At 62.0% G+C, this 55,426-nt stretch carries 57 protein-coding genes; 36 read left to right on the top strand and 21 right to left on the bottom strand.

Annotated elements, in window-relative coordinates:
- Positions 1 to 21 precede the first annotated feature (21 nt).
- On the bottom strand, positions 22 to 1,452 hold the full coding sequence (locus P3G66_RS15140) for an MFS transporter (protein ID WP_276116787.1): 1,431 nt from the start codon (positions 1,450 to 1,452) through the stop codon (positions 22 to 24).
- A 63-nt stretch (positions 1,453 to 1,515) separates the two neighbouring features.
- Between P3G66_RS15140 and soxR the strand changes: the two genes are divergently transcribed.
- On the top strand, positions 1,516 to 1,956 hold the full coding sequence (gene soxR, locus P3G66_RS15135; RefSeq protein ID WP_003943238.1) for a redox-sensitive transcriptional activator SoxR: 441 nt from the start codon (positions 1,516 to 1,518) through the stop codon (positions 1,954 to 1,956).
- A gap of 12 nt (positions 1,957 to 1,968) precedes the next feature.
- On the opposite strand, the gene P3G66_RS15130 is transcribed toward soxR, so the two are convergent.
- The 3 genes from P3G66_RS15130 to P3G66_RS15120 form a co-directional block, all read right to left on the bottom strand.
- Positions 1,969 to 2,775: an ATP-binding cassette domain-containing protein gene (locus P3G66_RS15130; protein WP_276116786.1), complete on the bottom strand. Its 807-nt coding sequence runs from the start codon at positions 2,773 to 2,775 to the stop codon at positions 1,969 to 1,971.
- A 15-nt stretch (positions 2,776 to 2,790) separates the two neighbouring features.
- Positions 2,791 to 3,495, bottom strand: coding sequence for a FadR/GntR family transcriptional regulator (locus P3G66_RS15125; RefSeq protein WP_019745713.1), 705 nt, complete (start codon positions 3,493 to 3,495; stop codon positions 2,791 to 2,793).
- A 102-nt stretch (positions 3,496 to 3,597) separates the two neighbouring features.
- Complete coding sequence (locus P3G66_RS15120) at positions 3,598 to 4,158, bottom strand: QsdR family transcriptional regulator (RefSeq protein WP_003943195.1); 561 nt, start codon at positions 4,156 to 4,158, stop codon at positions 3,598 to 3,600.
- A gap of 157 nt (positions 4,159 to 4,315) precedes the next feature.
- Between P3G66_RS15120 and P3G66_RS15115 the strand changes: the two genes are divergently transcribed.
- The 6 genes from P3G66_RS15115 to P3G66_RS15090 all read left to right on the top strand — a co-directional run bounded on the left by P3G66_RS15115 (position 4,316) and on the right by P3G66_RS15090 (position 10,345).
- A complete protein-coding gene (locus P3G66_RS15115) occupies positions 4,316 to 5,287 on the top strand; it encodes a phosphotriesterase (RefSeq protein WP_030536044.1) in 972 nt (323 codons plus the stop codon).
- Positions 5,288 to 5,290: 3 nt separating this feature from the next.
- The gene (locus tag P3G66_RS15110; protein ID WP_276116785.1) at positions 5,291 to 6,946 is read left to right on the top strand and encodes an AMP-binding protein; all 1,656 of its coding nucleotides are present in this window, start codon (positions 5,291 to 5,293) and stop codon (positions 6,944 to 6,946) included.
- Positions 6,947 to 7,196: 250 nt separating this feature from the next.
- Positions 7,197 to 8,588 (top strand): MFS transporter, encoded by a 1,392-nt coding sequence (locus tag P3G66_RS15105; RefSeq protein WP_003943131.1) that lies wholly within the window; start codon positions 7,197 to 7,199, stop codon positions 8,586 to 8,588.
- 68 nt (positions 8,589 to 8,656) lie between these two features.
- Positions 8,657 to 9,331 carry a TetR/AcrR family transcriptional regulator gene (locus P3G66_RS15100; protein ID WP_003943027.1) on the top strand — a complete coding sequence of 225 codons (675 nt, stop codon included), beginning with the start codon at positions 8,657 to 8,659 and terminating at the stop codon, positions 9,329 to 9,331.
- 38 nt (positions 9,332 to 9,369) lie between these two features.
- Positions 9,370 to 10,002 carry an HAD family phosphatase gene (locus P3G66_RS15095; RefSeq protein ID WP_042446307.1) on the top strand — a complete coding sequence of 211 codons (633 nt, stop codon included), beginning with the start codon at positions 9,370 to 9,372 and terminating at the stop codon, positions 10,000 to 10,002.
- 55 nt (positions 10,003 to 10,057) lie between these two features.
- On the top strand, positions 10,058 to 10,345 hold the full coding sequence (locus tag P3G66_RS15090; protein WP_007730819.1) for a putative quinol monooxygenase: 288 nt from the start codon (positions 10,058 to 10,060) through the stop codon (positions 10,343 to 10,345).
- A 52-nt stretch (positions 10,346 to 10,397) separates the two neighbouring features.
- Here P3G66_RS15090 and P3G66_RS15085 read toward each other — a convergent pair whose 3' ends face one another.
- Complete coding sequence (locus tag P3G66_RS15085) at positions 10,398 to 11,900, bottom strand: AMP-binding protein (protein WP_064113685.1); 1,503 nt, start codon at positions 11,898 to 11,900, stop codon at positions 10,398 to 10,400.
- Between the two features lie 137 nt (positions 11,901 to 12,037).
- Here P3G66_RS15085 and P3G66_RS15080 point away from each other — a divergent pair, with 137 nt between their 5' ends.
- The gene (locus tag P3G66_RS15080; protein WP_054187502.1) at positions 12,038 to 12,718 is read left to right on the top strand and encodes a TetR/AcrR family transcriptional regulator; all 681 of its coding nucleotides are present in this window, start codon (positions 12,038 to 12,040) and stop codon (positions 12,716 to 12,718) included.
- Between the two features lie 74 nt (positions 12,719 to 12,792).
- On the opposite strand, the gene P3G66_RS15075 is transcribed toward P3G66_RS15080, so the two are convergent.
- Complete coding sequence (locus P3G66_RS15075; protein ID WP_003942878.1) at positions 12,793 to 13,269, bottom strand: MaoC family dehydratase; 477 nt, start codon at positions 13,267 to 13,269, stop codon at positions 12,793 to 12,795.
- A 157-nt stretch (positions 13,270 to 13,426) separates the two neighbouring features.
- On the opposite strand from P3G66_RS15075, the gene P3G66_RS15070 reads away from it, so the two are divergent.
- The 12 genes from P3G66_RS15070 (at position 13,427) to P3G66_RS15015 (ending at position 25,641) form a co-directional block, all read left to right on the top strand.
- Positions 13,427 to 14,248: an SDR family oxidoreductase gene (locus P3G66_RS15070; RefSeq protein WP_003942864.1), complete on the top strand. Its 822-nt coding sequence runs from the start codon at positions 13,427 to 13,429 to the stop codon at positions 14,246 to 14,248.
- Positions 14,245 to 15,048 carry an enoyl-CoA hydratase-related protein gene (locus P3G66_RS15065; protein WP_050656976.1) on the top strand — a complete coding sequence of 268 codons (804 nt, stop codon included), beginning with the start codon at positions 14,245 to 14,247 and terminating at the stop codon, positions 15,046 to 15,048. Before P3G66_RS15070 ends, P3G66_RS15065 begins: the two co-directional genes overlap by 4 nt.
- Positions 15,035 to 16,255, top strand: a complete 1,221-nt coding sequence (locus P3G66_RS15060) for an acyl-CoA dehydrogenase family protein (RefSeq protein WP_019745701.1) — start codon at positions 15,035 to 15,037, stop codon at positions 16,253 to 16,255. Before P3G66_RS15065 ends, P3G66_RS15060 begins: the two co-directional genes overlap by 14 nt.
- A 1-nt stretch (position 16,256) precedes the next feature.
- Complete coding sequence (locus P3G66_RS15055; RefSeq protein ID WP_007730827.1) at positions 16,257 to 17,039, top strand: SDR family oxidoreductase; 783 nt, start codon at positions 16,257 to 16,259, stop codon at positions 17,037 to 17,039.
- The gene (locus P3G66_RS15050) at positions 17,032 to 18,066 is read left to right on the top strand and encodes a phosphotransferase family protein (protein ID WP_192712776.1); all 1,035 of its coding nucleotides are present in this window, start codon (positions 17,032 to 17,034) and stop codon (positions 18,064 to 18,066) included. Before P3G66_RS15055 ends, P3G66_RS15050 begins: the two co-directional genes overlap by 8 nt.
- A gap of 45 nt (positions 18,067 to 18,111) precedes the next feature.
- Positions 18,112 to 18,870, top strand: coding sequence for a 3-oxoacyl-ACP reductase FabG (gene fabG / locus P3G66_RS15045; RefSeq protein WP_007730831.1), 759 nt, complete (start codon positions 18,112 to 18,114; stop codon positions 18,868 to 18,870).
- 34 nt (positions 18,871 to 18,904) lie between these two features.
- A complete protein-coding gene (locus P3G66_RS15040) occupies positions 18,905 to 20,098 on the top strand; it encodes an acyl-CoA dehydrogenase family protein (RefSeq protein WP_003943047.1) in 1,194 nt (397 codons plus the stop codon).
- Positions 20,095 to 21,192, top strand: coding sequence for an acyl-CoA dehydrogenase family protein (locus P3G66_RS15035; RefSeq protein ID WP_073513374.1), 1,098 nt, complete (start codon positions 20,095 to 20,097; stop codon positions 21,190 to 21,192). The genes P3G66_RS15040 and P3G66_RS15035 overlap by 4 nt, the downstream gene beginning before the upstream one ends.
- 31 nt (positions 21,193 to 21,223) lie before the next feature.
- Complete coding sequence (locus tag P3G66_RS15030; protein ID WP_003943088.1) at positions 21,224 to 22,207, top strand: NADPH:quinone oxidoreductase family protein; 984 nt, start codon at positions 21,224 to 21,226, stop codon at positions 22,205 to 22,207.
- A 79-nt stretch (positions 22,208 to 22,286) separates the two neighbouring features.
- The gene (locus tag P3G66_RS15025; protein ID WP_064113693.1) at positions 22,287 to 23,486 is read left to right on the top strand and encodes an acetyl-CoA C-acyltransferase; all 1,200 of its coding nucleotides are present in this window, start codon (positions 22,287 to 22,289) and stop codon (positions 23,484 to 23,486) included.
- Entirely contained in the window at positions 23,483 to 24,268 is a 786-nt protein-coding gene (locus tag P3G66_RS15020; protein WP_007730838.1) for a RhlG family 3-oxoacyl-ACP reductase, read from the top strand. The genes P3G66_RS15025 and P3G66_RS15020 overlap by 4 nt, the downstream gene beginning before the upstream one ends.
- A 173-nt stretch (positions 24,269 to 24,441) precedes the next feature.
- On the top strand, positions 24,442 to 25,641 hold the full coding sequence (locus P3G66_RS15015; protein ID WP_064113694.1) for a DUF4185 domain-containing protein: 1,200 nt from the start codon (positions 24,442 to 24,444) through the stop codon (positions 25,639 to 25,641).
- A gap of 6 nt (positions 25,642 to 25,647) precedes the next feature.
- Here the strand turns inward: P3G66_RS15015 and P3G66_RS15010 are convergent, their stop codons facing one another.
- From P3G66_RS15010 to P3G66_RS14985, 6 genes are all read right to left on the bottom strand, one after another.
- Positions 25,648 to 27,687: a YhgE/Pip domain-containing protein gene (locus P3G66_RS15010; protein ID WP_204855305.1), complete on the bottom strand. Its 2,040-nt coding sequence runs from the start codon at positions 27,685 to 27,687 to the stop codon at positions 25,648 to 25,650.
- 133 nt (positions 27,688 to 27,820) lie between these two features.
- Positions 27,821 to 28,417, bottom strand: a complete 597-nt coding sequence (locus P3G66_RS15005) for an SRPBCC domain-containing protein (protein WP_047269425.1) — start codon at positions 28,415 to 28,417, stop codon at positions 27,821 to 27,823.
- A complete protein-coding gene (locus P3G66_RS15000; RefSeq protein WP_003942971.1) occupies positions 28,414 to 28,791 on the bottom strand; it encodes a metalloregulator ArsR/SmtB family transcription factor in 378 nt (125 codons plus the stop codon). The genes P3G66_RS15005 and P3G66_RS15000 overlap by 4 nt, the downstream gene beginning before the upstream one ends.
- 61 nt (positions 28,792 to 28,852) lie before the next feature.
- Positions 28,853 to 29,536 (bottom strand): GntR family transcriptional regulator, encoded by a 684-nt coding sequence (locus tag P3G66_RS14995; protein ID WP_003942830.1) that lies wholly within the window; start codon positions 29,534 to 29,536, stop codon positions 28,853 to 28,855.
- Between the two features lie 36 nt (positions 29,537 to 29,572).
- Positions 29,573 to 30,349 carry an amino acid racemase gene (locus tag P3G66_RS14990; RefSeq protein ID WP_235808427.1) on the bottom strand — a complete coding sequence of 259 codons (777 nt, stop codon included), beginning with the start codon at positions 30,347 to 30,349 and terminating at the stop codon, positions 29,573 to 29,575.
- Positions 30,350 to 30,478: 129 nt separating this feature from the next.
- On the bottom strand, positions 30,479 to 30,982 hold the full coding sequence (locus tag P3G66_RS14985) for a PASTA domain-containing protein (protein ID WP_054827219.1): 504 nt from the start codon (positions 30,980 to 30,982) through the stop codon (positions 30,479 to 30,481).
- 209 nt (positions 30,983 to 31,191) lie between these two features.
- Between P3G66_RS14985 and P3G66_RS14980 the strand changes: the two genes are divergently transcribed.
- The 5 genes from P3G66_RS14980 to P3G66_RS14960 all read left to right on the top strand — a co-directional run bounded on the left by P3G66_RS14980 (position 31,192) and on the right by P3G66_RS14960 (position 36,255).
- A complete protein-coding gene (locus P3G66_RS14980) occupies positions 31,192 to 31,818 on the top strand; it encodes a type 1 glutamine amidotransferase (RefSeq protein WP_276116784.1) in 627 nt (208 codons plus the stop codon).
- A 122-nt stretch (positions 31,819 to 31,940) separates the two neighbouring features.
- Positions 31,941 to 33,110, top strand: coding sequence for a DUF4185 domain-containing protein (locus tag P3G66_RS14975; RefSeq protein WP_276116783.1), 1,170 nt, complete (start codon positions 31,941 to 31,943; stop codon positions 33,108 to 33,110).
- 22 nt (positions 33,111 to 33,132) lie between these two features.
- Positions 33,133 to 34,395: a LuxR C-terminal-related transcriptional regulator gene (locus P3G66_RS14970; protein ID WP_276116782.1), complete on the top strand. Its 1,263-nt coding sequence runs from the start codon at positions 33,133 to 33,135 to the stop codon at positions 34,393 to 34,395.
- Positions 34,396 to 34,543: 148 nt separating this feature from the next.
- Entirely contained in the window at positions 34,544 to 35,632 is a 1,089-nt protein-coding gene (locus tag P3G66_RS14965; RefSeq protein ID WP_007730860.1) for an S-(hydroxymethyl)mycothiol dehydrogenase, read from the top strand.
- Positions 35,629 to 36,255 (top strand): MBL fold metallo-hydrolase, encoded by a 627-nt coding sequence (locus P3G66_RS14960; protein WP_007730862.1) that lies wholly within the window; start codon positions 35,629 to 35,631, stop codon positions 36,253 to 36,255. The genes P3G66_RS14965 and P3G66_RS14960 overlap by 4 nt, the downstream gene beginning before the upstream one ends.
- Positions 36,256 to 36,304: 49 nt before the next feature.
- Here P3G66_RS14960 and P3G66_RS14955 read toward each other — a convergent pair whose 3' ends face one another.
- Together P3G66_RS14955 and P3G66_RS14950 are read right to left on the bottom strand one after the other, a co-directional pair.
- Positions 36,305 to 37,279 (bottom strand): phosphotransferase, encoded by a 975-nt coding sequence (locus P3G66_RS14955; RefSeq protein WP_211921656.1) that lies wholly within the window; start codon positions 37,277 to 37,279, stop codon positions 36,305 to 36,307.
- Positions 37,280 to 37,361: 82 nt separating this feature from the next.
- A complete protein-coding gene (locus tag P3G66_RS14950; RefSeq protein WP_276116780.1) occupies positions 37,362 to 37,853 on the bottom strand; it encodes an Lrp/AsnC family transcriptional regulator in 492 nt (163 codons plus the stop codon).
- A 137-nt stretch (positions 37,854 to 37,990) separates the two neighbouring features.
- Here P3G66_RS14950 and kynB point away from each other — a divergent pair, with 137 nt between their 5' ends.
- The 3 genes from kynB to P3G66_RS14935 are packed head-to-tail and all read left to right on the top strand — an operon-like array spanning position 37,991 to position 41,473.
- Entirely contained in the window at positions 37,991 to 38,722 is a 732-nt protein-coding gene (kynB, locus tag P3G66_RS14945; protein ID WP_051649548.1) for an arylformamidase, read from the top strand.
- Positions 38,719 to 39,984, top strand: coding sequence for a kynureninase (kynU, locus tag P3G66_RS14940; protein ID WP_276116779.1), 1,266 nt, complete (start codon positions 38,719 to 38,721; stop codon positions 39,982 to 39,984). Before kynB ends, kynU begins: the two co-directional genes overlap by 4 nt.
- Positions 39,985 to 40,039: 55 nt before the next feature.
- The gene (locus tag P3G66_RS14935) at positions 40,040 to 41,473 is read left to right on the top strand and encodes an amino acid permease (protein ID WP_007730871.1); all 1,434 of its coding nucleotides are present in this window, start codon (positions 40,040 to 40,042) and stop codon (positions 41,471 to 41,473) included.
- A 13-nt stretch (positions 41,474 to 41,486) separates the two neighbouring features.
- Here the strand turns inward: P3G66_RS14935 and P3G66_RS14930 are convergent, their stop codons facing one another.
- Entirely contained in the window at positions 41,487 to 42,173 is a 687-nt protein-coding gene (locus P3G66_RS14930; protein ID WP_047269430.1) for a dienelactone hydrolase family protein, read from the bottom strand.
- Between the two features lie 56 nt (positions 42,174 to 42,229).
- On the opposite strand from P3G66_RS14930, the gene P3G66_RS14925 reads away from it, so the two are divergent.
- The 4 genes from P3G66_RS14925 to P3G66_RS14910 all read left to right on the top strand — a co-directional run bounded on the left by P3G66_RS14925 (position 42,230) and on the right by P3G66_RS14910 (position 46,672).
- Positions 42,230 to 43,174: a D-cysteine desulfhydrase family protein gene (locus tag P3G66_RS14925; RefSeq protein ID WP_214927218.1), complete on the top strand. Its 945-nt coding sequence runs from the start codon at positions 42,230 to 42,232 to the stop codon at positions 43,172 to 43,174.
- Entirely contained in the window at positions 43,171 to 44,028 is an 858-nt protein-coding gene (locus P3G66_RS14920; protein WP_276116778.1) for an AraC family transcriptional regulator, read from the top strand. The genes P3G66_RS14925 and P3G66_RS14920 overlap by 4 nt, the downstream gene beginning before the upstream one ends.
- Positions 44,029 to 44,122: 94 nt before the next feature.
- Positions 44,123 to 45,106 (top strand): ABC transporter substrate-binding protein, encoded by a 984-nt coding sequence (locus P3G66_RS14915; protein WP_030536016.1) that lies wholly within the window; start codon positions 44,123 to 44,125, stop codon positions 45,104 to 45,106.
- A gap of 399 nt (positions 45,107 to 45,505) precedes the next feature.
- Positions 45,506 to 46,672 (top strand): alkane 1-monooxygenase, encoded by a 1,167-nt coding sequence (locus P3G66_RS14910; protein WP_030536015.1) that lies wholly within the window; start codon positions 45,506 to 45,508, stop codon positions 46,670 to 46,672.
- Between the two features lie 37 nt (positions 46,673 to 46,709).
- Here P3G66_RS14910 and P3G66_RS14905 read toward each other — a convergent pair whose 3' ends face one another.
- Both P3G66_RS14905 and P3G66_RS14900 read right to left on the bottom strand, forming a co-directional pair.
- The gene (locus P3G66_RS14905) at positions 46,710 to 47,627 is read right to left on the bottom strand and encodes a nuclear transport factor 2 family protein (RefSeq protein WP_230359150.1); all 918 of its coding nucleotides are present in this window, start codon (positions 47,625 to 47,627) and stop codon (positions 46,710 to 46,712) included.
- A 32-nt stretch (positions 47,628 to 47,659) separates the two neighbouring features.
- A complete protein-coding gene (locus tag P3G66_RS14900; protein WP_065351516.1) occupies positions 47,660 to 48,298 on the bottom strand; it encodes an NAD(P)H-binding protein in 639 nt (212 codons plus the stop codon).
- Between the two features lie 167 nt (positions 48,299 to 48,465).
- Here P3G66_RS14900 and P3G66_RS14895 point away from each other — a divergent pair, with 167 nt between their 5' ends.
- From P3G66_RS14895 to P3G66_RS14885, 3 genes are all read left to right on the top strand, one after another.
- Entirely contained in the window at positions 48,466 to 49,437 is a 972-nt protein-coding gene (locus tag P3G66_RS14895) for a serine/threonine dehydratase (protein WP_276116777.1), read from the top strand.
- Between the two features lie 58 nt (positions 49,438 to 49,495).
- Positions 49,496 to 49,897 (top strand): hypothetical protein, encoded by a 402-nt coding sequence (locus P3G66_RS14890; protein ID WP_020971062.1) that lies wholly within the window; start codon positions 49,496 to 49,498, stop codon positions 49,895 to 49,897.
- Positions 49,898 to 49,958: 61 nt separating this feature from the next.
- Positions 49,959 to 50,795, top strand: a complete 837-nt coding sequence (locus tag P3G66_RS14885; RefSeq protein ID WP_003943056.1) for a DUF1206 domain-containing protein — start codon at positions 49,959 to 49,961, stop codon at positions 50,793 to 50,795.
- A gap of 19 nt (positions 50,796 to 50,814) precedes the next feature.
- Here the strand turns inward: P3G66_RS14885 and P3G66_RS14880 are convergent, their stop codons facing one another.
- The 3 genes from P3G66_RS14880 to P3G66_RS14870 all read right to left on the bottom strand — a co-directional run bounded on the left by P3G66_RS14880 (position 50,815) and on the right by P3G66_RS14870 (position 53,643).
- A complete protein-coding gene (locus P3G66_RS14880; RefSeq protein WP_276116776.1) occupies positions 50,815 to 52,122 on the bottom strand; it encodes a serine hydrolase domain-containing protein in 1,308 nt (435 codons plus the stop codon).
- A gap of 82 nt (positions 52,123 to 52,204) precedes the next feature.
- Positions 52,205 to 52,942 carry an SDR family oxidoreductase gene (locus P3G66_RS14875; RefSeq protein WP_075834620.1) on the bottom strand — a complete coding sequence of 246 codons (738 nt, stop codon included), beginning with the start codon at positions 52,940 to 52,942 and terminating at the stop codon, positions 52,205 to 52,207.
- Positions 52,939 to 53,643 carry a TetR/AcrR family transcriptional regulator gene (locus P3G66_RS14870; protein ID WP_276116775.1) on the bottom strand — a complete coding sequence of 235 codons (705 nt, stop codon included), beginning with the start codon at positions 53,641 to 53,643 and terminating at the stop codon, positions 52,939 to 52,941. Before P3G66_RS14870 ends, P3G66_RS14875 begins: the two co-directional genes overlap by 4 nt.
- 175 nt (positions 53,644 to 53,818) lie before the next feature.
- On the opposite strand from P3G66_RS14870, the gene P3G66_RS14865 reads away from it, so the two are divergent.
- Positions 53,819 to 54,700: a DUF4190 domain-containing protein gene (locus P3G66_RS14865; RefSeq protein WP_047269436.1), complete on the top strand. Its 882-nt coding sequence runs from the start codon at positions 53,819 to 53,821 to the stop codon at positions 54,698 to 54,700.
- Positions 54,701 to 54,713: 13 nt separating this feature from the next.
- On the opposite strand, the gene P3G66_RS14860 is transcribed toward P3G66_RS14865, so the two are convergent.
- Complete coding sequence (locus tag P3G66_RS14860; protein WP_276116774.1) at positions 54,714 to 55,262, bottom strand: hypothetical protein; 549 nt, start codon at positions 55,260 to 55,262, stop codon at positions 54,714 to 54,716.
- Positions 55,263 to 55,426 lie beyond the last annotated feature (164 nt).

Here is a 55,426-nt window from a genome sequence, read left to right as displayed (position 1 = left end):
TCCGTGTGGGTTTCTCACAGTTTAGCGAGCGTCGTGAACGATTTCGGGGCTGCCGATTTTGTCGGGCGTTCGCGGAAGTGCGCGAGCTGCCACGGCAATGCCGATGATCGAGACAGCGGCGAAGGTGAAGAGAAGCAATTGCGCAGAACGAAGCGTCGACGGTTCGCCGATGTTGACCAGCACTCCGGCCAGGGCTGCGCCGAATGCATTGGCGATCAACTGCACGGTGTTGATGGCAGCCGAGGCACGCGCACCTTCCCCGGGATCGGCGACCGAAGTCATCGCGCCGACTGCAAGATGAGGCCAGGCGATGCCGATTCCGACGCCGGCGAACAGCAGTCCGATCACCCACGCGACCATCGCACCGGCGCCGGCGTGCTCGGTGAGAAATGCTGCCATGATGCCCAACCCGATCGCGACGAGGATCGGACCGCTGACAACGATTCGTCGCACGATACGAGGGGCTGTTGCCGAGGCGCTCGGGATTTCGCCGAGAGTCCAGCCGAGAGCGAGTGCGGCCCCGAGGAATCCGGCCGCGAGAGGCGCCAGGCCGGCAAGTCGTTGCCCGAAGAGTGGAATGAACGTCTCGACGGTCGACGCGACAGCGAGGACGACGATGGTCAGGTACACCCATTTGAGGGACGACGCGTTGAACGTCGACGGCGGTAGTACGCCGTGGCGCGAGCGACGGTCTGCGGCGACAAAAGCGATCAGTAGCAGCACAGCGGCGAGAACCATTGCGGCGGTCACGGCGAGGTTGGACAGAATTCCGGCAACGCTGACCAGCAAAGCTGCCGCAGTCAGCAATGCCAGCGAGAGGACCGGCACCGGGTTACTGGTGGTGCTGCCCGGTTCATGTGCCGGTAGCGCGCTGGGGACGAGAGCGGCGATTGCGATCGTCGCGATGACCAGGACGCCGAAAGCCCATCGCCAGGCTCCGAACTGAGCAAAGACACCGCCGATTGCAGGGCCGGCGAAGGTGCCGACTCCCCACATCGCCGAAACCAGCGCGGCCCCGCGAGTCCACAGATGTCTGGGGAGCGCGGCATTGATGACGGCGTAACCGAGACCGGCCAGCAGGCCACCGCCCGAACCCTGGATCGTGCGGCCGACCAACAGCAATTCCATCGTCGGGCTGACCGCACAGACAACGGTGCCGAGCGCGAAGATCGCGAGGCCGATCAGGTAGGCCCCGCGCGGTCCCCTGGCGGCGAGGACGTTGGTGACCAACATCGAAGAGATGACGGAAGCAATGAGGAAGACCGTCGCGGTCCAGGCGTAGTACTGCTGACCGCCGATGTCGTCGATGGCAGTCGGAAGCAGGCTGGTCGTCAGGTAGACGTTGGTCGCGTAGAGCGCAACGCCGCCTGCGAGGACGGTAGCGGTGCCGAGGTATCGACCGCTCAGGAGTTGCCGCCAGGTTCCGGCGGGAGCATCGGTGGGGGAGTGCATGTTGTCGAAGGTAGAATCTCGAGTGCGCTTCAGGTCAATGTCGCGCAGCCATTGGGAGGCAGAATGATCCGTAAGAGTGACGAACTTCTCTCGATCGGCGAGGTATCGGAGCGCACTGGCGTCGCCGTGTCGGCTGTGCGCTACTACGAAACACTCGGTCTGGTTCCTGCGGAGCGGACGGCAGGAAATATGAGGAAGTTCCCGCGGCATTCGATCCGGCGGGTGTCGCTGATCCAGTTGGCAGTCAGATTCGGGATACCCCTGGCCGAAGTTGCCGAAGTATTCGGATCGTTGCCGCAGGGGCGAACTCCGACGAAGAAGGACTGGCGCAAGATTTCCACGGAGTGGAATCAGCGCCTCGAGGATCGCAAGCAGGCCATCAACCGGATGCAGGACGAACTGACGGGCTGTATCGGCTGCGGGTGTCTGTCACTGAAAACATGCAACCTGCTCAACCCTGGAGACGAACTGGGCCGGGAGGGACCCGGCGCCAGACGTCTCTGAAACTACTGTCGGTCACACTCTTTCGCGTGGCCGCGACTGAGCATTCCACCGACCACCACGACGCTCGATCTCGATGGGATGCGCGAAGCACTCGCTGATGTTCTGGGTGGTGATCACATCCTCGGCGAGGCCGCTGGCGGTCACGACGCCGTCCTTGATCAGAAGAGCATGTGTGGTGGTGCTCGGAATCTCCTCGATGTGGTGCGTCACGAGGATGCTGGCAAGTGACGGGTTCTGATTGCGGAGGTCGTCCAGTGCCGTCAAGAGTTGTTCGCGTGCAGCAAGATCGAGCCCGGTCGCCGGTTCGTCGAGCAGAAGCAGGCGCGGTTCGACCATGAGTGCGCGGGCGATCAGGGCTCGTCCCCGTTCGCCTTGGGACAAGTTGGGCCACAGTGCGTCCGAACGCGGACTCATTCCGAGTAGATCGATCAGTGCGTCGGCGTGAGCCTCTTGCTCCGGCGTCGGTGACCAGCGCGGCATCACCTCGGTGGTGTTGGTGAGGCCGGTGATCACGACGTTGCGGACGGTGATCGGAATTCCGATCGTGTGACGAGGGTTCACGTGCCCGATGTCCATCCGCAGTTCCCTCATGTCGACGCGGCCCAACTTGTGGCCGAGGACGTAAACGGAACCGCGAGTCGGGTGGGCGGTTGCTCCGAGCAGGCTCAGAAGCGTGCTCTTGCCCGCGCCGTTCGCGCCGAGGAGGACCCAGTGTTGTCCGGGTTCGATCGAAATGTTGATGTCTTTCAACAAGTATCGGCCGTCGCGGACGAGATCCACGTGTTCGGTCGACAGAACTGTGCCGGTGGGGTGTTGCACGAGAACTAACCTCTCTTAGGCGTCGAGCACACGCAGTCGTCGTAGGACGGTGTCGATGTTTGCTCGAGTTGCCGCTACCGCGGCTTCTGGGTCGGCGTCTTGAAGGGCCTCGACCAACTGATCATGGGCATGTGAGGTATCGGGGACGCCGGCCTCGTGGGCCATCATCTCGACGAGGGATTCACGAAGGAGTGGACGCACCGACGTGAAAAGCGAGAGCAGAACTGCGTTTCCTGACAGTCGAACGACTTCGGTGTGGAAGTCGAGGTCGACGTCGACGAACTTCTCGACATCACCCTCGAAATGACTGTGTCGCATGGTCAGTCGCCGCCGCAGGCCGTCGAGGTCCTCGGGTTGTACCCGCTCCGCGGCCAGTCTGGCGGCCTCGATCTCGAGTGCGCGACGGACTTCGAAGACCTCGAGGATCCTCGAGCGTCGAAGAAGTTTGGTGAATTCGTCGACGTGCTCGAGTTCGGACGCGGCAGCCACGAAGGTTCCGACGCCGTGTCGGACTTCGAGTAGTCCGTCGCGAGCGAGGAGGCGGATTGCCTCGCGAATCGAGGAACGCCCGACGCCGAGTTCGACGGCGAGGGCCGCCTCGCTCGGTATGCGCTCGGACGGCGCCCACGTTCCTTGCCTGATTCGCCCGCGAAGCAACTGTTCGAGTTGCGGTACCAGCGGACCACTGCGAAGTGTGAATCCTGTGTGGTCGTCGGACACGGCTCGCCTCTCGGGTGGGTACCGAAAGAGTAACAACTCATCAGACGTCTGAGGACTCGGGTGGCCGGTGTGTCGCCGTAGTGTTCACGCGGTCGAAGCGAGTCAGTTGCGGGTGACGCCGAGGAGCAGTGCGATCAGGTCGAGGGCCGTCTCGATCTCGGCCTTTTCTCGGCCGAGCAGGGGGGCGTAGAGGTGTACGTCGCAGATGCGAACGAGGGCTTCGCCCAGCACTTGCGGCGAGAGCGTGATCGTCAGTTGGCCGGCGTCGACCTGGGACTGCAAGATTTCGGCGGTAATGGAGGCGGAGATCGATTCGATGGAGCCGGGCATCATCGCGAGTTTGATGAACACCATCGGTTCGCGTTTGGTCAGCGCGCGCAGTTCTGTCGACGATTCCACCGATCGCATAACGCGGCCGAAGACGTCGAGAATGTACTCCGGACCTTGCCCCGACGCCTGTGACATCGCCTTTCGGTATGTCCGTTCGGTGGCCTCGGCCAGCACTGTTCCGAGCAGTTCGTCGCGGTTGCCGACCCAGCGGTACAGCGTCGCGCGGCCTACGCCGAGACGTTCGGCGAGCAGTGACATGTCGAGTGGTTCCTCCGCGAGGTACATGCTCGCGGCGGTGTCGATCGCGCGTCGGCGTTCGAGGTCGGTAGGCATCGGGACATTCTCTCCGGTTGTCCGGTACTGCACAATTTCGGCCGTTGAAAAATGGTGAGCCTCGGGGGATCGAGCCTATTGACGAACCTGGCCGCGTGAGACACACTAGCTCATTGTCTCATGTTAGTGATGGCGATCACAGTCAGGGGTTCGATCGATGAGTTCAGTACAAACCGTTCGTGGGCCGGTGGACACAGCCGATCTGGGAAAGGTGTTGATGCACGAGCATGTCTTCGTTCTGGGTGAGGAGTTGCGCCAGAACTACCCCGACTACCCCGAACCCTGGGACGAGGAAGTACGGGTAGCGGACGCGGTGGCAAAGCTGACCGAGGTGAAGTCCCGCGGAATCAGCACGATCGTCGATCCCACGGTGATCGGCCTCGGCCGGTACATTCCGCGAATCGTCCGGATCAACGAGCAGGTCGATCTCAACATCATCGTTGCTACCGGCATCTACACCTACAACGACATTCCCTTCCAATTCCATTACACCGGACCGGGATTGCTGTTCGACGGCCCCGAGCCGATGGTCGAACTGTTCGTCAAGGACATCAGGGAAGGAATCGCCGGAACCGGTGTCCGAGCCTCCTTCCTGAAGTGCGCCATCGAGGAGCCGGGCCTTACCCCCGGCGTCGAGCGGGTCATGCGCGCGGTCGGACAGTCGCAGGTGGAAACGGGAGTGCCGATCACCGTGCACACCAATCCGCACACTGAATCCGGGCTGGTCGCGCAGAAGGTTCTGGCCGAAGAGGGTGCGGATCTGACCAAGGTGGTCATCGGTCACTCCGGCGACACCACCGATCTCGACTACCTGTGTGCGCTGGCCGATGCCGGTTCGCTACTGGGGATGGACCGTTTCGGTCTCGAACCGTTCCTGTCGTTCGAGGATCGTGTCAACACGGTGGTGGAGATGGCCCGTCGCGGTTACGCGGAGAAGATGGTTCTGGCACATGACGCGTCGTGTTTCATCGACTACTTCCCCAGTGCTGCAAGAGAAGCGGCACTTCCGAACTGGAACTACACCCACATCAGTGATGATGTCATTCCGGCGCTGCTCGAACGTGGTGTCACCGAAGACCAGGTCAAGGCGATGCTGGTGGACAACCCACGTCGGTACTTCGAGAGCTGAGATATGACCAACGTGTACGAGAGCAAGCCCTGGCTCGCCAATTACGACGCCGACACTCCGCCGAACGTAGACATCGAGCACGTCGACGCCCTCACGATGTTCCGTGCGTCGCTGGAGCGCGATCGCACCGCCCCGATCATCAGGTACTTCGACAGGACCGTCAGCTTTGCCGAGCTCGACGAGATGTCGGATGCGCTTGCCGTAGCCCTCGCCGTGGACGGAATCGGGTTCGGCGACAGAGTTTCCTTTGTCCTGCAGAATGTTCCGCAGTTCGTCATCGCGACAGTCGCGGTCTGGAAACTCGGCGCTGTCGTCGTTCCGGTCAATCCGATGTACCGGGACCGTGAGCTGTCCACCGTACTCGCGGACAGCGGAGCGGTAGCAGTCATCTGTCTCGAGTCCTCGGCCGAGACCGTGGCGACTGCGTCCGAGGGCACCGCAGTGAGACGGGTGATCACCACGTCGGAACTGGATTTTCAGTCGCGCGACGATGAACGGATCTTCGGTTCGGCGTCCAGGATTCGGCACGATGGATTTCCGGATCTACTGGAATTGATCGAGGCTCATCGAGGGCAGAAGCCCGAGAAGGTCGATCTGTCCCCGGAAGACCTTGCCTACCTTCCTTATACGTCGGGGACGACCGGCCCGCCGAAGGGGTCGATGAACACGCACTCAAATGTCGTGTTCGCAGCGCAGATCTATCGGGACTGGCTGGGGTTGCGCCCCGGCGGCGCGATGTTCGCGGTGGCGCCACTGTTCCATATCACCGGGTTGATCGGGCACGTCGCGGCTCCACTCCTGGCCGGCGCGCCCACGATTCTGACCTGCCGATTCCATCCCATCGTTGCAGCGGAGTCGATTTCGGAGCATCGGGCTACCGCGATCATCGGAGCGATCACCGTATTCATCGCGTGGACGGACAGCGCGGCAGTCTCGAAGGAATCGCTGAGCAGTCTCGAATCGGTGTATTCGGGTGGAGCGCCGATCCCGCACGCGGCGTTGGAAGCGTTCCGGTCGAAGTTCGGTCACTACATTCACAACGGCTACGGGCTGACCGAGACGAACAGCCCGGCAATCGTGGTGCCGAATTCGCGTGAAGCGCCGGTAGATCCGGCGTCGGGGGCCGTTGCTGTCGGCGTACCGGTATCGAATACGTACGCCGAGGTGGTGGACGAGAACGACAAGCCGGTACAGGTCGGGGAGTACGGCGAGATCGTGGTCTCCGGTCCCCAGGTTGCACTCGGATACTGGAACAAGCCGGACGAGACCGCACATGCCATGCCGGACGGGCGTTTTCACACCGGCGACATCGGATTCATGGACGGCGACGGTTGGTTCTACATCGTCGACCGGATGAAGGATCAGATCAATGCGTCGGGCTTCAAAGTGTGGCCACGCGAAGTGGAAGATGTTCTCTACGAACACCCCGCCGTACGAGAAGCTGCCGTCGTCGGTGTCATGGATCCGTATCGGGGCGAAACCGTGAAGGCCTTCGTGTCTTTCAAGGACGGTTTCGAGGCGACCACCGAGGATCTGGTCGAGTTTTGCAAGGAAAGGCTTGCAGCATACAAGTATCCACGCATCGTCGAGGTCATGAACGACCTGCCGAAAACAGTGAGCGGCAAGATTCTTCGTCGTGAACTGCGGGTACCGAACTAGATCTACCTGACAAACGAATTGCCGGCCGCCGACAAGGTGAGCCGGCCATTCGTCGTGGTGGCTGACGAGCATCGGTAGGGGATTTAGTCCCCTATGCGGCAATGCATTTCAGTGATTGACATCACTCTTTTTGTATCGCAGACTGATCGCAACGCCACAGAGTTGAAGTTGGTGTCAGTTTCTACTTCTGGCCCGGTTCCGCTTCTCAACTCCCGGCGCGACGAGCGTCCGACCCATCGAGGAGTAACCCATGACGAGATCGGCAGTGGATTCGAGCACGCAGGCAGGGGGCCTGTCCGATCAGGAACGGAAGAAGAAGAAGGCGCACCGCAAACTTCTAGGCGCGGGACTGCTCGGCAGTTCCATCGAGTGGTACGACTTCTTCCTGTACGGAACGGCTGCGGCACTGGTCTTTCCGCATGTGTTCTTCCCCGATTCATCCGCACTGATGGGTACACTGCTCTCGTTCAGTACGTTCTGGGCCGGCTTCGTTGCCCGCCCCATCGGCGGTTTGGTCGCCGGACACTTCGGCGACAAGTACGGACGTAAGCCCGCCGTCGTCACCTGCCTGTTGCTGATGGCTGTCGCGACGTTCCTGATCGGCGCGATTCCGAGTGCTTCGGCAATCGGCGTAGTCGCTCCGATTCTCCTCGTGACACTGCGATTCATCCAAGGTCTCGCCTGCGGTGGCCAGTGGGGCGGAATCGTCCTTCTCCTCACCGAATCAGCGAGTCCCAAGAAGCGCGGATTCTCAGGCACTTTCGGTCAGATGGGTGTTTCGTTCGGTGTAGTGCTGGGCAACTTGGTCTTCCTCGTCGCGACCGCGACCATTTCCAACGAAGCATTCCTGAGCTGGGGTTGGCGGGTTCCGTTCTTCGCCAGCGCGCTGCTCTTCCCCGTGGTTCTGTACATCCAGACGAAGGTCGAGGACACGCCGGAATTCCTCGAGTTGCAGGAAGACGCCAAGAAGAACCAAAAGGACGTGGTCGTTCAGGCTCCACTGGCGCAGGCGCTCAAGGATCACTGGCGCAAGATCCTGCTTGGCTGCGGACTTCTGGCCGCCACCAATGCACTGTTCTACATCAGCATCGCCGGCGTGCTCAGCTACGGCACAACCGAACTGGGGTTGAAGCGGAACTCACTGCTCATCATCTCGCTCCTGAGTGCGTTGCTGACAGTCGGTGTGGTGCTGTGGTCCGGGAAGATGTCCGACAAGATCGGTCGTCGTCCGATGATCCTGATCGGCGCCGCGGCGATCGTGGTCTGGGCATTCCCGTACTTCTGGTTGATCAACACCAAGTCCCTGCCGCTGTTCTTCATCGCGGTGACAGTCGGCAGCGTGTTCCAGTCGATGACCTACGGGCCGATCGCTGCGTACATGGGTGAGCTGTTCGCGCCCAACGTGCGTTACTCGGCAGCATCGTTGGCGTACCAGCTGGCGGCGATCACGGTCAGCGGTGGTACTCCGTTCATCATGACGGCACTCATCGCGAAGACCGGGACCACTACATGGGTTGCCGTGTTCGTAGCCCTCATGGGTCTGGTGACCTTCTTCAGTGCCTGGGTGCTGAAAGAGACCAACCCGAAGGAAGTTCGGGACGATCCGAACGCAATTCCGGGCGCGCACCTGTACGCCAAGTAACTCTTTCGGTTTCGAGTAGACGCCCGCTATCGGTCACCGGTAGCGGGCGTCTGACGTATAACTGGAGCATGGCTGCAGCACGCACAGGCTCCGAAGATGCTTCGTCGACAGTGTCACGGGAACTCCCCTCCACTCAGCGTGGTTTGCGTACGCGTCGAGCGTTGATCGATGCGGCCCGCACCGTTTTCGAACGGTCCGGCTATCTGGACTCGAGGCTGATCGACATCACTGTGGAGGCGCAGTGCTCGGCCGGTACCTTCTACACCTACTTCGCGAGCAAGGAAGAGATCTTCGCGGCAGTGATGGAGTTGGCGCGCGAAGACATGATGCATCCGGGTATGCCGCACACTCCGAAAGGCGCGGATCCTGCTGAGGTCATCGCGGCGAGTAACCGCGCGTACCTCGAGGCATACCGACGGAACGCGAAGCTGATGGGACTGCTCGAGCAGGTAGCAAGCATCGATCCGGAGTTCCGGGTTCTCCGCCTCGAGCGTGCTGACGCGTTTGTTCGACGCAACGCGCGCAGTATCGAGAAGCTGCAGAAGGCCGGACTGGCGGACGCGAATCTGGATCCGCTACTGACGTCTCGGGCACTCTCCGGGATGATCAGTCGACTTGCGTTCGGGTACTTCGTATCCCGCGGCGGCGAGGACGGCGCCGCCGGAGTGACCTTCGATGGTCTGCTCGATACGGTCAACCGGTTGTGGATCAACACTTTGCAATTCTCGCTACGCCAAAATTGATGTTGACGCCGGGTTCATGTTTGGTGTCTGATGGAGCAATGACACCCACGCGTACGGCAGTGCTCGTCGATTTCGGTGGAGTTCTCACCTCCAGTGTGCTGCGGGCCTTCGAAGATTTCGGGGCCTCACTTGGGGGCGACCCACGACTTCCGTTGACCCTGCTCTCCCGCGACGACGTCTCGAAGAAACTGCTCTCCGATCACGAATCCGGAAAGATCGACCAGGAGGCCTTCGAAGCAGGATTCGGGGAACGGCTACGAGCGCACGGCGCCGTCGTGGACAGCGAAGGATTGGTCGACCGTATGCAGGCCGGGCTTGTCCGAGACGAAGAGATGGTGCGACTGATTGCGGACGTCCGAGCGGCGGGTCACCCTGTTGCGCTCGTGTCCAATGCTTTCGGGCGTGATTGCTACGCGGGTTTTGTGCTCGAGGACCTCGCCGACGAAGTGGTGATCTCCTCGGAAGTAGGGATTCGTAAGCCCTCTCGTCAGATCTACACCATCGCGTGTGAGCGGCTGGGTGTAGCGCCCGAAGGCGCCGTGATGATCGACGACCTGCAACAGAACCTCGACGGCGCGGCACGATTGGGGATCGCCGGCATTCTCCACACCGATGCGGAAAGCACTCGCAGTCAGTTGGAATCGACGTTCGGACTACTGCCCATGCAGTGAAACTGTAGGTTCTCGGTAACACTCGAATACTGCTGGAACACTTTTGGAGGAATGAATGATTGCTGTCATCGCGGATATCACCGTCAAAGACGGAAGCGGCGAACAGTTCGAAGCCGTAGTCGCCGAACTTGCCGAGAAGGTGCGCACGGAAGAGCCCGGAACGGTTCTGTATCAACTGATCCGCTCGAAGACGGATACGAATTCGTACAAGTTCATGGAGCTGTATCAAGACAGTGCTGCGATCAAGGCCCATGGATCGTCCGAGCATTTCCAGGCCGCGGGAAAGGCGATGGCGCCCTTCCTCGCAGGCGCCCCGCAGATCGAGTACTTCGACGCACTCTGAGCGCATGGACAGGTGAACCCCGGCGAAATCTCGCCGGGGTTCACCTGTGTTTTCAGTTCTGCTTCTGGGCGAGGAGTTCGGTGCGGTCGATCGATCGCTTGAGGATCTTTCCCGTCGAACCCTTCGGGAGCGCGTCGATGAACTGGACCACCCGCGGAATCTTGTAGGCGGACAGACGTTCCCGAGCCCACGAGGTGACGTCATCTGCTTCGAGGTCGGAGCCTGGGCGCACGGCCACCACCGCCGCAACCTCCTCGCCGTAGTAGTCGTCGGGTATACCGATCACCGCGGCCTCGATGATGTCGGGGTGCTGGTAGAGCACCTCTTCGACCTCGCCTGGATAGACGTTGTATCCACCGCGGATGATGAGGTCCTTGACGCGGTCGACGATGCGAAGGTCACCGTCGGCGTCGGTCTCGCCGAGGTCTCCGGTGCGGAACCATCCGTCGTCGGACAGGACGGCGGCCGTGTCGGCCGGGCGCCTCCAGTAGCCCTTCATGACCGTCGGTCCTTTGATGAATACCTCGCCCACTGTGCCTGCCTGGCAGACATTTCCGTCGTGATCACGGACCTCGACCTCGGTGCGCGGTACGGCGCGGCCGGTGTATCCGATCTTTGCGACGCGGTCGATGCTGTTGAAAGTTCCGAATGCGCTCGTCTCGGTCAGGCCGTAGCCCTCGAGGATTGTGCAGTTGAACCGTGCTTCGAAGGCGCGAGCGACTTCACCGGGAAGTGATGCGCCACCGGAGATTGCGATCCGCAGTTGTTCGAAGTCGGAGCTGTCCACGTCGGCTGCGGCGTGCAGCATGGCATTCCACATGGTGGGGACGCCCGCCATGATGGTGAGCTTGTCCCGACGCACCAGATCGAGCATGGCGGCCGGGTCGAACCGGGCGAGCAGGGACAGCGATCCGCCGCCGGTGAAGGTTGCCATCATGACCGAACCCTGGCCGAAGATGTGAAAGAGCGGCAGCCCGGTACCGGTGCGGTCCGAGGGATTTCCGCGGCTGCTCTCGGCGCCGATCTCACCGGCAGACAACAGATTCCCGACTGTCAGCTGAGCGCCCTTCGGACGTCCGGTGGTACCGGAGGTGTAGAGAATCGCCGTGGTGTCCGCTGCGTCGCGGTCGACCACCGTTGCCGGTGGATGGTCGGCCTTCGCCGATTCTTCGGTGAGCGTCCACACCGGGACGCCGCGCGCACTCCCTGCATCCTGAACTGCGGGACCGAGCTGGTGCCAGGCGATCGCCAGCGAAATCTCGGCGTCGTCCAGTACGTACTCGACTTCGGGTTGCGCCGACATCGTGTTGATGGGCACCACGACACAACCTGCAGCCTGAATCCCCATGTACGCCACGATGAATTCAGGCACCGACGGCGCCGCGAGCAGAACCCGGTCGCCGATGCTCAACCCTTCGTCGCGAATGCGGCCGGCAAACGCCAGAGACGCGTCGTGAAGCTGTCGGTATGTCCAATGACTATCCGTGCCGCGAATTGCAATATTTTCCGGAGTGGCTTCCGCGTGACGGGTCACCGGGTCGAGAACGCTAACCATGGTTCTGCCTTTCGGGAGGAATCGACCAATTGTGTGTCCTGGGTCTCACCAGAGCGTACACTTGAATCCGGCGTCAACATCGAGTCTGCTGGGATTGTCCCGAAAATGATGTTGATCGGAAGGATGAGGAGCGCACCGTGCTCGACGACGAATCGCGAATTGCCGCCTTACCGGTGGCTCCGCCCGCGCTGCTCCGGGATCGACCGACCACCGAGCGGGGGACACGCACGCGTGCGGCATTGGTTGCTGCTGCCCGTAAGGTTTTCGAGCGCAGTGGCTATCTCGATGCACGTTTGATCGACATCGCAAAAGAAGCCGGTTGCGCGACGGGATCGTTCTACACGTACTTCGCGAACAAGGAAGAGGTGTTCGCCGCCGTCCTCGAGGTCGCGCGAGACGACATGATGCACCCGGGCATGGGACGCGTTGCGAGCGCGGACGATCCGTACGCCGTGCTCGAGGCAAGTAATCGAGCGTATCTGGCCGCGTATCAACGCAATGCGAAGTTGATGGGGCTCATGGAGCAGGTTGCTCACATCGACCCGGAGTTCCGGAAGTTCCGCAGCGAGCGTGCCAATGCGTTCATACGCCGTAATGCCCGCGGGATCGCAGATCTGCAGTCCCGCGGCATCGCGGACACGGCGCTGGATCCGATGACGGCGTCGATTGCTCTGTCCGGCATGGTGAGTCGACTCGCCTACAGTCTGTTCACCCTTCGTGAGGGTGAGGTGGACGGGCGTTCACCGGAGTTCGATCAGATTGTCGCCACTGTGACCGATCTGTGGGCGAACGCTCTGAAGTTCCCCGACCGTCTCTGACGAGGTGGGCCGCCCCGGCTGCATCGATGTTCGAGCGGCCGGGCGTCCCAGTCTCGGTTCAGCTCTTTTTCGGTTCAGCTCTTTTCGACGACGCGAGCGACGGATTCGGCGACCACGACGGGCTTGTCGGAACCCTCGCGCTCGACCACCTGGCTCATCTTCACTTGGATTCCGCCGGGCAACTGCTCCGCGGACACGACGGTTGCGCGCATGCGGACCCGGGATCCCACGGGAACGGGAGCGGGGAAGCGAACCTTGTCGTAGCCGTAATTGAGGCTGTGGGCGAAGCCGTCGAAGTGGATGAGTTGGTAGGAGAACTGGGGTCCCAGTGAGAGGCTGAAGAGTCCGTGCGCGATCGTGCTGCCGAGCGGGCTCGATGCGGCTCGTTCCGGGTCGACATGAATCCACTGATGATCGTTTGTGGCTTCGGCGAACGCGTTGATGCGCTCCTGGGTGATGTCGTACCACTCCGTCGGGCCAAGTTCCTGGCCGATGAGCTTCTCGAGCTCGGCGAAGGTGGACGGGCGGACGGGCAATTGGTTTTCAGTCATCGTTATCCCTTTACTCGCAGTTCAGGAGGACGGAACGGGCCGTTCGGGTGACCGTCGCGATTCGACGGTTGAAACTGACGCCGGATTCAACTATACATGAGGGGAGACGTGGATCACTGTCAGCGCGTAGGTATGACGCAAGCGAGAGGAATCGCTCATGAAGGTTGCCCAGAAGGTAGCAATTGTCACCGGTGGCGGCGGGGGAATCGGCGGTGCACTGGCCGAGCGACTGGCTGCCGAGGGTGCTCGCGTCGTAGTGGCTGACCTGGACGGGGCAGCAGCTTCGGCAGTAGCAGAGGCGATCAACGCGGAGCGTCCCGGAGCGGCCGTGTCTGCCGGTGGCGACGTCTCCGACGAGACGGTCATTGCGGGCCTGATCGCGCAGGCGGAAAAGGAATTCGGCCCGGTCGACCTCTACTTCGCCAATGCCGGCGTTACCGGTGGCATGGGCCTCGACATCAGTGAAGACGTCTGGGACACGACGATCGACGTCAACGTTCGCGCCCACATTCGCGCTGCCAGGCTCCTCGTCCCCGGCTGGACGGAGCGCGGGGAGGGCTACTTCATCAGCACGGCCTCTGCGGCCGGCTTGCTCAGTCAGGTCGGGTCCGCCGCGTACTCGGTGACCAAACATGCCGCGGTCGCGTTTGCCGAGTGGCTCTCGATCACCTACGGAGATCAGGGTGTTCGCGTCAGTTGCTTGTGCCCGATGGGCGTCAACACCAAGCTTCTCTACGAAGGTGAGAACTCCGGCGATCCGGTCGGCAAGGCCGCAACCGGAGCCGTGCTTGCGGCAGGCAATGTTCTCGAGCCTGCCGAATGCGCCGAAATCGTTCTTGCGGCAGTGGATGCCGAAGAATTTCTCATCCTTCCGCACAAGAACGTGCTGGACATGTACCGGCAGAAGGGCGCCGACTACGACCGTTGGCTGCGCGGGATGCGCCGGTACCAGGCGTCGCTCCTCGCGGGAACACGATGACCGAGGAACTCGTCCTCTCCGAGCAGAGAGGAGCGGTGCTGGTTCTGACATTCAATCGGCCCCGCGTTCTCAACGCGTGGACCAACGAGCTCGAAGATCAGTACTACGACTTTCTGGCCGTGGCAGACGAAGATCCCAGTGTCCGAGCAATTGTTGTCACCGGCTCCGGCCGAGGATTCTGCTCGGGGGCTGACCTCGGCAATTTGAAGAACGTCGGCGAAGTCTCCGAAAGTGATCTTGTCCGGCCGCGAGACCGTCATTTCCCGACCACCATCCGCAAGCCGCTGATCGCCGCCGTCAACGGCGTCGCTGCCGGGCTCGGAATGGTCGAGGCTCTGTACTGCGACGTTCGTTTCGGTTCGAGCGCAACACGATTCACTACCGCGTTCGCGCGTCGAGGCCTGATTGCGGAGTACGGCATCTCCTGGATGTTGCCCCGCTTGGTCGGGCACAGTCGAGCAGTCGATCTTCTGCTTTCCAGCCGGATGGTGGACGCCGACGAGGCGTACCGCATCGGTCTGATCGACCACCTGGTCACCGGCGGTGACGTTCTGGATGCGGCGATTGCTTACGCCGAGGACATCGCGGCGAACTGCTCGCCGACGTCCCTCTCCGTCATCAAATCTCAGATGAGTGCCGACGCGCACTCGACCTTCACTGATTCCGCCAGGCATGCGGAATCGCTGATGCTGAACGCATTTCACGGCCCGGATGTCGTCGAGGGTGTCAACAGCCATCTCGAACATCGAGCCCCCAATTTTCCTTCCCTCTCTGTCAGGAGTTCACATGTCAGTGTTTGAGTTCTCGGATCGCACCAAGAAGTACCAGGCCGAACTGCTCGATTTCATGGACAAGCACGTTTACCCGGCCGAAGCGGTCTACGAAGAGCAGATGCGTGAGTCCGGTAACCCGCACTTTCAGCCGCCGATCATCGACGACTTGAAGAAGGAAGCCAAGGCCCGCGGGCTGTGGAACCTCTTCCATCCCCATCCCGAATGGGGCCCCGGCCTGACCAACCTGGAATACGCACCGCTCGCGGAGATCATGGGCCGCAGCCACCTGGCCTCAGAGGCCACCAACTGCGCCGCTCCGGACACGGGAAACATGGAGGTGCTCACGCTCTTCGGCACCGACGAGCACAAGGAGAAGTACCTCAAGCCGCTTCTCGAAGGCGAAATTCGTTCCGCTTTCGCGATGACCGAGCCCGAGGTTGCCAGCTCCGACGCCACCAACATCCAGCTCCGTATGGACCGTGACGGCGACGAGTACGTGCTGAACGGCCGTAAGTGGTTCGCTTCCAACGCCTTGCACCAGAACTGCAAGGTTCTGATCGTCATGGGTAAGACCGACTTCAATGCCGCCACCCACCGTCAGCAGTCGATGATGGTCGTGCCGATCGATGCTCCCGGCGTCACGATCCTGCGCAACCTGCCGGTTTTCGGCTACCAGGACCGCGAAGGACACGGCGAGATCACTTTCGAGGACGTGCGCGTCCCGGCCAAGGACATTCTCGCCGGTGAGGGTGAAGGATTCGCGATCAGCCAGGCCCGCCTCGGCCCCGGCCGCATCCACCACTGCATGCGTGCAATCGGAATGGCCGAGCGCGCACTGGAACTGATGTGCAAGCGCGCATCCACCCGCATCACCTTCGGGAAGCCCGTCAGTGACAACGCGAATATCCAGGACTGGATCGCCGAGGCTCGTATCGACATCGAGATGGTTCGACTGCTCACGCTCAAGGCCGCACACATGATGGACACGGTGGGCAACAAGGAAGCGCGCACCGAGATCGCAGCCATCAAGGTTGCGGCACCGAACATCGCGCTCAAGATCATCGACCGCGCCATCCAGGTTCACGGCGGTGGCGGCGTCACCGACGACTTCCCGCTCGCGATGGCTTACGCCCACATGCGCACCCTTCGCCTGGCCGACGGCCCGGACGAGGTGCACAAGCGCGCCATCGCCAAGCAGGAACTGCGCAAGTACCGCGAAGTCAAGGCGAACTGACATGGCAGGACTGGATCTCACCGGTAAGACGGCAATCGTCACAGGCGCATCGCGGGGCATCGGCCTCGCGACCGCGCAGGCGATTGCGGCGGCGGGCGGAAACGTCGTACTGACTTCGCGCTCACAGGAATCCGCAGATGCGGCTGCCGCGCAGGTGAACGGCAACGCGATCGGCGTCGGCGCTCACGCGACGGACGAGGATGCTGCACGCAAGTGCGTCGAGCAGACGATCGAGCGTTTCGGCAGTCTCGACATCTTGGTGAACAACGCGGGCACCAACCCGTCGTTCGGGCCGATCATCAACCAGGATCACTCGCGCTTCGCCAAGACTTTCGACGTCAACGTGTGGGCTCCAGTCCTGTGGACCGGCCTCGCAGCGCGGGCCTGGATGGGCGAGCACGGTGGTTCCGTGGTCAACACCGCTTCGATCGGCGGCATGGCGTTCGAGGCGGGAATCGGTACGTACAACGCGTCGAAGGCTGCTCTGATCCACATCACCAAGCAGTTGGCGCTCGAGTTGTCACCGAAGATTCGTGTCAATGCCGTTGCGCCGGGAGTGGTGAGAACCAAACTCGCCGAAGCTCTGTGGAAAGAACACGAAGAAGCGGTGTCCGCGTCGACTGCTCTCGGACGCATCGGTGAACCCGAGGACGTGGCCGCTGCCATTGCCTTCCTGGTTTCGGATGCAGCCCAGTGGATCACCGGTGAGATCATGACCATCGACGGTGGCCAGTTGTTGGGTGACGCACTCCCGTTCCGGCAGGGAGCGTCCGTCGGTGGCTAGCGTCGGAGTAGTGGGACTCGATACCGAAGCGGTCACCGGGTGGATCGCAGGCCTGGGGATCGACTTTTCCGGGCCGTTGTCCTTCGATCGAATCGGCTTGGGGCAGTCGAATCTCACGTACCTGGTTCGCGATCAGGACGGCAATCGCTGGGTGCTACGACGCCCACCGCTGGGGCATCTGCTGGCCTCGGCTCACGACGTGGCGCGTGAGGCTCGAATCCTGAGCGCTCTCGAATCCACCGACGTGCCTTCGCCGAGAGTATTCGGGTTGACCGAGGATCCTGCCGTCACCGAAGTTCCGCTGCTCCTCATGGAATTCGTGGACGGCGAAGTGGTGGACCGAATGCCTCTTGCGGAGGCGTTGTCGGATGATCGTCGCCGGGCAATCGGAATCTCGCTCGCTCAGACGCTGGCGAAGATACACGCCGTCGACCTCGAGCAGGCCGGTCTCGACGACCTGGCGAGCCACAAGCCCTACGCTGCACGGCAGTTGAAGCGTTGGGGAGGTCAATGGGAACAGTCGAAGACGCGGGAATGCCCTGATCTCGACGATCTCACCCGACGCCTGATTGCAGCCCAGCCGGATCACACTGAAACCACGTTGGTGCACGGCGACTTTCACCTACGCAATGTGATCACCTCAGCGAGCAACGGCGAAGTTGTCGCGGCCCTCGACTGGGAACTGTGCACACTCGGTGATCCGTTGGCGGACGTCGGAAGCTTGTTGGCGTACTGGCCGGCGGCTGGTGAGAATACCGGCGGCGATTTCCCGGCGTCGGCACTCCCGGGATTCCCCTCGCGAGAGGAGATCTCCCGGATCTATCTCGAGGCCACCGGACGGGATCCTGCTGCGCTGAAGTTCTGGCACACGTTGGGACTGTGGAAGATTGCCGTGATCGCCGAGGGCGTGATGCGTCGCGCCCGCGACGAACCGCAGAATGCCGCCGAGAGCGGAACTCCCACCGTGGAACGTATTGACGCCTTGGTCGCCAAAGCCAGGGAAATTGCAGATCAGGCCGGGATCTGACGAGATCGTCCGGTGTCCGTCGAATCACGAAAGTATGGAGGGCCAGTGAGCCAGGAACGTAGAACCGCAATTGTCACGGGTGCCGCACGCGGAATCGGTGCGGCAGTAGCGAAGCGACTGTCGGAAGACGGTTTTGCCGTCGCCGTGCTCGACCTCGACGAAGCGGCGTGTGCCGGAACCGTCGACGCGATCAAGGCCGCCGGCGGCCAGGCGCTGGCCGTCGGCGCTGACGTCTCCGACGAGGATTCGGTTGCTGCAGCAGTGGATCGTGTGGCCGCAGAACTGGGTGCACCCACCGTACTGATCAACAATGCCGGCATCACTCGCGACAACCTTCTGTTCAAGATGAGCGTTGCCGAGTGGGATTCGGTGATGAACGTCCACCTGCGCGGAGCGTTCCTCATGTCGCGTGCGGTGCAGAAGTACATGGTGGAAGCGAAGTTCGGCCGCATCGTGAACCTCTCGAGCACGTCGGCTCTCGGCAACCGCGGACAGGTCAACTACTCCGCAGCCAAGGCCGGCATGCAGGGATTCACCAAGACATTGGCCTTCGAGCTGGGCAAGTTCGGCGTCACCGCCAACGCCATTGCACCCGGATTCATCGAAACCGAGATGACCGCCGCAACGGCAGAGCGCATGGGCGTCGGCTTCGACGACTTCAAGACCGCTGCCGCTTCGCAGATCCCGGTCAACCGTGTCGGTCAGCCCGAGGACATCGCGCACACCGCGTCGTTCTTCGTCAGCGAAGGCGCGGGCTTCGTTTCCGGTCAGGTCGTCTACGTCGCCGGTGGACCGAAGGACTGACCGTCCGCTCACCGCTCGAACCGAAGGAATGGGCATGGCTTTCGACGAAGAGGCAGTATCGCGTGATCTCACCGAAAAGGTGAACACGCTTCTCGCGGAGAACGATCCGAACAGCGTGTCGGTATCGGATTTCCTCGGCGCACGATTCGACGCCGGACTGGCGTGGGTTCATTTCCCCGAAGGTCATGGGGGACTCGGTGTACCGCAGAGCTTTCAGCGTCAGGTGAACGCTCAGCTGGAGGCCGCCGGTGCACCGGGCCCGGCCACCGGCAAGAACGGGATCGGACTGGGCATGGCGGCACCGACCATCGCTGCCTTCGGCACCGAGGAGCAGAAGCAGAAGTTCCTGCGCCCGTTGTGGACTGCGGAGACGGTCTACTGCCAGCTGTTCAGTGAACCGGGCGCAGGTTCGGACCTCGCGGCCGTCGCTACCCGCGCCGTCCGCGACGGCGACGACTGGATAGTCAACGGGCAGAAGGTATGGACGTCGGGCGCGCAGAATGCGCAGCTGGCGATTCTCGTGGCCAGGACCGATCCGTCACGTTCCAAGCATGCGGGTCTGAGCTACTTCATCTGCGACATGACCGATCCGGGCGTCGATGTCCGGCCGCTGCGTCAGATCACCGGCGAGGCCGAATTCAACGAGGTATTCCTCACGGACGTCAGGATTCCGGACGCCAATCGCCTCGGAGCCGAAGGCCAGGGGTGGAAGGTTGCGACCACCACCCTGAACAACGAGCGTGTTGCCATCGGTTCGGGCGCACCGCGTGAGGGCGGCATGATCGGAAAGGTCGCTCAGGCCTGGCGTGACGAGCCCGAGCTGCGTAACCCGGCGATGCACGACGAGTTGATGCGACTCTGGACCGAATCCGAAGTTGCGCGTCTGACCGGGGAGCGACTGCGCCAGCAGCTCGCCGCCGGCCAGCCCGGCCCCGAAGGCTCGGGAATGAAGCTCGCGTTTGCCGGTTTGGCCCAGCAGATTTCTGGATTCGACCTCGAACTGCACGGCGAAGCCGGTCTGCGCTACGACGACTGGACACTGCGTCGACCGGATTCCGTCGACTTCACCGGGCGTGAACCCGGATACCGGTACCTGCGAGCCAAGGGCAATTCGATCGAGGGCGGAACGTCGGAGATCCTGCGCAACGTCATCGCAGAACGTGTACTCGGGTTGCCGCCCGAGCATCGCGTCGACAAGGACATCGCCTGGAAGGACCTACCCCGATGAGCGCCGATCTGCTGTACTCCGAGACCGAACAAGATCTGCGAGCCAGCGTCAGACGACTGCTGAGCGAGCGGGCCGGCGCCGACACCGTGGTCACGGCGTACGACGACGTGTCCGCCGACTTCACCGGGCTGTGGAAGTCGCTGGCGTCGGAACTCGGTTTGGCGGGACTGCTGGTACCCGAGGAACTGGGCGGGGCAGGTGCGTCGACGCGTGAGGCGGCGGTCGTGATGGAGGAGATCGGACGTGCGGTCGCTCCCGTTCCGTTCTTCACCAGCGCGGTGCTGGCGACGACGGCGTTGCTGAAGGCCGGCGAGACCGAGGTGCTCGGTCAATTGGCAGCGGGGGATTCGACGGCTGCTCTGATCGTCCCGTTGTCCACTGCACCAGGAACTTTCACACCCACTGTCAAGGCAACGGCGAGTGGACTTGTCGGCAGCGTCACGACGGTTGCCGGCGTCGCCGAGTCCGATGTTCTTGTTGTTCCGGTTGCCGGTGAGAGCGGTCTGGAGCTGCACACCGTTCGGATCGCCGACGCCACCGTCACGCCGGTTCTGTCCCTGGACATGACGCGCCGATTGGCGGACGTCGAGTTCTCGGGGTCGTCGTCGGTCCGTGTCGACAGCGGCAACGCGGCGCAAGCGGTTGAGGAAGCGTTGCTCTGCGGAAGCGCACTGCTGGCGTCCGAACAGTTCGCTGTAGCTCAGTGGTGCCTCGAAACGACTCTCGCGTATGTGAAGGAGCGCAAGCAGTTCGGCCGGGCGATCGGTTCGTACCAGGCGATCAAGCACCGCCTCGCCGATCTCTGGCTCGAAGTCAGCTCTTCGGGAGCGGCAGCACGATATGCGGCGGACACCTATGCACGCGGCGACGTCGATGCGGCGATCGCAGCGACGGTGGCCCAGGCATTCTGCAGCGGCGTCGCGGTTCATGCTGCGGAGGAGTGCGTCCAACTTCATGGTGGTATCGGAATGACGTGGGAGTATCCGGCGCACCTGTACCTCAAACGGGCGAAGAGCGATCAGCTGTCGCTGGGAACCGCGTATCAGCATCGGGCACGTCTCGCCGAGTTGGTCGACCTCCCGATCTCGTCCTGAAACTCACCCACTATCTGTCTGGAGAATTGCTGTGAAGGCTTGGCGCGTCAACGAACTCGGTCAACCCCGCGATGTGCTCGCGTTGGAGGAGACCGCGGATCCCACCCCGAATGCGACGGAGATGTTGGTCAAGGTGCTGGCGGCTCCGGCCAACTTCCCCGACGTCCTCATGTGCCGGGGTGAGTACCAGATCAAGCCGCCGCTGCCCTTCACACCCGGTGTCGAACTGTGTGGTGAAGTGGTCTCGGTCGGTGAATCGGTGACCAAATTCGCAGTGGGGGACCGGGTGATCGGTAATCCGAGTCTGCCGTCCGGCGGATTCGCCGAGTACTCGGTACTGGATCAGAACAACACGTTCCCGGCGCCGTCGGCTCTCGACGACGCGGAAGCATCCGCTCTGAGCATCGGCTATCAGACAGCGTGGTTCGCTCTGCATCGCCGCACCCAACTGCTCGAGGGTGAGACGTTGTTGGTCCACGCTGCTGCGGGTGGTGTCGGTAGTGCGGCAGTGCAACTCGGCAAGGCGGCAGGCGCCAAGGTGATCGGTGTCGTCGGCGGCCCGGACAAGGCCGAGTACGCGCGCAAGCTCGGCGCCGACCTCGTCGTAGACCGTCACAGTGAGGACTTCGTGGCAGCGGTCAAGGAGTTCACCGGCGGCAAGGGCGCCGACGTGGTCTTCGATCCGGTCGGCGGCGACGCATACGCGAAGTCCACCAAGTGCATCGCCTTCGAGGGACGGATCGTCATCATCGGCTTCGCCGGTGGCACGATCCCGCAGCCGGCACTCAATCACGCTCTCATCAAGAACTATTCGATCATCGGACTGCACTGGGGGCTGTACAAGGCCTACAACCAGCAGGCCATCGACGACTGCCACGTCGAGCTCACCAGGCTCGCCGATGCCGGCTTGGTCAAACCACTGATCAGTGAGCGGCTGTCGTTGACGGACGTTGCCGACGGTATCGGTCGCCTCGGCGACGGCACCACGGTCGGTCGCGTCGTGTTCCAGCCCTGATTCTTGCTGTGCGCCTTTATTAACCCCCGGCGGTTAATAAAGGCGCACAGCACTTCGTGTTCGACGAAAGGTTTCCCCGATGAGGCAAGCTGTCATCGTTTCCACCGCCCGTACCCCGATCGGTAAGGCGCACCGCGGCGCGTTCAACAACACTCAGGCTCAAGAGCTTGCTGCACATGCCATTTCGAATGCAGTTCAGCGCGCGGGCCTCGAGGGCGGCGAGGTCGAGGACGTCATCCTCGGCGCTGCGCTGCAGCAGGGATCTTCCGGCGGCAACGTCGCACGGCAAGCGGTGCTGCGGGCCGGGCTTCCGGATTCGGTTTCCGGAATGACGATCGACCGTCAGTGCTCGTCCGGTCTCATGGCCATCGCGACCGCAGCCAAGCAGATCGTGGACGACGGAATGCAGATCGCGGTCGGCGGCGGAGTCGAATCGATCTCGTTGGTCCAGAACGATCACATGAACAACTTCCGCGCGGCTGATCCGTGGCTGAAGGAAAACAAGCCGTCGATCTACATGCCGATGCTGCACACGGCCGAGATCGTCGCCGAGCGCTACGGAGTCACCCGCGAGCAGCAGGACGAGTTCGCGCTCGTCTCCCAGCAGCGGACCGCAGCGGCCCAGGACGCAGGTCGGTTCGATCTCGAGATCGTCCCGCTGCCCTCGATCAAGCAGGTGCAGGACAAGGAGACGGGTGAGATCCGCAGCGAGTCCGTGACGCTGACCCGCGACGAAGGCAACCGCGCTTCCACCACGTTGGAAGGGCTGTCGAGTCTGCGACCGGTTCTGGCCGACGGGACTGTCAGTGCTCATTCGTCCATCACTGCGGGCAACTCGTCTCAGCTCTCCGACGGCGCTTCGGCGTCGGTGCTGATGGAGGCAGGCGAGGCGCAACGCCGCGGGTTGGCTCCTCTCGGTATCTACCGTGGCATGGCTGTCGCGGGTTGCGCTCCCGACGAGATGGGCATCGGACCGGTGTTCGCGATTCCGCGTCTGCTGGATCTTCACGGCCTGAAGGTCGACGACATCGATCTCTGGGAACTCAACGAGGCCTTCGCCTCTCAGGCCCTGTACTGCCGCGACAAGCTCGGGATCGATCCCGAGAAGTACAACGTCGACGGCGGCGGTATCTCTGTCGGCCATCCGTACGGAATGACGGGCGCTCGTCTGGTCGGCCATGCTCTTCTTGAAGGAAAACGGCGCGGAGCCAAGCTCGTGGTGGTGACCATGTGCATCGGCGGCGGTATGGGCGCTGCCGGGCTTTTCGAGGTCGCATGAGCTTGATCGAGGGACTGTTCGACGTCAGTGGCAAGACCGTTGTGGTCACCGGTGGATCACGCGGCATCGGATACATGATCGCTCGCGGGTTTGTCGAAGGCGGAGCGACGGTCGTCATTTCGGCCCGAAAGGCCGAAGCCTGTGACGAAGCCGCGCGAGAGCTTTCGGAGTTCGGCACCTGCATTTCGCATCCGGCCGATCTGTCCACGGACGAGGGGGTCGAGAGCCTCGCTGCGAAGGTCGCCGAGATTTCGCCGACGCTCGACGTACTGGTCAACAACGCCGGTGCCACGTGGGGAGCTCCCGTCGACGATTTTCCGGCCGCAGGCTTCGACAAGATTTTCGACATCAATGTCAAGGCAATCTTCCTCCTGACGCAGAAGCTGTTGCCGCAGTTGCGGTCTGCAGCCACGGCGGAAGATCCCGCGCGCGTGATCAATATCGGATCGATCGACGGACTCGTGGTGTCGGGTTCGGAGAACTTCTCGTACGGAGCCAGTAAGGCTGCGGTGCACATGTTGACGCGCAAGCTCGCGGCAACGCTTGCGGGGGAACAGATCACGGTCAATGCCATTGCGCCGGGCCCGTTCCCGTCGAAGATGATGGCATTCCTCCTCGAGGACGAACAGAGTGCAAAGGCTGTGGCGGACTCGGTCCCGTTGGGCCGGGTCGGAACTCCCCAGGATGCCGCAGGTCTTGCCATCTTCCTGGCTTCACGTGCCGGGGCTTATCTGACCGGCGCGGTGATTCCACTCGACGGCGGTGCGAGCGGAGCGCGCTGACCTACTGACTGATCTTCTCTGTCCGAAAAGGCCTGAAAGTCTGAACTACTATGACTTTCAGGCCTTTTCGCGTCTTTGTCTGATTGGGTTATCTGTGACTGCAGTTGCTAGATTGTCCGAGGTTCGGGGGGAACGACGACGACAACACCAACAATCCCGGCCATGGGGGAGTCATGTTTCGCGCGGGGAGATCGTTGGGGGTGTTCGGGGTAGTTGCTGCTCTGGCAGCTGCTGCCGTCACGGCGGTGGCTTCGCCGGCGATGGCTGCGCCGGGCTGCGTCGGAGTCAGTGGCGTCGGTAGTAGCGGTGGTCCGGCCAATGCGGCGCCGTGGCTCAACGGCAACACCGGAGGGTTGCCAGGTCTATCCGGTCGTACTACCGCGATCGAAAAGGTCACCGGCACATACAGTCCCAACAAGACAGTTGATCGCTTCAATGTCCTGGGTACCGACCTGGGCATCATGTGGGACAACGGTGCGGGGCAGATTCTGACCGCTTTCGGCGATACCACCGGGCTCAGTCGTAACCCCGGCTGCGACGGTTTGGTGGGCGAGTGGCGAAGCAATGTACTCTTCCGCAGCTCGGATCGGGTACTGGCCGACGGTATGCGCATCGACAGTGCGCCGATGGACGGCACAGCTCAGGCGCGTGAGATCATTTCCGGTCTGAAGATTCCGGGTGTCGAGGCCTCCAGCATCCCCACGAGCGGCATCGCAGTGAACGGTGTGCAGTATCTGAGCTACATGTCGGTGCGTAACTGGGGCGAGGCCGGGCAGTGGAGCACGAACTACTCGCAGATTGCCACCTCCTCGGACAACGGCGAAACGTGGACCACTCGTCCGGAAACTCTGCGCCCCAACATCGGTGGGGTTCTTCCCGCGGGTGTCGCCCCCGTCGCCGGTAGCGAGAACTTCCAGATGAGCTCGATGGTGAAGGACGGCGGGTTCGTCTACAACTACGGAACCCCCGCGGGACGATCCGGCGAGGTTCGACTTTCTCGCGTGCCCGAGGGGGCGATCCTCGATCTTTCCGCCTACGAGTACTGGAACGGAAACGGCTGGATCCTTGCCGATCCCGCTGCGGCCGTACCCGTCATGGACGGCCGCATCGGGGAGGTCTCCGTTCAGTACAACGAGTTCCTCGGCAAGTTCGTGGCGATGTACGCCGACGCGTTCAGTTCGATCGTGATGCGAACCGCTCCCAGTCCGGTCGGTCCGTGGACGGCACCGGAAACATTGGTCAATCTGGTCGAGGTTCCCGGTATCTACGCCGCATACATCCACCCGTGGTCGAGCGGTTCGGATCTGTACTTCCTTGCCACCACGTGGGCCGACTACAACGTCATGTTGATGCGTACGACGCTCGTTCGCTGATCCGACTCACGCTTGCGTTTGCTGGAGGTACACGATCTCCTCGGTGATCGGCGCGTCGTCATCGGCTTCGGTCGGCGGTTCTTGTCGGCGGCGCCACCAGATGGTGAATAGGACGGCTCCGATCACCAAGGCAGCCAGAGCGATTACCGCCACCCAGAATTTCGGGCCGTAGTATCCGACAAGGACCATGCGCATGGCGTTGCGCGCCCACGTGAGTGGCATCAGGGCGTGCAGCCACTGCAGAACCGTCGGCATCTGTTCGATGGGGTACACCGCGCCGAAGGCGAAGATCTGAATCATCAAGGCGCCCAAAGCGATGAAGGTTCCGTTGACGGCACCGAACACAACGGTGAAGAGCCTGCCCGAGCTGACCGCGGCGGCACCCACCAGGATCATCACTGCGATCATCGCCAGGACACTAGGTGGTTCGACGTTTGCCACGGTCAGTGACACCACCGACAACACGAGCGCCGCGACCAAGGTGACCAGGGCGGGAATGCGGTAGCGGCGCAGCCCCTCACGTACCACGCTGGTGTGCGAGTTCAGTGAACGTCCGCGTCGTGGGCGGACGACGAACCACGTGAGAATTCCGCACAGGAACAGTGCCACCGAGATCACGGCAGGTACGGCTCCCGGCCCGAAACCGGCTGCGGGATAGTTGTTCCGCGCGTCGACGGCAACCGGGGAGGAGAGGAGATTGGCCGTGGTGGCGCGCTCGTCGTCCGTGAACTGCGGTACCTGGGCGGCACCGTCGGACAAACCGGTGGCGAGTTCCGCGCTGCCCGCGTCGAGCTCGCCGACGCCGGCCGATAGCTGCCCGAGACCGTCACGGAGCGCAATACTTCCAGTGTCCAACTGCCCCAGCCCGGTGGAGAGTTCCTGTGCACCGGTAGCGAGTTGGCCTGCGCCGTCGGACAGTTGGCCCAGGCCGGTGTTGAGTTCACCTGCACCGGCCGCGGCGGCAAGGAGCCCACCACGGTAGTCGCTGCTCGGATCAGTGAGCTGCCGGGAGATTTCCCGCGCGCCGTCGCGAAGCTGGCCGAGCTGACCGATCACGTCGTCGTCCGACGGTTGTGCAGTCAGGGAAGCCCGCAGTCCAGCCAGGGCTTCGACGAGTCCGGCGGAGACCGGATCGGCCGAGTTTCGAAGCATCGACGTGAGGGCGTCGATCTGACCGACGACGGCGTCCGAGGACCCCGCGAGGTCGAGTACCGGGGTGGTGACCATGTCGACCACTTCGCTGATCTGTCGGGCGCCTGCGCCGAGTTCGTCGGTGCCCCCGACCAACTGGTTGAGTCCGCTGCTCAGCTCGCCCGAGCCTGCAGCAGCTTCGCCAGCTCCGGCAGCCAGCTCGCCGGCTCCGGCGGCCAGCTCCTTGCCGCCCTGATTTGCTTCGCCCATGCCGGTGGCGAGTTCCTTGCTTCCAGCGTAGAGCTCGTTGGTTCCGGCAAGCGCTTCGGAGGATCCGTCGGACAGCTGTTGCGCTCCTGCTGCTGCTTCACCGAATCCTGTTCCGAGTTCACCCAACCCGACCAGCACCTGGTCGATGGACTGCTCGCCGATCGACTCGGAGACCGCCGAGCGCACCTGAGCGATGATGCTTTCACCGACCGGGCCGGCGACCAGACTGTTGTAGTCGTTGTACAAGACGTCGAGTTCGGCCTTGCGGCCCGAACCCGATGCGGCACTGGCCACATCCGCGCTGAAAGTTTTCGGAATGACGACCGAGAAGTAATAGGTGCCGTCGTTGACGCCGTCGGCGGCTTCCTGTTCCGAGACGATCTTCCATGCAACGTCTCCGCTCTCGACGAGCGCGGCAACAACTTCATCGCCGGCTTGCAGACGTGTTCCGTCGAGTTCTGTGCCCGCATCGGCGTTGACGATGGCGACGGGCAAGCGGTTGACCGTGTCGCCCGGATCCCACAGTGCCCACATGTAGAACGCCGCAATCGACAGCGGTGCGATGACGAGGACAGCGAGAACTGTCCGGATGATGTGCGTGCGTCGCGTCGTGGCCGCGTTGTCGACTACGGGTTGTGGCGCCATGTGGAGCTCTCTTCTCGTGGACCGAAGCAGGTGTGGCACGAAAGGAAGCCACCAAAACTGCTGGACATACGTCCAGCTCGGTCACGATACAAAGCTAACGGCCATCCTGTGACCGTTTTCGAAGAATTGGGCGTTATCGGCCGCCGTGCTCTGCCTCGATCTTTGCCCACTCCCACCCTCGGAAGTTGGCCAGACGAAGCTCCTCTGCTTCGTCGAAGGTGTACCACTCGGTGCTCGGCGCATCAGGGAGAGTGCCGCGCAAGTATTCGCCCAGGTAGTGAAGTGGGCCTTCCCAGCCGGTTCCGACGCCGTAGCAGCCGGTGTCCGGGTCGTTGCGGAAGACATCGGCGACGGAGGCGTGCTCCAACTCGAGCCAGGTGGCGTCGGGGCCGTCGGCAGTCAGCCGGATCTCGACCTGATCGCTGTATCCGCGATCGCCGGGCGGTGTCCACTGCAGTCGCAGCAGGTGTGGGGCGTCGCAGGCCAGGATCTCGCCACTCGCCTGGCCTTCGAAGGCGTACGAGCCGCCCACCTGGAAGTCTCCGCTCACCGGAAGGAAGAAACGGTTGATGCGGTCAGGGGTCGTGATGGCATCCCAGACGTCGTCGACCGACGCGTTGTAGCGGCGCTTGAGTACGGCAGTTCGAGCCGAACCTTCTGCGATGTCGCGGTTACCCATGCTCCGCTCCACCGCGGTGAGGCTGGTGTCCTGGTTCGCGATCTCGGTCATTGTGAGTCTCCTTCGTCGGAAGAATTCGATTGTGAAGATCTGCTCCGCTTCGAGCCGCGTCGTTTCCCGCGTGCGAGTTCTGTGGCCAATGCGTCGAGAGGGCCGCTCCAGAACTGCCGGAATCCGTCGAGCCATTGGTCCACTTCTTGCAATGGCGCGGGCTCGACGGCATAGAGACGCCTGGTGCCTTCGCTGCGGACGGTGGCGAATCCGTTTTCTCGGAGTACTCGCAGGTGTCCGGACGCGGTCGGTTGCGAGATTCCGAACTCCGCTGCCACGACTTCGGCGATCTGACCCGCCGAGCGCTCGCCGCCGGACAGGAGTTCCATGATTCGTCGCCGCACTGGGTCTCCGAGAACGTCGAATGCATGCACCAGTCATTTATATCGGCAATGACCAATATAGGCAAGCGCCGAAACTTGTACCCGGACTCGGTCAGTCCGAGAGCGCGAACTCGTCGGCGTCGAAAAGTTCGCCGATCAGCCCGCCGAGATGGCGTCGATGTTCGGCTGACAGCGTCGCTGCCGCCTCGGCATCGTGGTCTGCGCACAGCTTGATCAGTCTGTTGTGATGATCGACGGAGTCCTGGCTCCCGAGGAGGCTCGAGAACTTGCGGTAGTAGATGCGGTGAATTTGTGGGTGAACCTGGTGAATCAGCTTCTTCAACAGCGGATTCGCCGCAGCATCGATGATGACGCTGTGTAGGCGATCGTCAGCGGTCAGGGCTCGGCCTATGTCGTTTCGCTTGACGGCGGCAGCGAAGTCCTTGTTGGCCGAACGCATCGCCCCGATCATCTCGTCGGTGAGATTCGGTACAGCGGTGACGACGGCCAGTTGGTCGAGAGCTTCGATGACTGCGAGTGTTGCCTCGACGTCGCCGCGGTCGAGGGTGGTGATGCGTGTGTACGCACCGGGTTTCGCTTCCACGAGTCCGGTGTCGACCAGCCTTGCGAGCGCTTCGCGGACCGGAGTTCTGCTCAAGCCCAGATACTCGGCGAGTTCGCTGTCCTTGATCTTCGAGCCCGGCGCCAGTTCACCCGTGACGATCGCTTCGCGAATGCGTTCGAGAGCGATGTCGCTCATTCGTGCTCGCTCAACCGGTTTACCGCCACGCAACATACTGGATATCGTACTCTGCAGCCTCCCTGCTGCAGGTCAGCCCGAAACGACCATCGAAGGGTGTCTCCGGGCATCTGCAACCCGCCGGAGCAGAGCGCGGGCGAGAATTGTTGCCGGATCGATGATCTGACAGGTTGTGGCGTCGGCGGGCAGTCCGAGCGGAATCTCGGTGCATCCGGCCACGACGACCTGCGCGCCCGATTCGACGAGAAGATCAGCGGCCCTGACGAGCTTGTCGGTGGTCTCGTCTCCGACGTTGCCGCTCTTGATTGCTCGGATCGCCGGCATCACCAGTTCGTCCTGGATCGCAGGTCCGGGCACCAGGACGTCAATCGAGTATTCCGACAGCCATTGTTGATACAACCCGGTGCGGACCGTCCCCGTGGTGGCCAATAGTCCGACGGATGTGACGGCGGGTGAGAGCGTCCGGATGTGCCGAGCGACTTCGTCGATCATGTGGACGACGGGAAGTCCCAGTTGGGACGAGATGGCGGGCAGGAAGGCGTGGGCGGTATTGCATGGGATGGCGAGCGTCGTCGCGCCCGACTCTCGGAGAACGCGCGCACCGCGGATCAGCCAGGGGGTGGGGTCAGGGCCGTTCTCGGTGAGTGCCAATGTCCGGTCGGGAACGGTGGGATCGGCCCAGATGACAACTTTGGGGTGCTCCTGATCCGTCGAACCTGGTGTCAGCGCAACGAGTTTGGAGTAGAAGTCGGCAGTAGCGGCGGGCCCCATGCCTCCGAGTATTCCGATGACGGGGTCGCTCATGGCCGCCGGAGAGTTGACGCTCTGCCGTATTCGTTGCACCTTCATATTGCAATCCAACCTTTCGCATCCAATATATTGGATACTCGTAATGTTGACTACAGTGAAGGAGATCGGAGGTGGTTGTCAAGTAAGGCGCAGCGTTCCCGGAATTGCGAAGTTCGAAAACTCAGTCGATCAGCAAGGGTTCGGTTCGCCGATCTTCACGGCCGAGAGCACGGCTTCGATTTCCCCGAAAGGACTTCCGGCAGAGGGTGTCTGATCGACGACAATCCAGTTGGAATCGACCAGTTGGCGTCGACCCGCGCCGGTTGCGTCAGCACTTCTGGAGAAGAAGACTCCGGCCGACTGAATGGTGTCCTGCGCGTCTTGAAGATTCATGCACACGACGTTGGGCATGATCGCGGGAGCTGCAGCGGGCGTCACTTCCGCGGCGACTGGGGTCGTGGCCAGTGGAGAATTCGTCGTACCGATCACCGAGGTGGTCAATGGAGCCCGAGTCGTCGTGGGTTGAGTTGTCGAGGTTGCAGTGGTGGTCGCGGTGGATGTTGATTCGGCCTCGCTGTCGGTGCTTGTTCCTGAGCACGCGGCAAGTGACGCCAAGGCGAATGCGCTGAGTCCGATGCGAACGGCAGTTGAGGGCGGGCGAATCGATGTCGAAAAGAGGTGTGGTGCGCGCACAGACGTTCCTTGTCGGTAAAGGGGCGATGAAAGCGGAGATTCGAGCGCAGAGCACATCCGACGCCGTCGATGTGCCTTATGTCGAATAGAACCATAGGCTTTCGGCACCGGATTCGAGAGGAATTGCCTACATGCATTTTCTGGAACTACGACACGCGCAGTGTGAACCCCCAGCGGCGTATTCGCCTGTCCTGGAGAGCTACGGAGACGTGCAGACTGTTCTTCTGGGCACCGACCCGCTTCCAGCACATCGACGGTTCGACGCCGTGATCGTGATGGGCGGGCCGATGGGCGTCGGCGATCAGGGCGAGGTCGAGTGGTTGGCATCCGAGATCGAATACATTCGCGATCTGGTCGAGAGCGACGTCCCGGTGTGGGGAGTGTGTCTGGGTTCGCAGTTGCTCGCCGCAGCGCTGGGTGCTCGCGTCTACACGGGAGCGGTACCCGAAGTCGGAGTTGAGGAGATCACCTTGACTGTCGAGGGCCGGCAAGATCCCGTGTGGGGAGATCTGCCCTCCGCATTTCCTGCAATGCAATGGCATTCGGATACCTTCGACATACCGAACGGCGCGGTGAGGCTCGCTGGTTCAGCCAAGTATCCGAATCAACTCTTCCGATACAAGCAGAGTTACGCCGTTCAGTTTCACCTCGAAGCGTCCTCCGCGGTGGCGCGCGAGTGGATGGAACTGGCCGAGTACCGCGATTCGCTGCATGCTTCGTTGGGAGTGGACGGTCCGCGCATCTTCATGGATCAGTTGGGTGCAGCCGAGTCGCAGGGGCTCGAGATTGCCGCAGCCGTGATGGAGAAATGGTTGAAATCCATCTCCACCGAATAAGCCAGTTTTGTCCTGATTGACCGATTTACCTGTTACCTTGTGTTCTCGTGGGTGGATGAACCGATCCGGTCGAGCAACACACCTCGTAGAGTCCGGATCTCCCCCCCCGCGAAAGGGGAGCGATGCGCCGGATGCGGAAGATATCGACAGCAGCAGTGACGTGTGTACTCGCGTCGACCGCGGTCTTGGGGGCGACCCAGGCCAATGCATCCCCGTGGGATTGCAATGTCACCGGGAGCTTGGATCAATCAGGTGGGCCGACCAATCCGATTCCCTGGCTCAACGGCACGGATGGCAAACTGCCGGAATTGCAAGGCAGCACCTCGGCGGTCGAGTACATCACGGGCGCGCTCAGCCCCAACCAAACCGTCGAGCGGTTCAACGTTCTCGGCACGGATCTCGGCATCATGTGGGACAACGGCGCAGGTCAGGTCCTGACAGCTTTCGGTGACACCGTCGGTATCGGATCTGATCCTCTGTGCTCCGGGGTGGTCGGCGACTGGCGCAGCAACGTCCTGTTCCGTAGCTCCGACGGAAATCTGTCCGACGGCATGAACATCGACTCCTCACCGACCGACCGACCGAATCACTCGCGCGAGATCATCGGAAGTCTGAAAGTCACCGGCGTCGAAACCAGCAGCATTCCGACGACGGGTATCTCGGTGGGTGGCGTTCAATACGTCAATTACATGTCGATCCGCTCGTGGGGAGGGTCGGGCGAGTGGGTCACCAACTTCTCGCAGATCGCGTCCTCACACGATAACGGTGAGACCTGGCAGGTCGAACCGGCCTCGTCCCGGCCCAATCTGCCGTTGACGGGTAACGACAACTTCCAGATGGGTTCCTTCGTCAAAGACGGTGGTTACGTCTACAACTTCGGTACCCCCGCGGGACGTTTCGGCGAGGGGCGCCTTTCGCGGGTCAAGGAAGCCTCCATCGCGGACGTCGCGGCGTACGAATACTGGGACGGAAAGGCATGGGTCCCCAACAATCCCGCTGCCGCGGCGGTAGTTCTCGACGGGGATGTCAGCGAACTGTCGGTGCAGTACAACAACTATCTCGGCAAGTTCGTCGCGATGTACTCCAACGAGTGGGGAGCGCTGGTGCTGCGGACGGCGTCGGACCTGACCGGTCCGTGGAGTGCACCCGACGTAGTGATCGGCACCGACGAGGTTCCGGGCCTCTACGGCGCGTACATGCACCCCTGGTCGCAGGGGCAGGACCTCTACTTTCTCGCCACCACGTGGTCCGACTACAACGTGATGCTCATGAAGACCACGCTGCACCAGTGAACCGGATGGTTATCGTTGAACGGTGAGCACCACCGACAATGCGCTACTGATCACCGCCCTTCGAGACGTGTTGGTGGGACCACTACCCGAAATCGGCCGACGATTTTCGACGCTGATCGCGGACATGGCGCCGCACACCTCTCTGGTGATCTTCACCCGTGAATGCACCGGTAGGCCGCGCAAGGTTGCCGGGGATCCAGCTGTCGTCGATCGTGTGACCATCGCCGAACTCGACCGTATCCGTACGGATCTCACTGTCGGACAGATATTTCGGGGAAAATGCGCTATCGCCGGCCGAGACCGTGAAGTGCTCGCGATGCTCGATCGAACAGACACCCTACTCATGCTGACGCCGCACCCCGGACCGGTGAAGGCGGCATCCCTCGAATTGATCCAGGCACTGTTCGCGGTGACTGCAACCGGAATTCAGCTCCAGGTGCGGAACGCGAGTCCGGCATATCTCGCCGAGTCGCGGGCAGCGTCGTCCGAGCGTGCACGCACCGTGGCAGAGATGACGGAGGTGCATGCGGCCACCCTCGAGACGATGCTGGCGACGCTGCGCTCGGCGGATCTCGACGACACGCGTGCTCGAACCTCGGCCAGGGAGACTGCGGCTTCGGCCCTGATCGGCCTGCGTTCGGCCGTCGACGTGCACCGCGAGTTGGCCGAGGAGTCGACCACCACCGCTTTTGCGCGGATGCGTGGGGAATTGCGTTCGCTGCTCAAGCATCGGGAAATCGCGTTGGAGTTGGTGGAGCCACCCGTCGACGGGCGTGGGTTACCCGGTGAAGTGGCGCACGGCGCCCGCGCGGTCGTCCGCGGCGCGGTCTTGGCCTTGACGGATCAGCAGACGCTCTCGCGAATCCGGGTGGCCTGGACCCTCGACGCGGCTTCGCTCTCGATCGACATCCGCGACGACGGTGGTGGTGAAGCCGACGTGATCGACGTGGAACGCCAATTACGTTCGAGGGTAGAGACTTTGGGTGGAACCGTCGAATCCGAGTCGACGCCCGGGTGGGGGAACCGGATCAGCGCAACCATCCCGCTCGACGCGCCCGTCGCCCTACCGAACCGCGACGTCCTGACGGAACTGGCTCCGCGGGAGTTCGAGGTACTCGAGCATCTGGTGGCCGGACGGCGCAACAAGGCAATCTCGGAGCGACTCGGCGTCAGTGAGAGCACAGTCAAGTTTCATGTTGCCGGGGTCCTGCGAAAATTGGGCGTCGAGAGTCGGGGTGCGGCGGCCGCCGCGGGCGCGGAGGCCGGCGTGAAGCCTGCACCCTAGTCCTTTCGGCCAGGTCGGTCAGTCAGTTCGACCAGGGTTGCGGGCACCTGCTCCGGGCTAACCTTTCAACGAGTGCACATATCGCAATGCGAAAACACGGCGCCATGTGACGACACGTCCTCAATCGCACGAAGCCAGGAGCAAAGCCATGCCACAGCAGGTACGCGGCGTCATCGCCCGATCCAAGGGTGCCCCCGTCGAAATCGTCCCCATCACGATTCCCGATCCCGGCGCCAACGAGGTAGTGGTCGCCATTGCAGCGTGCGGTGTGTGCCACACCGACCTGACCTACCGCGACGGCGGAATCAACGACGAGTACCCGTTCCTGCTCGGGCACGAGGCGTCGGGCATCGTCGAGAGCGTCGGCCCCGGTGTCACTCACGTCGAGGTGGGCGACTTCGTCGTGCTCAACTGGCGTGCAGTATGCGGGCAGTGTCGTGCGTGTAAGCGTGGCCGCCCGCAGTACTGCTTCGACACGTTCAACGCCGAGCAGAAGATGACGCTCGAAGACGGCACCGAACTGACGCCGGCACTCGGCATCGGCGCATTCGCAGACAAGACGCTCGTTCACGAAGGCCAGTGCACCAAGGTCGACGCCTCGGCCGATCCGGCTGTCGTCGGACTGCTCGGTTGCGGCGTCATGGCCGGCATGGGTGCCGCGATGAACACCGGCAACGTCGGACGCGGTGATTCGGTGGCTGTGATCGGGTGTGGCGGCGTCGGCGACGCAGCGATCATGGGTTCACGCCTGGCCGGTGCCAATACCATCATCGCCATCGACCGGGATCCACGAAAGCTGGAGTGGGCCACGGAACTTGGTGCCACGCACACGATCAATGCCACCGAGGTCGACGACGTCGTCGAAGCAGTCCAGGAGCTGACCGGAGGTTTCGGTGCCGACGTGGTTGTCGACGCAGTCGGCCGTCCCGAGACCTGGAAGCAGGCGTTCTACGCCCGCGACCTCGCGGGAACCGTAGTGCTGGTGGGAGTTCCGACGCCGGACATGAAGCTGGAAATGCCGCTGGTGGACTTCTTCTCGCGCGGCGGAGCCCTCAAGTCGTCGTGGTACGGCGATTGCCTGCCCGAGCGTGACTTCCCCGTTCTGGTCGACCTGTACCAGCAGGGGCGTCTGCCGCTCGAGAAGTTCGTCAGCGAGCGCATCAAGCTCGACGAGGTCGAGAAGGCATTCGAGACGATGCACCGCGGCGAGGTTCTCCGTTCGGTGGTGGTCCTGTGACATTGCGAGTCGATCGCGTCGTCACCTCGGGCACGTTCAGCCTCGACGGCGGAACATGGGACGTCGACAACAACATCTGGCTGATCGGTGACGACAACGAAGTGGTGATCGTCGACGCAGCTCACACCGCGCAGCCGATCATCGACGCTGTCGGTGGACGCAAGGTGATCGGAATCGTCTGCACCCACGGCCACAACGACCACGTCACCGTTGCGCCGGAGCTGGCCGAGAAACTCGACGCTCCGATCTACCTGAACCCGGCCGACGATGTCCTCTGGGAGATGACTCACCCCGGGGTGAAGCATCTGAGCTTGGAAGATGATCAGCGTATTGCTGTGGCGGGCACGGATATTCTGGCCATCCACACCCCCGGTCATTCTCCGGGGTCGACGTGCCTCTACCTACCGGAGGCCGGCGAACTGTTCAGCGGCGACACCTTGTTCTCCGGTGGTCCCGGGGCAACCGGGCGGTCGTACTCCGACTTCCCGACCATCATCGGGTCCATTCGCGACAAGCTGTTCGCGCTCCCCGCCGAGACCAAGGTCCACACGGGGCACGGCGACGGCACCACGATCGGCACCGAGGCACCGCACCTCGAAGAATGGATCCGCGCCGGATCCTGACGTGATCAGAACGAAAGTGGGGACGCCGGTATCGGTGTCCCCACTTTCGTCACAACGCGGAGGCCCAACCGGCGGTGTCGTTCTCACCCGGGATTGCCATCAGGCCGTGCCACAGCTCGAGGATCTCAAACCATTCTGTCTCGGATCGGCTGAGGGGCCGGACGGATTCGTAGCCGGCGCGCAGGCTCTGCCGTACCGCGATCGGTGTCGGTCGCCAATCGGTGAACAGGGTGCCCAGATAGACGCTTGCCTTGGCCAGGTCGCTCACCCGGTGGTCGATCACCACGTCGTCGAAGTCGAGTACTCCGGTGGTTCGAGAGTTTCGAGTCAAGATGTTGGCTGCACGGAAGTCGTTGTGTACCAGTTGAGTTCGGTCATCGAGCTCGGACGCCCGCGCCAAGAGGTTCGTGAGCCTACGCGTTGCCTCAGGCGCGAACCCGCGGTCGAAATTCTCCAGCCAACCACCGATGCGCTCCTTCAACCCGGTGCTGCGCGACGAGAACACCGATCCGTCGACATGGGTGGCGCCGAGCGTTCGGTGTATTTCTGCCAGACATGCTCCTGCCGAACGGACCGCCGCGCGGTCCTGCACGTCCAACCAATCTCCCGCCAACTCCGGCAGTACGGTGAATGACACTGCGCACGAAGGCCCTTCCAGTGTTTTCCGGTCCAACAGTGTTTCCCGGTCCAATCCGTTCAGGGACGTGATTGGTGACGGAACGGGCATGCCCTGCGCGGCGAGTGCGCTCAGTAGGCGCGTCGACGCCTCCAGGTTCGCGAAGCGCTCTGTGGCGCGCGACCACTTCACCACCAGCCCACCGCGGTCGCTCGCAGCCCACACAATCGCGTTCTGGTCACTGATCGCCATTCGCGAGCATTCGAGGGCCGTCAATCCCCAAGTCTGCTCGAGTACCGCCGAGACCCAATGGGTGGCTGCGCCGAAGCTGTTGAATCCGAATCGCTGCTTCAATGCGGCTTCCGACTCCACCGACTCCCAGAGCATGGACAACCCGAGTGGCAACATGCCGTTCGACTCTAGTGGGGGAAGTTCGAATCGAGGTGTCGATCTCGGAAGCACCCGAAGACGCCTTGGCGACAGCTGCAGTTCAGCCGCCTTGACTCAGTTCGCTGAAGATCAGGTTGGTCTGGGTATTGGCGATGGTCGGATCGTTGAGGTGCGCGCTGACGAAATCGCGAAGCCGAGTGGGGGATTCACACGACACGTGCACCAGGAGATCACGGTCCCCACTCATCAGGAACACTCGCTGAACGGAATCCAATCCGCTCAGGTGCTCGGCAATTTCCGTCATCCGACTTCTGGCGTGGGAGTGAATCAGAATCGACACCATCGCCGAGATCTCGAGGCCGAGTAGCTCGAGGTCTATGTCTGCGTGAAACCCCTTGATGACGCCCGATTCGCGTAGAGCGCGCATCCGCGCCAGAGCGGTCGACGGCGCTATCCCGACCTTCTCGGCGAGTGCGTTGTTGGGGATGCGTGCATCCCGGACGAGTTCGCGGAGAATCGCCGTATCGACGTCGTCGAGCCGAACATGATTCGGCCGAGCTGCGGCAGCTGCCCGTTCGATCGCATTTATCATCCGATTTCTCCCTGCCGTCGCGAAAATATTCAGCATCTATTGACCGCGCCCGTCGATGATCCTAGCTTTTGCCAAACACATCGAATTATCAAACGGTCGAGATCTACACAGTCGACTGTTGCGACGAAGGGGTCTGGATGCTTCCGAGGATCGGCCGACACGCGGGCGACGGACACACGGGCGACTGGAGGGCGCGGTTGATCGACATCAGCCCGCCGATCTCCGAATCGACGCCCGTGTGGCCAGGCGATACCGCCTTCACCCGCGCTGTCACGTCCGACCTCGGCGGCAGTGACGCCGTCACCATCAACCGAATCACCACCACTCCGCATATCGGTGCTCACGCCGATGCGCCGGCGCACACTCGCATCGACGGCGCGACCATTGGTTCCGTTCCCCTCGAGCCCTATCTCGGCGAAGCACTGGTGGTCGACATGACGGGGGTCGACGGTGCCGCCTGCATCAGGCCCGTCGAAGAGACGGTGGAGCGACTCGGCGGACATCTGCCGCAGCGGCTGATTCTGAGGACGTACCCGAAGTACCCGCGCGAGTGGGACAACGACTTCGCCGGTGTATCTCCGGAGCTGACCCACTGGTTCGCCGACCGCGGTGGAGTTCTGATCGGAATCGACGGCGCCTCGTTCGATCCGATGGACAGCAAGACCATGGACGGGCACCACGCGGCAAGCGATCGTAGCGTCGCGATCCTCGAAGGACTTTGCCTCGACGACGTCGACGAAGGCTACTACGAGTTGATCGCACTGCCGCTGAAGTTCCTCGACCTCGATGCCAGCCCGGTACGGGCCGTGCTCCGGACTCTGCCTTCATCACCCTCAACGCCGACACATGCAGGAGAAGAATCGTCATGACATCGACAACCACACTTTCGTTGGAAGACTGCGTCAAGGCCGACGCAGTGGATCCCCTGAGGGAGTTCCGCCGCGAGTTCGCGATTCCGGAGGGCGTTCTCTACTTCGACGGAAACTCGCTCGGCGCGCGTCCCATTGCCGCGCAGGAATGCGCCGCGAGAGTGATCGGCGACGAGTGGGGCAACGGCTTGGTTCGCAGTTGGAACGAGGCTGGATGGTTCGACCTCCCGGTCCGCCTCGGTGACAAACTTGCCCCGTTGCTGGGAGCAGGTGAAGGCGAAGTGGTAGTAACGGATTCGACGTCGATCAACCTGTTCAAGGCATTGGCCTCCGCGCTGTCCATCGCGGCTGCACAGGATCCCAGCCGGAAGGTGATCGTCTCCGAGCGAGACAATTTCCCCACTGACCTCTACATTGCGGAGGGCATCATCTCGCTGCTCGATCAGGGATACGAACTACGCCTGATCGACCAACCGGGCGACGTCACCGAAGCAGTAGGACCGGACACCGCCGTAGTGATGTTGTCGCACGTCAACTACCGCACCGGAAACCTGTATGCGATGACGGAAGTCACTGCAGCAGTGCAGGAACGTGGCGCCCTCATAATCTGGGATCTCGCACACTCGGCCGGCGCCGTCACTGTCGATCTGAGCGGAGCCGACGCCGACTTCGCGGTCGGGTGTACGTACAAGTACCTCAACGGTGGTCCGGGTTCGCCTGCATTCATCTGGGTCAACCGTCGCCATCAGAACACCGGAATCCAGCCGCTGTCCGGGTGGTGGGGGCACGCGCGACCGTTCGCGATGGAGTCGGCCTACGAACCCGGCGCAGGAATACGGCGCTTTCTGAGTGGTACTCAGCCCATCACGTCGTTGTCTCTCGTCGAATGTGGTCTTGACGTCGCGCTCAAAGCTGACATGGCCGACATCCGCAGCAAGTCGCTCGCGCTGGCCGATCTCTTCATAGACCTCGTCGAGGAGCGTTGCGCTGCTTACGGTTTGGAGTTGATCACGCCGCGCGAGCACGAGCGTCGTGGCTCGCACGTGAGTTTTGTTCATCCCGAGGGCTATTCGATCATGAAGGCTCTCATCGCGCGGGGCGTCATCGGCGACTACCGCGAACCCGGAGTGCTGAGGTTCGGTATCACTCCGCTCTATCTCGGATACGCCGACGTGTGGAACGCCGTCGACGTGTTGCGAGACATCCTCGAGAACAAGTCCTGGGATCGCCCCGAATTCCGCGAGCGCGACGCAGTCACCTGATTCTTCTTCCAAGTTTCCGCGGACCGGGAGGTACCGCCTTTCGCAAGGAGCTTTCATGAGTGATTTCAAAAACATTCAGCAGCGAGAATCAGGTCTCAAACGCGAACTCGGCCCCAAGCAGATGAGCATGATCGCGCTCGGCGGTGCAATCGGCACCGGACTCTTCCTCGGCAGTAAGTTCGCCATCGGATTTGCCGGCCCGAGCGTCATCATCAGTTACGCGATCGGCGGGTTGATCGCCCTCCTGCTGATGGGTGCCCTCGCTGAAATGACTGTTGCACATGCGACATCAGGTTCGTTCGGTGCGTACGCAGAATTCTACGTCGGACCGTTGATCGGCTTCCTCGTTCGCTATCTCTACTGGTCATGCATCGTCCTCGCGGTCGGGACCGAGGTCACCGCGATCGGTGAATACATGCAGTTCTGGTTCGCCGACGTACCGTCGTGGCTGTGGATCGTGTTGTTCTCCGGAGTGCTGATCGGCGTGAACATGTTCAACGTCAAGGCCTTCGGAACGATGGAGTACTGGTTCTCGACGATCAAGGTCTTCGCGATCGTGGCGTTCATCGTGATGGCAGCGTACGTCGTGTTCGGTAGCGGAAACCCGGACTACGGATTTCACAATTACACGGCCGGTGGCGGATTCTTTCCGAATGGTTTGTCCGGCATGTGGTTTGCCGTGATCGTATCGATCTTCAGCTACTTGAGCATCGAGATGATCGCCATTGCGGCCGGTGAGGCGGAAAACCCCACGGTGGCGGTGAAGAAGGCATTCCGTGTGACGATCGTCCGACTGTTCGTCTTCTACATCGCAACGCTTGCCTTGATTCTGGCAATCGCTCCGATGGACAAGATATTGAGCGGCGGAAGCCCTTTCGTCACGGTGATGCAGGTCGTGAAGATTCCGGGCGCAGACAGCGTGCTGAACTTCGTGGTGATCATCGCCGCGCTGTCCGCGATGAACAGTCAGCTGTACGTGTCTTCGCGAATGATGTTCTCGCTCTCCCGTGCTGGTGACGCGCCGGCCATTCTCGGCAAGGTCAGGGCCAACGGCTCACCGGTCAATGCCTTGCTGCTGTCGACGTCGGGTATCGCCGTCGCAACAATCGTCTACGTTCTCTTTCCCGAGCAGGCATTCACCTTGATGATCTCGCTGTCGATGTTCGGGGCAATGGCGACGTGGCTGCTGATCTTCGTGACGCACTGGTTCTTTCGCAAGCGGATGGCAAGCGAAGGACGAACCCTCTCGTTCACGATTCCGTTCTTCCCGGTGGGGACGATACTGGGTGGTGTCCTCATGGTCGCGATCCTCGTCACGACATTGTGGGTCGAGGATTTCAAGATGACCTTGGTGTTCGGGGTGCCGTTTGTTCTTGCCGTGATCGGCATCTACTACTTCACCCGATCACGTCGGGCGCAGAGTCGAGCGGTAACGGCTGAACAGGTTCAGGACGAGATCACCGGCACGGTGGTCAAGCGGGTTCCCTGACTTACATTGGCAATCACAGGGTTTCGGCGAAGAACTCCATAGTGCGGGTCCAGGCGAGGGCAGCAGAATCCGGGGCGTAGTGGCTGGCCGAAGTGTCGTTGTTGAACGCGTGGCCGGCGTCGGCATAGCGGTACACCCGGGCGAGATCGGACGCGGTTGCGCGCAATTGCTCGACGCTCTCCGGCGGGATACTCGGATCGAGGTCGCCGTAGTGACCGAGCCACGGGACCTGCAGTTGCGCAGCGAGTTCGGTGCCTGCGGCAATCCCATCCCATCGGGCTTCTGCAACGCCGCCACCGTAGTACGTGACAGCGGAATCGACGAGGGGTACGGCGGCACACCACAGGGATGCGGTGCCGCCCATGCAGAATCCGAGGGAGCCGACTTTGTCTGCTCCCTCGGATCGGCTGTAGTCGACGGCGGCACGTACGTCGTGGCCGATGCTTGTGCTGTCGAGTGCCATGAGCGCATCCTTCGCGGACGGGAAGTCGGTGAAGGAGGTCTGTGCGCCGCGGTGGTAGAGATGCGGGGCGACGGCAAGGTAGCCGGCATCGGCGAGGCGTTCGAGGATGCTCTCGATGTGTTGGTTCACGCCCCACGCTTCTTGGAGAACTACTACCGCATGTCTCGGTTCACTCGGCGAATCCGGTCGGCTGACGGTCAGCGGTACATCACGTGTGGTCGTCGTGAAAGTTCCCATGTCCCGACTGTATGCGAGCCCAGCCTGTAGGTGCACGGTCGAACTAGACTCGTCAAATGTTGAGTTCCGCCGTTCCGCCGATCAGCTTGGTCAGTTGGCCGACGCCCGTCGAACCTCTGGCGCGTTGCGCGCAGGCACTCGGATTGGGGCCGGAAGATCTGTGGATCAAACGTGACGACGTCACCGGCCTGGGCGGCGGCGGCAACAAGATCCGAAAGCTGCAGTACACCTGCGCTCAGGCTTTGGCCGTCGGCGCGACGACTCTGATCACTACCGGTGCACCGCAAAGCAATCACGCTCGCTTGACTGCGTCGGCAGCAGCCCGTTTGGGATTGCGTTGTGTGCTGGTGCTCGGTGGTGCCGAGCCGGAATCCGCGCAGGGAAATCTCGTTCTGGATGCACTCGCGGGCGCTGAGATCGTCTGGGCCGGTGGGGACACGGCATCCGCGCTCGACGCCGCGGTGCAGGCCGTCGCGGACTCGGGCGGTGTACCTTTTGTCATTCCCTTCGGTGGTACCAGCGCGGTGGCTGCGCAGGGATACGTGGACTGCGCACGCGAGATCGAACAGCAACTCGCCGGCGTCGATCGCGTCGTGGTTGCACTCGGATCGGGTGGAACGATGGCAGGCCTTGTCGCGCATCTGGGCGTCGACAGAGTTGTGGGCGTCGACGTCGGGGCTGTTGCCGACCCGGTGTCGACTGTCGCTGGGTTGTTGGACGAGATGCCTGGTCCGACCGTGCGAGCCGCAGATCTTCAGATCCTGCGAAACCAAGTTGGACAAGGATATTCGACGCTCACGGAAGCATCAGCCGGCGCGATCCGATGTTTGGCTCGTACTGAGGGCATCTTCCTCGACCCGACGTACACCGGCCGAGCCTTTGCGGGATTGATCCAACTCGTGAAGGACAAAGCCATCACGGCGGGATCAAAAACGGTCTTCCTGCACACCGGTGGGTTGCCTGGCCTGTTCGGACATCCCGAACTGTCGACGCTGCGGTGAGCGAGCAGATCGACTACCCGCTCAGCAGTCCGCTCGACGAACTGTCCGAGTGGCAACGCGTAGTGCGACCGCTGCGCGTCAGTGCCGACGGGTATCTGCGTTTGGCGACCAATCGGCTGTCAGTCGACTCCGACTACACGTGGGAGATGCACCGCCACAGCGATCACGAATTGCTGTGGGCGATCGACGGTGTTCTCGAGGTCCGTACTCCGGAGACTGTGTACACGGTGCCGAGCGGGGTCAGTCTGTGGATCCCGTCCTATGTTCCCCACGAGGTGACGGCGCGTAGCGGCACAGAATTGTCGTGCACGTGGTTGGTGGCATCCGATGCGACCGGGTTGGATCGTGTGGTGGCCTTGTCCACCCCTCCGCTGCTCGAACAAGTACTCGATCACCTCACCCGAGACGACCTGACCGACGCGGCTCGTCGACGAGCCGAGGCGTTTGCCATCGACCTCGTCGAACCTGTTCCGCGACTGATTTTCGATGTACCGCTGCCGACGACGCCGTGGCTTCGGCAGATCGCAGATCAGTTGGTCGCCAGCCCGGCCGACACCCGATCGGTCGAGGAGTGGGCCACCGACGCGAAGGTCAGTACGAGGACACTCACACGAAGGTTTCCGGCCGAGACCGGATTGACCTTCTCGGAATGGCGTATGCGATTGCGGGCTCATCACGCGATGCAACTTCTGGCACTCGGTCGAAGCATCTCGTTTGTGGCGCGGAAGACGGGTTTTCGTTCCGAAAGCGCGTTCGGTGCGGCTTTTCGTCGAACGATGGGCGTGACACCGGGGGAGTTTGCAAGCCTGATCGATCATCCGCGCGCGCCAATGACCGATTGGCTACAGGACTAGTCCGAACAGCGACTCTAAGCGCCTCGATCGGACTTGTGCCGTGCCGCAGAATGAACTTAGGGTTGGCTAAACAATCACCCTGTAGGAGTTCTGCGTGCGCGCAATTCGATCATTTTCTTTCGGTTCCAGAGTCATCGCAGCGGCGGCGGTTGCCGTCGTAGGTGCGATGGTGGTGACCGGCTGTTCCTCGTCGTCGGCCGACTCCGAGCAGACGGACGTCCGGACCGTCGCGTCGGCGTACGGGGACATCGAGGTGCCGGTTTCACCTGAGCGCGTCGTCGCCGCGTCGTACGACACTCCTTGGCAGCTCATGTCTCTCGGAGTGAAACCGGCTGCTGTGCAGGACTACGGCAAGTGGATCAGTGAATTCACGCCGGAGCAGCAGGCCTTCGTCGACGGGCTCCCGACCATCGGGCCTTTCGGGGAAATGAACTTCGAAGCGATCGCTGCGGCGGATCCCGACATCATTGTCGGCGACGCCGACGAGGTGGACCAAGCGGCGTTCGACCGTCTGTCCGGCATTGCACCCACCGTCATCGTCAAGGGAGAGAGCCGAGGCGACTGGAAGAAGATCACCACCGAGCTTGCTGAGGCAATTGGCAAGACCGACGTGCTCGAGTCGACGCGGACTGCTTACGAAGAGAATCTCGAACGTGTCCGTGGCGAGTACGCCGACGTGATCGCGACCAACAAGTGGATTCACATTTCACTCGGAGACGCGCCCGGCGCTTTCTCGGTTCAGCAGCCCACCGGTGCGATCGGCAATTTGGTGGTCAACGAACTCGGATTGGCGTACGGGCCCGGTGTTCCGACCAATTACACCGATGCCGGATACGCGTCCTATCCGATGGAGCAGTTGGCCGACATCCTGAACGGCGTGACGGTCGTGCTGTATCCGCTGAACGCGGACGGGTCGACCAGTGCGGCGGTTCAGGCGGTCCTCGACGACAACCTCTTCACGAGGCTGCCGGCGGCGCAGGCCGGGCACGTCTTCGGATTGCAGTCGAGCGTCACAGACTTCGTGACTGCGAACGGTTGGCTGAACGAAGTGAAAACGAAGGTGTTTGCAACGCTCTGACGCTTGCTCACCTTTTCACTGCGTGCCCGCAACTGACCAGTTGAGGGCGCGCAGTCTTTTTGGTCGCCACTACGAGCGGAAATCCTGTCCTCTGCTTATGATTTCTGTCACTGCCGGTTACCGTTACTTCGACGAGGGCGACGCGGTTCGACCTTGCCTTGGCAGGGATCATCGATCCTCGGCGACGTGCGGAGGTGGTCGCCATCCCCGCAGATCCGTGGGGTATTTTGTCCGTATCTACTGTCGGGGTGAGCAGTGATGTGCGGGGGAGTTTCTGGTGAGTACAAGCGCTCGTGCCGTCTTTCGAGAGCATACCCGTCCGGGCATTAGTTCTGGTTTGCTGAGCGTGAACGGTGCGTGGGGCGAATCGTTCGAGGGGACGAAAGGCGAGATCGGCGAATGACAGCGACTTCCGACGCACGGCGTACCGAATCGAACGCTGTCCAGAACACCGACTCGCCGTCCGGCGAAAATCCGCGCTGGCGCGACCGCAAGAGGTACCTGTGGCCGCTCGGATTGCTGATTCCACTCAGCCCGTTCATCTCCTGGTTTCTCGTCGACAACCTTCGTCTCGGATTGTTCTGGGCGACCGGCGCGTGGCTACTGGTCATCGTCATCCCGATCATCGACATGCTGGCCGGTGAAGACGGCGAAAGTCCGCCGGACGATGCGATCCCACGACTGCAGAAGGACCGCTACTACCGCTGGTGCACTTACGCGTTCCTCCCCTTGCAATACGCCGGTCTGGTCTTCGCCTGCTGGTGCTGGATCAACGCTCCGATGGGAATCGCGGAGAAGATCGCGATGTCGTTCACGGTGGGCGTCGTCGCCGGCGTCGGTATCAACGCGGCCCACGAGCTCGGCCACAAGAGCGAGAAGATCGAACAGTGGCTCGCGAAAGTGGCGCTTGCGCAATCTCTCTACGGGCACTTCTACGTGGAACACAATTTCGGCCACCATGTGCGTGTAGCTACTCCGCAGGACCCGGCCAGCTCACGGTTCGGTGAGAGCTTCTGGAGGTTCTTGCCACGAAGTGTGTTCGGCGGGCTGCGTTCGGCATGGCGCATCGAGAGCGCTCGACTCCAGAGGAAAGGCAAACGAACCTGGAGCTTCGAGAACAATATTCTCAACGCTTGGGCGATGAGTGTTGTCCTCTTCGCGACGCTGATCGGTATCTTCGGTTGGGAGGTCGCGCCCTGGCTCCTGCTGCAGGCAGTTGCCGGATTCACCTTCCTCGAAGCCGCGAACTACCTCGAGCATTACGGCCTGCTGCGTGGCAAGCGTGCCGACGGCTCGTACGTTCGCTGCAGCCCCGCTGACAGTTGGAACAGCGATCACGTCGTGAGCAATCTGTTTCTCTACCAACTGCAGCGGCACAGCGATCACCACGCCAACCCGAAGCTGCGGTACCAAAGTCTGCGTAGCGCGGCCGAAGCGCCGCAACTTCCGGCCGGCTACGCAGTGATGATCGTGATCGCGTGGATTCCACCGCTGTGGCGCCGGGTGATGGATCAGAGATTGTTGGACTACTACGACGGCGACACAGAACGAATCAACGTCGGCTGATCACGTAGCCCTCTCTGAACTGTTCGGAGTTGTCGTCTCAGCGACCGTCGTCCCACACGGTGTTGCCGCTTGCAGTCGTCGACGGGTAGTCCTGGACGGCGTCCCAATGCTCGACGATTTTGCCGTTCTCGTCGAATCGGAAGATGTCCATCGAGCCGCTGCCGGCCGTTCCCCCACCGGACGAAGCGAAGGTCTGAACAAAGACGAAGTCGCCCTCGGCTACCGTCCGTGGAAACTTGGTGGCCTTGTCTCCGGTAACGGGTTCGATCCCGGCCAGTGCGGTGACAAATGCGTCCTTGCCGTCAGCGAACGAGGGGTTGTGCTGGGTGTAGGTCGGACCGACCAGCTGGTCGGCAGCCTCGGTGGCTTTGCCTTCGTTGAAGGCGAGCTGCAGGAACGTCAACGCGTTGGCCGTGTTGCGCTCCAAGACTTCTGACGACTTGGACGGCGACGAGGTGGGTCCGTCGAACATCGTGTTCGGATTCGCGGACGTTTCCGGCACGTCTTGAATGGCATCCCAGTGTTCGACGATCTTGCCGTTGTCGACGCGGAAGATGTCGAACACGGCCTGGCCGCGGTCGCCGGGTGCAGACGTGGTGTGGGACTGGAGGGCAACCAGATCGCCCTCGGCGAAAACGCGAGTGATCTCGGCATGCAATCCGGGTGTGGCCTCGACGTAACCGCCTATGCCGCTGACAAATCCAGCTGCCCCATCGGCGGCGGTGGGGTTGTGTTGGATGTAGACGTCGCCAAGGTATCGGTCGGCGGCTTGCTGAACCTGACGGCCGTTGAACGCCAGTTCGTAGAAATCCGTGACGATGGTCTTGTTGGATTCGAGTTGATCGCCCTTTTCGGCAACAACGCTCGTGGACGTCGTAGAACTGCTGGGCGTTGCGGATTCCGCGTCGTTGGAGCACGCGGTGAGCAGGAGTGCGGCGGCAGCGGGAACAGTCATCCAGGCTGCGCGCCTACGAAGGTTGCTCATATTCAGTGTGCGACGGTGAAACGCTGGCGACGGTGTGCCGGAGTCTCGATCTCGTCGACAAAAGCGTGTGCGTAGTCTTCTCCCGCGATGGCGGAGTTGCCCTCGGCGTCCGTCAGGAGGATGTCGCCACCCACCTGGAAGGATCCCTTCGGAGCGATGCCGGCATGGGCGCCGAATGCCGCGGCCGGGCTCACGTAGAACCAGTCGACATTGCTGTCGGTCGCGCGGAGCGCATCGAGGACGTCGGCGTGAGCGAGTGCCTCACCCTTGTATGCGTCCGGGAAGTCGGGGGTGTCGACGACGCGTGGCCCACCCTCGGAGACCAACAGGCTGCCGGCGCCACCGACTACGGCAATGCGAGCACCGTTGCGTGCGGCGGCATCTGCGAGGGGAGTGACGGCGTCGAGCAGGCGCTTGCCGTCGATCTCGCGAGCGGGGATGGCAACGACAACGACGTCGTTGTCTGCCGTGATCTGCTCCACGATCGTGTTGTCGTGAACAGAACCCTGCACGACATTCGTGTCGGTTCCGGACTGCGCGCTGCGAGCGACGACGGTTACCTCGTGGCCGCGTGAAGCGGCTTCTTTCGCGATTGCGCTTCCTGCAAAACCGTTTCCACCGAATACTGCGATCTTCGACATGGGGTGTGCCTTTCCTTGATGTCGTCGTTGTGCTTGTAGTAGTAAATTTATTCACAGCGAGGTGCATTGTCTCGGTCAGATGCGGGCATTCCTTGGTGAAAAACAGACATCATGATGACGATGGGCCGACTGCTTCGGGTCGACGTTGCGAACCGTAGGGTTGGTACATGACTCTCACCGCCGACAACAATGCAGGTCCAGTGGCAATCGAGCGCTCGGACGTCGAAGCTGCGCGGACTGGTATCGCAGGACTGGCGCGGCGTACTCCGATCTTTCGCTCTGCGCTACCGACGCCACAGGGTGAGGTACCGGTTCTGTTCAAGCTCGAGTACCTCCAGCACGGCGGTTCCTTCAAAGTGCGCGGCAGTCTCAATGCAGTGGAACGAGCGGTCGCCGACGGCACCATGCCCGATGCCGGCGTGGTGATCGCGTCTGGCGGCAACGCTGCAATCGGGGCCGCGTGGGCAGCGCGGCGACGAGGACTCACCTGCACAGTGGTGGTGCCGGAGACAGCGCCTGATGCCAAGGTGAAGGCTCTCGGAGAGTTGGGTGCAACCGTTCACAAGGTAGGCGACCGGTATGCACTCGCTGCTGCCGCTGCGGCGGACATCGCACGCACCAGCGGTGCGCTCGAACTGCACGCCTACGACCTGCCGGACATCGTCAGTGGGGCCGGCACCATCGCTCTCGAGATCGAAGACGACGCATCCGGACCGATCACGTATTGCGTTGCAGTCGGCGGCGGCGGATTGGTCTCTGGAATCGTCGCGGCGGCTCGTCCCGAAGATCACGTGGTAGCCGTCGAGCCGACCGGGGCTGCCACCTTGCGCACCTCGCTCGATGCGGGGCGTCCGGTGGATATCGAAGTGAACAGTATCGCCGGAGACTCGTTGGGGGCTACACGAATTGGTGCCATCGCCTGGGAGACACTGCATGAGAGTTCGGTAGACAGTGTTGTGGTCGAAGATGATTCGATCCGACAGGCGCGGGCATTCCTGTGGCGGGAGTTCCGGATTCTGGTGGAGTTGGGAACCGCAGCAGCATTGGCTCCGGTTCTGAACGGAACGGTGTCGCCGCCGTCCGACGGTGAACTGTGCGTGGTTTTATGCGGAGCCAACACACATCCGACCGACCTGTAATTTCAGCGTATTTGTTTGCCTGCGTGTGAGAAAGTCGCAGGTGGGTACCTCTCGCAGTATGAGTACCAGCAGCATTATCTGGATAATTGTTGCCGTGGTCGTGGTGATAGCGATCGTGGCCGCACTCCTGTGGGTGGCGCGAAACAGGCGTGACGAGCGTCGTCACATCGAGGCAGAACAGATCCGCGAAGACGTCGCAGACAAGTCACTGCAAGTAGGCGAGCGCGAGGCGCGGGCAGAAGAGACAGCAGCCAAAGCGCGCATGGTGCAGGCAGAGGCCGACGCCAAAGCGGCGGAAGCGTCTGCGCTGCAACATCATGCAGCGCAGCATCGGAAAGAGGCGACGAGTTCTCGCGAGGAACTGAACCAGCAACGAGATCATGCAGACACGATCGACCCCAAGGTTCCCAACCCCGAAGAACCGCGGTCGACGCCGGATCAGAACCCTCGAAACCCTTGATCTCGAAACACTTGATGCAGGCGTTCGAGGGAAGCGTCTGCCCGTATATGGTTCGACGATCATGATGAATAAAGAATCGTCACCGCACGACCAGAAGAGCGTTGCGTCCACGGCGGCTGACGTCGCACAGAACAATGTCTTCGAGCGCTTTGCCCGTGCCGGATTCGTCGTCAGCGGTGTGGTTCATCTGCTGATCGGATATATCGCGATCCGCCTTGCTCTCGGTGGATCCGGGTCTGCGGACCAATCGGGTGCGATGGCCGAGTTGGCAGGAAAGCCAGGGGGTGTCTTCGCTCTGTGGGTCGGCGTCGTGGCCTTCCTTGCCATGGCCTTGTGGAGATTGGCCGAAGCTGCGTTGGGAAGCTCGTCGTCGCCGTCCTCTGACGACAAGAAGAAAGAGTTCTTCAACCGCGCAAAGGCTCTGGGCATTTCGCTCGTCTATTTCGGTTTTGCTTTCACTGCATTCGGATTCGCCCGCGGTAGCGGGAAGTCCAGCAGCGGTCAGAGTGCGGGGATCACGGCGCGTTTGATGGAGAACACGCTTGGAACTATCGCATTGGTGATCGGCGGGATCGCGATCATCGCCGTTGGTGTGTACCACGTGTACAAGGGCGCGAGCCAGAACTTCCTCGATGATCTGAAAGGCACACCCAGCAACTTCGTGCGCCGACTCGGAACCGTCGGGTACGTCGCCAAGGGCTTGGCCATCGCTGCAGTCGGCATTCTGGTTCTTCTTGCGGTCAACAGTTCCGAACCCGGCAAGTCCTCCGGACTCGACGGAGCGTTCAAGACGCTGGGCGCGCAGCCGTACGGAGTGGCGCTGCTGATCCTTGCCGGATTGGGCATCATCACCTACGGGCTCTACTGCTTCGTGATGGCGCGCTCGACGAAGATGTAGCGCCTGTAGGCAAGTGGGCCTATCCGAATGACCCGGTCTGGAAGCCGACGTCGCTGCCCGACGAAGTTCCCGTCGAGCTACCGAATATGGGTCGTCTCGGAACCAGATCATGCATCAGGTTCACTGCTGCAGGGTCGATCATCGCCGCATTTCCACCGTTCGCCAGAATCGTGATCGACCAGCCGCTGTCGGGAACCAGCAGGGTGATGCAGTTGGATCCCGAGCTGTCTCCGTTTTTCTTGGCGAACCGTTGTGGGAAGTTCGGCGTCGGGGGTTGGAGCTGCCACGCCATTCCCATTCCGAATGCAGGATTCTCCGGAGCTTGCGTGTCGATCTGCTCGAGCATCGAGGTCAGGACTGGTTTGAGCGGGTTGTTTCCGTAGCCGAGAGTTGTTGCAGCCCAGATCGACATGTCCTCTGCGGTGCTGACCAGCCCACCCCCTCCTGCGATCGCACCCGTGTTGTTCCACAGAGGCGCTCGTGTGCCGTCGAGGTAGTACGGAACGGCAAGGTCGGTTGCTTTGGTCTCGATCACGGTACCCATCATCCCGAGCGGGTCGGTGATTTCGCGGGCGACTGCCGCCGCGAATGGCGGCTTCTCTTGTCCCGGACTGATTTTGTCGGCCATGAGTGTGCCGAGCAGTCCGAACCCGAAGTCCGAGTACAGCCAGTGGCTACCGGGGGAGAACTCCAAGGCGCCGGCGTCTTGGAGTCCTTTCCAGAGCATATTTCTGGTGTACTTCGCCTTCTCGTCCGTGCACGATCGTGTGGGATCGGCACACCCCGCCGAAAGATTGGGCGGGTCGTCGCTCAGCCCGGAACGGTGGGTGACCAGTTGGCGAAGCGTGATCTCCTCGCCGCCGATGCCTTTCGGCAGCGGGTTGCCATCCGAATACTTGCTCGCCAGGTCGTCCAATCCGACTTCTCCCCGAGCGATCAGTTTCGCCAGTAGTGCAGCGGTGAAGGTCTTGGTCTCCGAGGCGATCTCGAATTGCGTTCGTGGAGTGACTCTCACGCCGTTTTCGACGTCGGCCTGGCCGTAGTGGTACGTAGTGGTGACACTCGCCTTGCGGTTCTTCTCATCCGGTTTGACGATAGCGAAGGCAAGGCCGGGAACGCCGCTGTTCAGCAGTGTCTCTGCGACGCGCTGCACCGCTTGGGCTTCCGCAGGATCGCCGACCCGCGAACCTGGATTGGGTGCCGTGGGGCCGGCGGCGCCGGCGGTCGAGGAGGTCGCGAGGGTTATGACCGCGGTTGCCGCCAGCCCTGCAACGCTGATGAACTGCCGTCGTGACGTCCGGGCGGACCCTCGATCCTGGTTATCCATTGTTTGCACATTACAACCAAAGTCGACTGGTTTGACTGTTTTGTCGGAATTGCCAAGGTGTGGTCCTTAGGCGATTGTTTCGCTAAATCACGCCGCCGTTGACGTAGATGACCTGGCCATTGACCCAACGAGCTGGGCCGGCGAGAAACGCGACAGCCTCCGCGATGTCCACCGGTGTGCCGAGGCGTTCCAGGGGAGCCAGCTTGGACAGGTTCTCCACTGTAGCTTCGTCTTTCCCGTCAAGGAACAGATCGGTGGCCGTGGGGCCTGGGGCTACGGCGTTGACCGTGATATCGCGTCCCCGTAGCTCTTTCGCGAGAACCAGAGTGATCGCGTCGACAGCACCTTTGGTGGCGGCGTACGCGGCATAAGTCGGAAATGCCAGCTTCTTCACGGAGGTGGAGAAATTGATGATCGCACCACCGCGCCGGACACGTCTGGCTGCCTGCTGGTCGACCACGAAGGTCCCTCGGACGTTGGTCCGATGCATCCGATCGAAATCGTCGAAGTTCAGTTCTGCGACGGTGGAGAGAATCATGATTCCGGCCGCATGGACGACGACGTCGATGCCCCCGAACTCCTCCTCGACCGTATCGAACAGGGCCGCGACTTCACCTTCGTCGGCGACGTCCGCATGCACCGCTATGGCGCGACCGCCCGCAGCGACGATGGCGTCAGCTGTTTCCTGGGCGCGTTGAATGTTTCCTGAATAGTGCACGGCGACAGCCATTCCGTCGGCGGCGAGCTTCTCGGCAGTCGCTCGCCCGATGCCGCCGGAAGCGCCAGTGACGATGGCGACGCGGGTGGTGGTGTCAGTCATGATGTAACTCCTGAACTGGTTTCGGTTGCATCGGACAGCTTGCGAAGCCACTCTCGTAGTAGGCCGACTTCGTTGGCGGAGAGAGAAGTTGAATCTGCGGCGGCCAGTTGGGCGTCGAGAGTAGATGCAACTCTGTTGAGTGAGGTTTCCGGGTGGACGCCGGATTCGTCGATGATGGACGCGAAGATTCCGTCGCGAACTCGCTGTGACAGCGTCGGATCGGGGTACTGTTCCGGCCTGACGACGAGCATCAGAGCGACGCCCGCATTGGCGGACATCACCATCTGCGTAGCCACGTCGACCGATACGGTCAGAACACCTGCCGCAGCGCATCGTTGGAGAACGGATCGAAGTAGCGCCTGAGCCTGCAGGGCGGTGTCGGCGCTCTGGGCGGAAGGTGAGTGCATCAAGCGGTAGTGAGCGGGATGCGCGAGCGCGAAGGCGGTGTGCGCATCCCAGCCGGCCCGTAGATCGGCAACGGGGTCATCGGAAGGTGTCGCAGCGCGTTTACCTTCGAGGTATTCGAAGAAGCCCGCCTCGACGACGGCTGCGAGCAGACCGTCCTTGTCGCCGAACTGACGGTAGAGCGCGGGGGCGCCGACGCCGGCCATCTCGCACACGGCGCGGGTGGATATGTCGCCGTTGGGGGAGGTGTTGAGCAGCTCGGTTGCCGCGGCCAGAATCTTTGCTCTCGAGCTCATAAAAACAACGCTAACACAACTATGTAATCGTTGCTATCGCCGGTTTGGTCGTGCGAACGAACTACAGACACAGGCGCCAGAACTTGATCAGATGAGTGAGCCGGTCCGGCCACGGTTCTGTGTGGAGTGACGGCTAGAGCCGTTCTGTTCTCACACTCTGAACGAAGGAATCCTGGTGATCGACTCGGAAACTACTGTTGCGCAAAATAATTCGCATTTCGGTTATCTGGGGTGGATTCTGCGGGTCATCAGTGTCGTGGCGTGCGTTGCGGTTGCAACGGTCGTTGTCTCGCTGACGCTCGGGCCGCCATTCGCGCGGGCCTGGGCACAGTGGGTTGCTCGTCATCTAGGTGGGGACTTCGAGACGGGAGTCGTTGTCGGATTTGTGACTGGGCTTCTAGGCGCCGCTGTGACTTTGTTTGCAGCGCTGATGAGTTCGTTGGCGTGGCGGCGTCGCGGTGGCCCGGCATTGTCGCTTGGTGTCGGTGCCATTGCCATGCTTGCCGTTATTCCTGGCGCAGTGAATTTGAGTATCGCGGTCGGTGCAGCAGGATCCGGTGTGAGGGCGGCGGGGAGGATCCTCGACGTCGACGGGCCGGCGTTTCGTGGAGCCTGGATAGCCGGATCTGTGGCGGGGCTGTTGCTGTATATGGCCGCGGCGCTGCTGTTAGGGAGGAGCCTTCGTTCGACGTTCGGGCCTGTCAGGCAGGTGGCGGCACCGCTCCCTGGGGTGGTCGGCTACACCGCCGATGGCCGACCCGTTTTTGCACAAGTGGGCTTCACATCGGACGGGATTCCGGTACTCGCAGATCAACTTGAAGCGCGTTATCCAGCGCGACCAGCGGTCGGCACGAATGCCTTGGCCATCGTCGCACTTGTACTTGGAATCTTCGGTGGAGTTCTTGCTATTCCAGTGGGCCATGTGTCGTTGAACCAGATTCGCCGTTCCGGCGAAAGTGGGCGAGGATTGGCAGTGGCCGGACTCGTTCTCGGTTATCTGTCGCTGGTCGTCGTCGTAGGTGTCGTATTCGTGGCTGTGTCCGCGGCCTATCGATAATTTGGGTCGCGCGTCAGAGTTGGGTGGGCTGGAGTGGCTCGATGTCGGAGGTGCGAGGTCCGAACAGGCCCATAGCCCGGGTGCGAATGGGCGGTAGTGCTTCGTGGATGCTCCCGCCGAGGCGGTGGAGAGAGTTGAACGAGCGTGATTCCCAAACCGGAAACTCTCCGTCGGTGTCGCGTGATGCTGTGTCCCACAGGAGGGCGTCACCGTTTTCGCTCCATCCGAAAACCTGCAGCGAGTCGGGGAGTGACCAATCGCCGTCGGGTTCGATCATCCAATCGAACTCGTCATCCTGTCCTTCTCTGTAGACCGAATGAAGATGGGCGGTGAGGTTGCGGGCGCGCCCTTGCCAGCCGTCCGCAAATCCGGGAAGGACGGGCGGATAGATGAGCCAGAGTCCGAAGGTCCGCGCCCAACCTGCGTGCCTGATGAATGCGCGATATGAATCGGGGAAGCCCTGCCGGTCGGGAAATCGATAGGAATCCATAAGGGCAAAATCGATATGCGCGAGCGTCGGTCGGCCGTCTACCGTCAGCGCGTTGGTTCCCTGTGCAAACACACCCTCAACGCTAGCAATAGGGGATACCGTGCCGCCCTTTCCGGCTATCGAAGCACGCCGGAATGGGTCACCGAGGCGTGTGCTCGGTGACCTCCGGGTTCAGAGTCGTGTGGTGGAGCGGCGGGGTTTCCGGTCGGGGTCGATGCCCGGTGGTGGGATGAACC

The sequence above is a fragment of the Rhodococcus sp. C3V genome, assembly GCF_029269915.1.
GTDB classification, from domain to species: Bacteria; Actinomycetota; Actinomycetes; order Mycobacteriales; family Mycobacteriaceae; genus Rhodococcus_F; species Rhodococcus_F qingshengii.
Note: the sequence above shows the minus strand (reverse complement) of the source record. Positions and strands in the feature narration are given on the sequence as shown.

What these genes read in the sequence shown, in the direction of transcription:
- P3G66_RS15075 (WP_003942878.1), bottom strand. Translation starts at nt 13,269, where the DNA reads ATGACTGAAAACCAATTGCCCGTCCGCCCGTCCACCTTCGCCGAGCTC.
- P3G66_RS14900 (WP_065351516.1), bottom strand. Translation starts at nt 48,298, where the DNA reads ATGTCGAAGATCGCAGTATTCGGTGGAAACGGTTTTGCAGGAAGCGCA.
- P3G66_RS15120 (WP_003943195.1), bottom strand. Translation starts at nt 4,158, where the DNA reads ATGCCTACCGACCTCGAACGCCGACGCGCGATCGACACCGCCGCGAGC.
- P3G66_RS14890 (WP_020971062.1), top strand. Translation starts at nt 49,496, where the DNA reads ATGAGTACCAGCAGCATTATCTGGATAATTGTTGCCGTGGTCGTGGTG.
- P3G66_RS14870 (WP_276116775.1), bottom strand. Translation starts at nt 53,643, where the DNA reads ATGAGCTCGAGAGCAAAGATTCTGGCCGCGGCAACCGAGCTGCTCAAC.
- P3G66_RS14955 (WP_211921656.1), bottom strand. Translation starts at nt 37,279, where the DNA reads ATGTTGCCACTCGGGTTGTCCATGCTCTGGGAGTCGGTGGAGTCGGAA.
- P3G66_RS15095 (WP_042446307.1), top strand. Translation starts at nt 9,370, where the DNA reads ATGACACCCACGCGTACGGCAGTGCTCGTCGATTTCGGTGGAGTTCTC.
- P3G66_RS14995 (WP_003942830.1), bottom strand. Translation starts at nt 29,536, where the DNA reads ATGTTGCGTGGCGGTAAACCGGTTGAGCGAGCACGAATGAGCGACATC.
- P3G66_RS14990 (WP_235808427.1), bottom strand. Translation starts at nt 30,349, where the DNA reads ATGAAGGTGCAACGAATACGGCAGAGCGTCAACTCTCCGGCGGCCATG.
- P3G66_RS15085 (WP_064113685.1), bottom strand. Translation starts at nt 11,900, where the DNA reads ATGGTTAGCGTTCTCGACCCGGTGACCCGTCACGCGGAAGCCACTCCG.
- P3G66_RS15060 (WP_019745701.1), top strand. Translation starts at nt 15,035, where the DNA reads ATGTCAGTGTTTGAGTTCTCGGATCGCACCAAGAAGTACCAGGCCGAA.
- P3G66_RS14965 (WP_007730860.1), top strand. Translation starts at nt 34,544, where the DNA reads ATGCCACAGCAGGTACGCGGCGTCATCGCCCGATCCAAGGGTGCCCCC.
- P3G66_RS14905 (WP_230359150.1), bottom strand. Translation starts at nt 47,627, where the DNA reads ATGACTGTTCCCGCTGCCGCCGCACTCCTGCTCACCGCGTGCTCCAAC.
- P3G66_RS14950 (WP_276116780.1), bottom strand. Translation starts at nt 37,853, where the DNA reads ATGATAAATGCGATCGAACGGGCAGCTGCCGCAGCTCGGCCGAATCAT.
- P3G66_RS15090 (WP_007730819.1), top strand. Translation starts at nt 10,058, where the DNA reads ATGATTGCTGTCATCGCGGATATCACCGTCAAAGACGGAAGCGGCGAA.
- P3G66_RS15100 (WP_003943027.1), top strand. Translation starts at nt 8,657, where the DNA reads ATGGCTGCAGCACGCACAGGCTCCGAAGATGCTTCGTCGACAGTGTCA.
- kynB (WP_051649548.1), top strand. Translation starts at nt 37,991, where the DNA reads ATGCTTCCGAGGATCGGCCGACACGCGGGCGACGGACACACGGGCGAC.
- P3G66_RS15055 (WP_007730827.1), top strand. Translation starts at nt 16,257, where the DNA reads ATGGCAGGACTGGATCTCACCGGTAAGACGGCAATCGTCACAGGCGCA.
- P3G66_RS15010 (WP_204855305.1), bottom strand. Translation starts at nt 27,687, where the DNA reads ATGGCGCCACAACCCGTAGTCGACAACGCGGCCACGACGCGACGCACG.
- P3G66_RS15020 (WP_007730838.1), top strand. Translation starts at nt 23,483, where the DNA reads ATGAGCTTGATCGAGGGACTGTTCGACGTCAGTGGCAAGACCGTTGTG.
- P3G66_RS15115 (WP_030536044.1), top strand. Translation starts at nt 4,316, where the DNA reads ATGAGTTCAGTACAAACCGTTCGTGGGCCGGTGGACACAGCCGATCTG.
- P3G66_RS15140 (WP_276116787.1), bottom strand. Translation starts at nt 1,452, where the DNA reads ATGCACTCCCCCACCGATGCTCCCGCCGGAACCTGGCGGCAACTCCTG.
- P3G66_RS14930 (WP_047269430.1), bottom strand. Translation starts at nt 42,173, where the DNA reads ATGGGAACTTTCACGACGACCACACGTGATGTACCGCTGACCGTCAGC.
- P3G66_RS14975 (WP_276116783.1), top strand. Translation starts at nt 31,941, where the DNA reads ATGCGCCGGATGCGGAAGATATCGACAGCAGCAGTGACGTGTGTACTC.
- P3G66_RS15070 (WP_003942864.1), top strand. Translation starts at nt 13,427, where the DNA reads ATGAAGGTTGCCCAGAAGGTAGCAATTGTCACCGGTGGCGGCGGGGGA.
- soxR (WP_003943238.1), top strand. Translation starts at nt 1,516, where the DNA reads ATGATCCGTAAGAGTGACGAACTTCTCTCGATCGGCGAGGTATCGGAG.
- P3G66_RS14895 (WP_276116777.1), top strand. Translation starts at nt 48,466, where the DNA reads ATGACTCTCACCGCCGACAACAATGCAGGTCCAGTGGCAATCGAGCGC.
- P3G66_RS15035 (WP_073513374.1), top strand. Translation starts at nt 20,095, where the DNA reads ATGAGCGCCGATCTGCTGTACTCCGAGACCGAACAAGATCTGCGAGCC.
- P3G66_RS15105 (WP_003943131.1), top strand. Translation starts at nt 7,197, where the DNA reads ATGACGAGATCGGCAGTGGATTCGAGCACGCAGGCAGGGGGCCTGTCC.
- P3G66_RS14880 (WP_276116776.1), bottom strand. Translation starts at nt 52,122, where the DNA reads ATGGATAACCAGGATCGAGGGTCCGCCCGGACGTCACGACGGCAGTTC.
- P3G66_RS15110 (WP_276116785.1), top strand. Translation starts at nt 5,291, where the DNA reads ATGACCAACGTGTACGAGAGCAAGCCCTGGCTCGCCAATTACGACGCC.
- P3G66_RS14910 (WP_030536015.1), top strand. Translation starts at nt 45,506, where the DNA reads ATGACAGCGACTTCCGACGCACGGCGTACCGAATCGAACGCTGTCCAG.
- P3G66_RS14935 (WP_007730871.1), top strand. Translation starts at nt 40,040, where the DNA reads ATGAGTGATTTCAAAAACATTCAGCAGCGAGAATCAGGTCTCAAACGC.
- kynU (WP_276116779.1), top strand. Translation starts at nt 38,719, where the DNA reads ATGACATCGACAACCACACTTTCGTTGGAAGACTGCGTCAAGGCCGAC.
- P3G66_RS15015 (WP_064113694.1), top strand. Translation starts at nt 24,442, where the DNA reads ATGTTTCGCGCGGGGAGATCGTTGGGGGTGTTCGGGGTAGTTGCTGCT.
- P3G66_RS14925 (WP_214927218.1), top strand. Translation starts at nt 42,230, where the DNA reads ATGTTGAGTTCCGCCGTTCCGCCGATCAGCTTGGTCAGTTGGCCGACG.
- P3G66_RS15005 (WP_047269425.1), bottom strand. Translation starts at nt 28,417, where the DNA reads ATGACCGAGATCGCGAACCAGGACACCAGCCTCACCGCGGTGGAGCGG.
- P3G66_RS15040 (WP_003943047.1), top strand. Translation starts at nt 18,905, where the DNA reads ATGGCTTTCGACGAAGAGGCAGTATCGCGTGATCTCACCGAAAAGGTG.
- P3G66_RS14875 (WP_075834620.1), bottom strand. Translation starts at nt 52,942, where the DNA reads ATGACTGACACCACCACCCGCGTCGCCATCGTCACTGGCGCTTCCGGC.
- P3G66_RS14885 (WP_003943056.1), top strand. Translation starts at nt 49,959, where the DNA reads ATGATGAATAAAGAATCGTCACCGCACGACCAGAAGAGCGTTGCGTCC.
- P3G66_RS15025 (WP_064113693.1), top strand. Translation starts at nt 22,287, where the DNA reads ATGAGGCAAGCTGTCATCGTTTCCACCGCCCGTACCCCGATCGGTAAG.
- P3G66_RS15065 (WP_050656976.1), top strand. Translation starts at nt 14,245, where the DNA reads ATGACCGAGGAACTCGTCCTCTCCGAGCAGAGAGGAGCGGTGCTGGTT.